The sequence below is a fragment of the Brevundimonas aurantiaca genome, assembly GCF_014199955.1.
In the GTDB taxonomy this organism is placed as follows: domain Bacteria; phylum Pseudomonadota; class Alphaproteobacteria; order Caulobacterales; family Caulobacteraceae; genus Brevundimonas; species Brevundimonas aurantiaca.
Window position 1 is genome coordinate 446,363 of the sequence record NZ_JACHOQ010000003.1, and the last position, 55,931, is coordinate 502,293.

General features: G+C 67.5%; 52 protein-coding genes (2 of these 52 running past the window's edge). 34 read left to right on the forward strand and 18 right to left on the reverse strand.

Annotated features, from left to right (window positions below; genetic code table 11):
* The 3 genes from GGQ93_RS09610 to argF all read left to right on the forward strand — a co-directional run.
* Positions 1 to 389: the 3' end of an aspartate aminotransferase family protein gene (locus tag GGQ93_RS09610; RefSeq protein WP_263596102.1), read on the forward strand. The gene continues 829 nt to the left of window position 1, outside the view; the window shows 389 of its 1,218 coding nt (coding positions 830-1,218); the start codon falls outside the window, past its left edge; its stop codon occupies positions 387 to 389.
* 27 nt (positions 390 to 416) lie between these two features.
* A complete protein-coding gene (locus GGQ93_RS09615) occupies positions 417 to 824 on the forward strand; it encodes a GxxExxY protein (RefSeq protein ID WP_183216659.1) in 408 nt (135 codons plus the stop codon).
* Between the two features lie 85 nt (positions 825 to 909).
* Positions 910 to 1,824 carry an ornithine carbamoyltransferase gene (gene argF / locus GGQ93_RS09620; protein WP_183216661.1) on the forward strand — a complete coding sequence of 305 codons (915 nt, stop codon included), beginning with the start codon at positions 910 to 912 and terminating at the stop codon, positions 1,822 to 1,824.
* A gap of 43 nt (positions 1,825 to 1,867) precedes the next feature.
* On the opposite strand, the gene GGQ93_RS09625 is transcribed toward argF, so the two are convergent.
* The gene (locus GGQ93_RS09625) at positions 1,868 to 2,368 is read right to left on the reverse strand and encodes a pyridoxamine 5'-phosphate oxidase family protein (protein ID WP_183216663.1); all 501 of its coding nucleotides are present in this window, start codon (positions 2,366 to 2,368) and stop codon (positions 1,868 to 1,870) included.
* A gap of 70 nt (positions 2,369 to 2,438) precedes the next feature.
* Entirely contained in the window at positions 2,439 to 2,651 is a 213-nt protein-coding gene (locus GGQ93_RS09630) for a hypothetical protein (protein WP_152949135.1), read from the reverse strand.
* A gap of 214 nt (positions 2,652 to 2,865) precedes the next feature.
* On the opposite strand from GGQ93_RS09630, the gene GGQ93_RS09635 reads away from it, so the two are divergent.
* The 3 genes from GGQ93_RS09635 to GGQ93_RS09645 all read left to right on the forward strand — a co-directional run bounded on the left by GGQ93_RS09635 (position 2,866) and on the right by GGQ93_RS09645 (position 7,653).
* A complete protein-coding gene (locus tag GGQ93_RS09635) occupies positions 2,866 to 5,793 on the forward strand; it encodes an SEL1-like repeat protein (protein ID WP_311734594.1) in 2,928 nt (975 codons plus the stop codon).
* 115 nt (positions 5,794 to 5,908) lie between these two features.
* The gene (locus GGQ93_RS09640) at positions 5,909 to 6,832 is read left to right on the forward strand and encodes a sulfite exporter TauE/SafE family protein (protein WP_054764221.1); all 924 of its coding nucleotides are present in this window, start codon (positions 5,909 to 5,911) and stop codon (positions 6,830 to 6,832) included.
* The gene (locus GGQ93_RS09645) at positions 6,832 to 7,653 is read left to right on the forward strand and encodes a TIGR02186 family protein (protein WP_182714621.1); all 822 of its coding nucleotides are present in this window, start codon (positions 6,832 to 6,834) and stop codon (positions 7,651 to 7,653) included. The genes GGQ93_RS09640 and GGQ93_RS09645 overlap by 1 nt, the downstream gene beginning before the upstream one ends.
* On the opposite strand, the gene gluQRS is transcribed toward GGQ93_RS09645, so the two are convergent.
* A complete protein-coding gene (gene gluQRS / locus GGQ93_RS09650) occupies positions 7,637 to 8,497 on the reverse strand; it encodes a tRNA glutamyl-Q(34) synthetase GluQRS (RefSeq protein WP_183216665.1) in 861 nt (286 codons plus the stop codon). The genes GGQ93_RS09645 and gluQRS overlap by 17 nt on opposite strands.
* 214 nt (positions 8,498 to 8,711) lie before the next feature.
* Between gluQRS and GGQ93_RS09655 the strand changes: the two genes are divergently transcribed.
* The 6 genes from GGQ93_RS09655 (at position 8,712) to GGQ93_RS09680 (ending at position 13,526) form a co-directional block, all read left to right on the forward strand.
* Entirely contained in the window at positions 8,712 to 9,368 is a 657-nt protein-coding gene (locus GGQ93_RS09655; protein WP_183216667.1) for a DNA-3-methyladenine glycosylase family protein, read from the forward strand.
* On the forward strand, positions 9,365 to 10,015 hold the full coding sequence (locus GGQ93_RS09660; RefSeq protein ID WP_183216669.1) for a trimeric intracellular cation channel family protein: 651 nt from the start codon (positions 9,365 to 9,367) through the stop codon (positions 10,013 to 10,015). The genes GGQ93_RS09655 and GGQ93_RS09660 overlap by 4 nt, the downstream gene beginning before the upstream one ends.
* A gap of 131 nt (positions 10,016 to 10,146) precedes the next feature.
* Complete coding sequence (locus GGQ93_RS09665; protein WP_054764217.1) at positions 10,147 to 10,707, forward strand: HNH endonuclease; 561 nt, start codon at positions 10,147 to 10,149, stop codon at positions 10,705 to 10,707.
* Positions 10,708 to 10,882: 175 nt separating this feature from the next.
* Positions 10,883 to 12,118: a site-specific integrase gene (locus tag GGQ93_RS09670; protein WP_035308713.1), complete on the forward strand. Its 1,236-nt coding sequence runs from the start codon at positions 10,883 to 10,885 to the stop codon at positions 12,116 to 12,118.
* Positions 12,119 to 12,819: 701 nt separating this feature from the next.
* Positions 12,820 to 13,206, forward strand: coding sequence for a hypothetical protein (locus GGQ93_RS09675; RefSeq protein ID WP_054764216.1), 387 nt, complete (start codon positions 12,820 to 12,822; stop codon positions 13,204 to 13,206).
* Positions 13,207 to 13,304: 98 nt separating this feature from the next.
* Positions 13,305 to 13,526, forward strand: coding sequence for a hypothetical protein (locus GGQ93_RS09680; protein WP_035308709.1), 222 nt, complete (start codon positions 13,305 to 13,307; stop codon positions 13,524 to 13,526).
* An 18-nt stretch (positions 13,527 to 13,544) separates the two neighbouring features.
* Here GGQ93_RS09680 and GGQ93_RS09685 read toward each other — a convergent pair whose 3' ends face one another.
* The 3 genes from GGQ93_RS09685 to GGQ93_RS09695 all read right to left on the reverse strand — a co-directional run bounded on the left by GGQ93_RS09685 (position 13,545) and on the right by GGQ93_RS09695 (position 18,468).
* Positions 13,545 to 14,450, reverse strand: coding sequence for a PD-(D/E)XK nuclease domain-containing protein (locus GGQ93_RS09685; protein WP_052005029.1), 906 nt, complete (start codon positions 14,448 to 14,450; stop codon positions 13,545 to 13,547).
* An 83-nt stretch (positions 14,451 to 14,533) separates the two neighbouring features.
* Positions 14,534 to 17,770 carry an error-prone DNA polymerase gene (locus GGQ93_RS09690; protein ID WP_054764215.1) on the reverse strand — a complete coding sequence of 1,079 codons (3,237 nt, stop codon included), beginning with the start codon at positions 17,768 to 17,770 and terminating at the stop codon, positions 14,534 to 14,536.
* Between the two features lie 68 nt (positions 17,771 to 17,838).
* Positions 17,839 to 18,468, reverse strand: coding sequence for a hypothetical protein (locus GGQ93_RS09695; protein ID WP_035307865.1), 630 nt, complete (start codon positions 18,466 to 18,468; stop codon positions 17,839 to 17,841).
* Positions 18,469 to 18,653: 185 nt separating this feature from the next.
* Between GGQ93_RS09695 and GGQ93_RS09700 the strand changes: the two genes are divergently transcribed.
* From GGQ93_RS09700 to GGQ93_RS09710, 3 genes are read left to right on the forward strand one after another with little or no spacing between them, the layout of a single operon-like run.
* Positions 18,654 to 19,835, forward strand: coding sequence for an ABC-three component system protein (locus GGQ93_RS09700; protein ID WP_035307863.1), 1,182 nt, complete (start codon positions 18,654 to 18,656; stop codon positions 19,833 to 19,835).
* A complete protein-coding gene (locus GGQ93_RS09705) occupies positions 19,825 to 20,319 on the forward strand; it encodes a three component ABC system middle component (RefSeq protein ID WP_035307862.1) in 495 nt (164 codons plus the stop codon). The genes GGQ93_RS09700 and GGQ93_RS09705 overlap by 11 nt, the downstream gene beginning before the upstream one ends.
* 3 nt (positions 20,320 to 20,322) lie before the next feature.
* Positions 20,323 to 22,380 (forward strand): DUF3732 domain-containing protein, encoded by a 2,058-nt coding sequence (locus GGQ93_RS09710; RefSeq protein ID WP_035307860.1) that lies wholly within the window; start codon positions 20,323 to 20,325, stop codon positions 22,378 to 22,380.
* 12 nt (positions 22,381 to 22,392) lie between these two features.
* On the opposite strand, the gene GGQ93_RS09715 is transcribed toward GGQ93_RS09710, so the two are convergent.
* Positions 22,393 to 23,913 (reverse strand): Y-family DNA polymerase, encoded by a 1,521-nt coding sequence (locus GGQ93_RS09715; protein ID WP_054764214.1) that lies wholly within the window; start codon positions 23,911 to 23,913, stop codon positions 22,393 to 22,395.
* Complete coding sequence (locus tag GGQ93_RS09720; protein ID WP_035307855.1) at positions 23,828 to 24,586, reverse strand: ImuA family protein; 759 nt, start codon at positions 24,584 to 24,586, stop codon at positions 23,828 to 23,830. Before GGQ93_RS09720 ends, GGQ93_RS09715 begins: the two co-directional genes overlap by 86 nt.
* 198 nt (positions 24,587 to 24,784) lie before the next feature.
* Here GGQ93_RS09720 and GGQ93_RS09725 point away from each other — a divergent pair, with 198 nt between their 5' ends.
* Positions 24,785 to 25,363, forward strand: coding sequence for an SOS response-associated peptidase family protein (locus GGQ93_RS09725; RefSeq protein ID WP_035307852.1), 579 nt, complete (start codon positions 24,785 to 24,787; stop codon positions 25,361 to 25,363).
* Positions 25,364 to 25,376: 13 nt separating this feature from the next.
* Here GGQ93_RS09725 and GGQ93_RS09730 read toward each other — a convergent pair whose 3' ends face one another.
* From GGQ93_RS09730 to GGQ93_RS09750, 5 genes are all read right to left on the reverse strand, one after another.
* Complete coding sequence (locus GGQ93_RS09730) at positions 25,377 to 26,555, reverse strand: DUF3363 domain-containing protein (RefSeq protein WP_224764257.1); 1,179 nt, start codon at positions 26,553 to 26,555, stop codon at positions 25,377 to 25,379.
* A gap of 379 nt (positions 26,556 to 26,934) precedes the next feature.
* Entirely contained in the window at positions 26,935 to 27,873 is a 939-nt protein-coding gene (locus tag GGQ93_RS09735) for a DUF2493 domain-containing protein (RefSeq protein WP_035307847.1), read from the reverse strand.
* Between the two features lie 312 nt (positions 27,874 to 28,185).
* On the reverse strand, positions 28,186 to 28,593 hold the full coding sequence (locus GGQ93_RS09740; RefSeq protein ID WP_066555132.1) for a GcrA family cell cycle regulator: 408 nt from the start codon (positions 28,591 to 28,593) through the stop codon (positions 28,186 to 28,188).
* A gap of 125 nt (positions 28,594 to 28,718) precedes the next feature.
* On the reverse strand, positions 28,719 to 29,144 hold the full coding sequence (locus GGQ93_RS09745) for a single-stranded DNA-binding protein (RefSeq protein ID WP_035307844.1): 426 nt from the start codon (positions 29,142 to 29,144) through the stop codon (positions 28,719 to 28,721).
* A gap of 37 nt (positions 29,145 to 29,181) precedes the next feature.
* The gene (locus tag GGQ93_RS09750) at positions 29,182 to 29,547 is read right to left on the reverse strand and encodes a single-stranded DNA-binding protein (RefSeq protein WP_035307841.1); all 366 of its coding nucleotides are present in this window, start codon (positions 29,545 to 29,547) and stop codon (positions 29,182 to 29,184) included.
* Positions 29,548 to 29,706: 159 nt separating this feature from the next.
* On the opposite strand from GGQ93_RS09750, the gene GGQ93_RS16485 reads away from it, so the two are divergent.
* Entirely contained in the window at positions 29,707 to 29,982 is a 276-nt protein-coding gene (locus tag GGQ93_RS16485; protein WP_119412789.1) for an NRDE family protein, read from the forward strand.
* On the opposite strand, the gene GGQ93_RS09760 is transcribed toward GGQ93_RS16485, so the two are convergent.
* Positions 29,879 to 30,325 carry a MerR family transcriptional regulator gene (locus GGQ93_RS09760; RefSeq protein WP_035307839.1) on the reverse strand — a complete coding sequence of 149 codons (447 nt, stop codon included), beginning with the start codon at positions 30,323 to 30,325 and terminating at the stop codon, positions 29,879 to 29,881. The genes GGQ93_RS16485 and GGQ93_RS09760 overlap by 104 nt on opposite strands.
* Before the next feature lie 53 nt (positions 30,326 to 30,378).
* Between GGQ93_RS09760 and GGQ93_RS09765 the strand changes: the two genes are divergently transcribed.
* The 11 genes from GGQ93_RS09765 (at position 30,379) to GGQ93_RS09810 (ending at position 41,988) form a co-directional block, all read left to right on the forward strand.
* On the forward strand, positions 30,379 to 31,047 hold the full coding sequence (locus tag GGQ93_RS09765; RefSeq protein ID WP_054764212.1) for a cation efflux transmembrane domain-containing protein: 669 nt from the start codon (positions 30,379 to 30,381) through the stop codon (positions 31,045 to 31,047).
* Positions 31,048 to 31,075: 28 nt separating this feature from the next.
* Positions 31,076 to 31,432, forward strand: a complete 357-nt coding sequence (locus GGQ93_RS09770) for a hypothetical protein (RefSeq protein WP_197019742.1) — start codon at positions 31,076 to 31,078, stop codon at positions 31,430 to 31,432.
* Positions 31,433 to 31,488: 56 nt separating this feature from the next.
* Positions 31,489 to 32,742 (forward strand): TolC family protein, encoded by a 1,254-nt coding sequence (locus tag GGQ93_RS09775; RefSeq protein ID WP_035307836.1) that lies wholly within the window; start codon positions 31,489 to 31,491, stop codon positions 32,740 to 32,742.
* The gene (locus GGQ93_RS09780; RefSeq protein ID WP_035307835.1) at positions 32,742 to 33,944 is read left to right on the forward strand and encodes an efflux RND transporter periplasmic adaptor subunit; all 1,203 of its coding nucleotides are present in this window, start codon (positions 32,742 to 32,744) and stop codon (positions 33,942 to 33,944) included. The genes GGQ93_RS09775 and GGQ93_RS09780 overlap by 1 nt, the downstream gene beginning before the upstream one ends.
* An 8-nt stretch (positions 33,945 to 33,952) precedes the next feature.
* Positions 33,953 to 37,177 carry an efflux RND transporter permease subunit gene (locus tag GGQ93_RS09785; RefSeq protein ID WP_035307833.1) on the forward strand — a complete coding sequence of 1,075 codons (3,225 nt, stop codon included), beginning with the start codon at positions 33,953 to 33,955 and terminating at the stop codon, positions 37,175 to 37,177.
* Positions 37,174 to 37,779: a cation efflux transmembrane domain-containing protein gene (locus GGQ93_RS09790; protein ID WP_035307831.1), complete on the forward strand. Its 606-nt coding sequence runs from the start codon at positions 37,174 to 37,176 to the stop codon at positions 37,777 to 37,779. The genes GGQ93_RS09785 and GGQ93_RS09790 overlap by 4 nt, the downstream gene beginning before the upstream one ends.
* Before the next feature lie 8 nt (positions 37,780 to 37,787).
* Positions 37,788 to 38,387 (forward strand): methyltransferase family protein, encoded by a 600-nt coding sequence (locus tag GGQ93_RS09795; protein ID WP_224764254.1) that lies wholly within the window; start codon positions 37,788 to 37,790, stop codon positions 38,385 to 38,387.
* Between the two features lie 7 nt (positions 38,388 to 38,394).
* Positions 38,395 to 38,526: a hypothetical protein gene (locus GGQ93_RS16280; protein ID WP_255347087.1), complete on the forward strand. Its 132-nt coding sequence runs from the start codon at positions 38,395 to 38,397 to the stop codon at positions 38,524 to 38,526.
* An 11-nt stretch (positions 38,527 to 38,537) separates the two neighbouring features.
* Entirely contained in the window at positions 38,538 to 41,099 is a 2,562-nt protein-coding gene (locus GGQ93_RS09800) for a heavy metal translocating P-type ATPase (RefSeq protein ID WP_035307827.1), read from the forward strand.
* 30 nt (positions 41,100 to 41,129) lie between these two features.
* The gene (gene copM / locus GGQ93_RS09805; protein WP_035307825.1) at positions 41,130 to 41,567 is read left to right on the forward strand and encodes a CopM family metallochaperone; all 438 of its coding nucleotides are present in this window, start codon (positions 41,130 to 41,132) and stop codon (positions 41,565 to 41,567) included.
* A gap of 115 nt (positions 41,568 to 41,682) precedes the next feature.
* Positions 41,683 to 41,988: a hypothetical protein gene (locus GGQ93_RS09810; protein ID WP_035307824.1), complete on the forward strand. Its 306-nt coding sequence runs from the start codon at positions 41,683 to 41,685 to the stop codon at positions 41,986 to 41,988.
* 170 nt (positions 41,989 to 42,158) lie between these two features.
* Here the strand turns inward: GGQ93_RS09810 and GGQ93_RS09815 are convergent, their stop codons facing one another.
* From GGQ93_RS09815 to radC, 4 genes are all read right to left on the reverse strand, one after another.
* A complete protein-coding gene (locus GGQ93_RS09815; protein WP_035307822.1) occupies positions 42,159 to 46,439 on the reverse strand; it encodes a strawberry notch-like NTP hydrolase domain-containing protein in 4,281 nt (1,426 codons plus the stop codon).
* A 141-nt stretch (positions 46,440 to 46,580) separates the two neighbouring features.
* Complete coding sequence (locus GGQ93_RS09820) at positions 46,581 to 48,647, reverse strand: ParB/RepB/Spo0J family partition protein (RefSeq protein WP_052004749.1); 2,067 nt, start codon at positions 48,645 to 48,647, stop codon at positions 46,581 to 46,583.
* A gap of 38 nt (positions 48,648 to 48,685) precedes the next feature.
* Positions 48,686 to 49,597: a toprim domain-containing protein gene (locus GGQ93_RS09825; RefSeq protein ID WP_054764208.1), complete on the reverse strand. Its 912-nt coding sequence runs from the start codon at positions 49,595 to 49,597 to the stop codon at positions 48,686 to 48,688.
* Positions 49,594 to 50,274, reverse strand: coding sequence for a RadC family protein (radC, locus tag GGQ93_RS09830; protein ID WP_081836096.1), 681 nt, complete (start codon positions 50,272 to 50,274; stop codon positions 49,594 to 49,596). Before radC ends, GGQ93_RS09825 begins: the two co-directional genes overlap by 4 nt.
* 101 nt (positions 50,275 to 50,375) lie before the next feature.
* Here radC and GGQ93_RS09835 point away from each other — a divergent pair, with 101 nt between their 5' ends.
* The 6 genes from GGQ93_RS09835 to GGQ93_RS09860 all read left to right on the forward strand — a co-directional run.
* On the forward strand, positions 50,376 to 50,780 hold the full coding sequence (locus GGQ93_RS09835) for a thermonuclease family protein (RefSeq protein ID WP_035306061.1): 405 nt from the start codon (positions 50,376 to 50,378) through the stop codon (positions 50,778 to 50,780).
* 193 nt (positions 50,781 to 50,973) lie between these two features.
* A complete protein-coding gene (locus GGQ93_RS09840; RefSeq protein WP_082382754.1) occupies positions 50,974 to 52,851 on the forward strand; it encodes a type IV secretory system conjugative DNA transfer family protein in 1,878 nt (625 codons plus the stop codon).
* On the forward strand, positions 52,838 to 53,251 hold the full coding sequence (locus GGQ93_RS09845; protein WP_054764207.1) for a hypothetical protein: 414 nt from the start codon (positions 52,838 to 52,840) through the stop codon (positions 53,249 to 53,251). The genes GGQ93_RS09840 and GGQ93_RS09845 overlap by 14 nt, the downstream gene beginning before the upstream one ends.
* Complete coding sequence (gene trbB, locus GGQ93_RS09850) at positions 53,248 to 54,168, forward strand: P-type conjugative transfer ATPase TrbB (RefSeq protein ID WP_054764206.1); 921 nt, start codon at positions 53,248 to 53,250, stop codon at positions 54,166 to 54,168. Before GGQ93_RS09845 ends, trbB begins: the two co-directional genes overlap by 4 nt.
* A gap of 135 nt (positions 54,169 to 54,303) precedes the next feature.
* Positions 54,304 to 54,522: a hypothetical protein gene (locus tag GGQ93_RS09855; RefSeq protein ID WP_054764205.1), complete on the forward strand. Its 219-nt coding sequence runs from the start codon at positions 54,304 to 54,306 to the stop codon at positions 54,520 to 54,522.
* A gap of 6 nt (positions 54,523 to 54,528) precedes the next feature.
* Positions 54,529 to 55,931, forward strand: partial view of an ATP-binding protein gene (locus GGQ93_RS09860; protein ID WP_054764204.1) — the 5' portion only. 439 nt of this gene lie beyond the right edge of the window; only the first 1,403 of its 1,842 coding nucleotides appear in the window; the start codon lies at positions 54,529 to 54,531; its stop codon lies off the right edge, out of view.

A 55,931-nucleotide genomic window follows, 5' to 3' on the forward strand; every position in this document is an offset into this window, starting at 1 on the left:
GGGTGCACGGCTCGACCTTCGGCGGCAATCCGCTCGCCATGGCCGTGGGCGGCAAGGCCCTGTCCCTGATCAACACGCCCGAGATCCTGAACAACGTCAATGAGATCGCCGGCTATCTGAAGCAGCAGCTGGCCGGGCTTCAGTCCCGCTTCCCGGACGTCATCGTCGACGTCCGCGGCAAGGGGCTGCTGATCGGGGTCAAGCTGGTCCCGAACAATCGCGAGTTCATGGCCTTGGCGCGCGACACGCAACAGCTGCTGATCGCCGGGGGCGGCGACAACTGCGTGCGCCTGCTGCCGCCGCTGAACCTGACGCTCGACGAGGCCCGCGAACTGATCACCCGGTTCGAAGCCGCCTGCGAGGCCGCCCGCGAGAGGTGGGCCGCCTGATCGGTTTCATCACAACGGGCACGGCGAATGCACCACGGCCACGACGGGAGGGAGCCTGTTTCCCCGAAAGTGAACGAGGTCGGTCGCGCCGTTATGGACGCGGCCTTCGCCGTGCATCGGGAACTTAGGCCGGGCTTGCTGGAGTCGGTTTACGAGCATTGCCTCGCCAGCGATCTGATGCGTGCGGGTCTTGCCGTTGAACGGCAGATCGCCATCCCCGTCCACTACCGCGAAGACCGATTGGATGTCGGTTTCCGCCTCGATCTACTGGTGGAGAGTCAGGTGATCGTCGAGGTGAAAGCGATCGACGCCCTGGCGTCGATCCATACTGCTCAGATACTCACCTATCTGAGGTTTAGTCAGATCAGATTGGGCTATCTGATCAACTTCAATACGCCCAGACTAAAGGACGGCTTTCGCCGTCTGGTTTTATGATCTCACCGGCCGCCTTCCGTCGTGTTCGTCGTGACGCCGTTGTGCTCTTTGTGATGAAACTTTTTTCGCCTCGACCGGATCACCCATGACCCGCCATTTCCTCGACATCCATCAGCTGGACGCCGCCGACCTGCGCGCCATTCTCGACGACGCCCACGCGCGGAAAGCCGCCCGCAAGGGCTGGCCCCAGGGGCGCGCCGACGCCGACGCGCCAGGCAAGGACCGCGTCCTGGCGATGATCTTCGAGAAGAACTCGACCCGCACCCGGTTCAGCTTCGACGCGGCCATCCGCCAGCTGGGCGGCGCCTCCATCATCGCCACCGCCTCGGACATGCAGCTGGGCCGGGGGGAACCCGTCGAGGACACGGCCCGCGTCCTGTCGCGCATGGTCGATGCGGTGATGATCCGCGCCAATCGGCATGAGGACGTCGAACGCTTCGCCCGGGTTTCGACCGTGCCGGTGATCAACGGCCTGACCGATCGGTCGCATCCGTGCCAGATCCTGGCCGATCTGCAGACGATCGAGGAACATTGCGGCCCAATCGCGGGCAAGACCGTCGCCTGGGTCGGCGACGGCAACAATGTCTGCCACAGCTTCATGCATGCGGCGCCCAAGTTCGGCTTCCACCTGAACGTCGCCTGCCCGGCCGAATACCATCCCGACCTGCGCGATCTCGAAAAGGGCGGGGCCGCCGTGACCCTGACCAGCGATCCGCGCGAGGCGGTCAAGGGCGCCGACGTCGTGGTCACCGACACCTGGGTCTCTATGGGCGATCAGGACTATGAGGCGCGCCTGGCGGCCTTCGAGCCCTATACGGTGGACGAGGCCCTGATGGAGCTGGCTGATCCGAATGCGGTCTTCTTGCACTGCCTGCCCGCTCACCGGGGCGAAGAAGTGACTGACGCCGTCATCGACGGTCCCCGCTCTCTGGTCTGGGACGAGGCGGAGAACCGCATCCACGCCCAGAAGGCGGTTCTGGCCTGGTGTTTCGCAGGCTGATGGAAACGGCGCCGAGACGAAAATCTCGGCGCCGCCTCATGCTCTAGCTCAGATTGACGTCCGACACGCCGCCGACGTCCGGCTGGGTCTTGGTCAGATTGGCCTTCAGGATCTGGTAGCCGAAGCCCACGCCGCCCTTGTCCGACACCCAGACCCGACCGTCCTCGGCGTCGAAGCGGATCAGGGTCAGGTGCGGATCGCCCTTGCCGTCCGGGTACCAGGCGGCCACGACTGGATTCCAGTATTTGTCGATGCGCGCGCGGTCCTGGTCGATCGACAGGGCGCCGTGGATGCAGGCCTGAACCTTCTGGTCCTTGGCCTGGTAGCAGAACATGCCGTCCTGACCGCCCACGGCCACGTCGCGGGCGAAGTCGGTGTCGTCGCGACTGAAGAACCAGATGGTCCCGGTCTCGGGCTCGCCGAAGCCGGTCATCGGCTGATGGTGGTAGCCGGCCTGGTCCAGGCCCAGCATGCCGGTGTTGGAGTCCTTCAGACTGTCCCAGAATTCCTTCTCGGCCTGGGCAGGGGTCAGGGTGTCGGCCATGTCGTGCGTCTCCTTTTGGGGTCGCGGAGACAATGGTCGGGCTCGGATCGGGTTCCTAACGGGGGACGGCTCAGGGAATCCAGGGCGCGCGTTCGGCGCCGAACAGGGTCGCCAGATGAATCAGCAAGAGCAGGGCCAGGGCCGCGGCGCCCAGCATGATGAACCGCCAGGGCGTCATTCGCGGCCCCTTGAACGGATTGGGCGGCTGGGCGCCCCGCCAGCCGGCGAAGACCATGACCGCCAGGGCGGCGACCAGCAGGATCAGTGTGGCGTTCAGGTCCATCGGCTGCACCTGCCCAAGCCCGGTCGGTTGCGCAAGGGAAGTCTTGCCGAAGTCTTAATCTTAAGGCGGCGTTAACCCTGATCGGCCCAGAAACGCGGGGCGCGGCGAGATTTCCACAGGCTGGAGAGAGGCCGCAACATCTTGCGGTTAACCACACGTTTACACCCTCGATATTGGCGTTATAGCCTTGCCGCATGGGTCGGGAGCCGAATCAGTGAGCGCAGCCGCGCCTTGGAGTGTTAAGGGCATCGACCCGAAAGCCCGCGAGGTCGCCAAGGATCTTGCGCGCCGTTCAGGCATGACCCTGGGCGAGTGGCTGAACTCCATGATCATGGACGACGAGGAAGAGGGCTACGCCACGCTTCCGCGCCGCGGTCCTGTCGCCGACACCTATGACCGCCGCCATCGCGCCCGCCGTCTGGACGACGCCTATGAGCCGTCGGACGAGAAATGGCAGAGGGTCAGCGCCTCGATCGACGCCCTGGCCGCCCGGCTGGAGGCGGCCGAGCGCCGTTCGACCGTCGCCATCCAAGGGGTCGATCAGGCCGTCGCCGGCCTGGTGCGCCGCCTGGACGGTCATGACGCCCAGACCAAAGGGCAGGCCCGGCGCATTGACGACATCGCCGAGGAGCTGCGCGAGGGGCACCGCCGTCTGCGCGCCTTCGAACGGGACACCGGTCCTCAGGTTCAGGAAGGCTTCGGCAAGGTCGAACAGTCCATCGGCGCCCTGGCGGGGCGGCTGTACGACATCGAAGAGCGTCAACGCGCCGGCGTGGCGGATCTGCGCCAGCGGATGGAGGCGGTCGAAAAGGCCGCCGGACCCGGCGCTGGCTCGGATCTTCTGGCCCAGGTCGGGGCGCGTCTGGACCAGGCGCAAAGCCGCACCACCGAGGCCCTGAAGGCGCTGGAACGGTCCTTCGCCGATCTGGATCAGAGGCTGCGCGCCGCCGAGGGCCGGGTCGAGCCGGAAGGGGCCCGCGACGCCGCCCGGTTCGAAAAACTGGCCGAGACCCTGTCGCGTCAGATCGACAGCAACCGCGCCGAGATGATGCAGCGGCTCGACGCCGCCGAGACGGGCGCCCGGATCGACCGGATTGAACGGGCGGTTCAGGCCGTCAACGACCAGGTCCAGGCGTCCGAGCGCAAGGGCGCCCAGGGGCTGGAGGCCATGGGCCGCGAGGTCCTGAAGATCGCCCAGAACCTGAATGCGCGGATGCAGGCCGCCGAACGGGCGGGCGCCGATCAGGCCGAGGCCGTGACCCGCGCCGTCAGCCGCAAGGTGGACGAGGACCTGGCGCGCCATTCGGCCCAGGTCGATCAGACCTTCGCCCGCCACGTCGATCGGGTCGAACAGAGGCTGACCGCGACAGAGGACCGTCACGCCCTGGCGCTGGAGAAGCTGGGCGGCGAGATCACCCGCATCTCCGATCAGCTCAGCGACCGGATCGTCCAGTCCGAGCGCCGCTCGCAGCAGGCGCTGGACGACATCGCGCGGCGTCTGTCGGAAAGCGCCGAGAAGATCGAGCAGCGTTACGACCGCGCCTCGGGCGAACTGGCCGAGCGGATGCGGCTGAGCGAGGAGCGCACGGCCCGGCTGTTGGCCGAAGCCCGCGAGAGCATCAGCGCCCGCCAAGCCGGCGCGGCGGACCGCGCCGCCTTCGAAGACCGAAGCGCGCCGGCCGCCGATGTCGTAGCCGAAGGGGGCTGGGACATTCCCGAGGCCGAGCCCAAGCCTCGCGTCGTCGCGGCGCGGACGGCCCGGTCGGCCGTCTCGACCCCGGTCGAACCGGACTGGCGCGCGGCCGTCTTCCCGGACGATTCCTTCGACGACGCAGACGCCTGGTCCAGCGATGCGTCGATGACGCCCAAGACGGCGCCCTTCCCGTCGTCCTTCGCCGCCGCCGTCTCGGCGACGTCCTTCAGCGCCGAACCTGCGACGCCCGAACCCGAGCCGGAGCGCGCCCCGCCCCCGCCCCCGCCCGCGCCGACGCCTGATCCCGCGCCCGCAGCCGAGGCGAGCCCGGTCATTCAGCCGTTCGGCGGCTTCGGCGGGGCCGACGTCGAGGATGCGCTGGACGCCACGGCCCCGGGCTTCGCCGCCCCGGCGCCGGCGGAAACCTCCGCCCTGGACGTCTCTGCGCGCGAGGATGATTTCGGCGGCGAGACGGAGTTCGTCGATCCCCGGCGTCTGCGCGCCTCCATGGGCGCCGCCGCGGCGGCGGGCCGGGCCTCCTCGACCCGCTCGACCATCAACGCCGCCCGCGCCGCCATGACCGTCCCGACCCCGGTCGAGGCGCCGCGCCAGGGTTTCGGCCTGGCGCCGAAACGCGGCGGCAAGTCCAAGCTGCAGGAACGTCTGGACAAACAGGCCGCCCGCGACGGTTCGACCGTCAAAAAGGCCTTTCTGGCCTCGGTGACGGCGGTGGCCCTGACGGGCGGCGCCTATGCTTCGCTCAGCCTGGCCGACGGTTCGGGCCTGCCTGACATCAACCTGCCCGGCCTGTCGGGACGCGACGCGGCGCTGGCGGCGGCCGAGCCGGCGGCCCCGCCTCTCGCCATGGCGGTGACGCCCGCCGACGCCGTCCCGACCGCCGAGGCGGGGGCGGAGGCCTATGACCGCGCCGTGGAACAGATCGAGAGCGGCGATCCGGAAGGCGTCGAAGCCTTGAAGAAGGCGGCCAACCTCGGCTACGCCCCGGCCCAGACCTATCTGGGACAGCTCTATCTGGCCGGGGCGGACGGAGTCGCGGCCGATCCGGTCGAGAGCCGCCGTTGGGGCCGTCGCGCGGCCGAGAACGGCGACCCGCGCGGCATGCACCTTTACGGCATGCAGCTGTATGAAGGCGACGGCGGAGCCGCCAATCAGGCGGAAGGCCTGGTCTGGCTGGTCAAGGCGGCCGAACACGGCCTGCCGGACAGCCAGTATAATGTCGCGCGCATCTATGAGACGGGCGCCGACGGGGTGGCCAAGAATCTGACCGAGGCGCTGAAGTGGTACATGATCGCCGCGCGCGGCGGCGACAGCGAGGCTCAGGCGGCGGTGAACCGTCTGCGCCCGACCGCCAGCGCCACGGCCCAGCGCGCCGCCCGCACCGCCGCCGAGGCCTTTGTGTCGCAGCAGTCCGCCAAGGCGACGGGCTGAGGCCGGGTTTCGGATCAAAGCCCCAGACCAGGGTGGCGGCGCGCCGTCCCCGTCGCTAAAGACCAGCTGTCGCCGTTCGGCGCTTTCCGTTTCGCTCCAGCCGAAGGCGCGTCCTTTGGATATCTATCTGCCGATCGCCGAGGTTTCGGTGAACTGGCCGACCCTGGTGATCCTGGGGGCGGTGGTCGGCTTCGTCTCGGGCCTGTTCGGCATCGGCGGCGGCTTCCTGATGGCCCCGATCCTGGTCTTCCTCGGCATTCCCCCGACCGTGGCGGTCGCCAGCCAGGCCAGCCACGTCGTGGCCTCCTCGACCTCGGGCGTGATCCGCTACGCCGGCCAGGGGGCGGTCGATTTCCGCATGGGGTTGGTGATGGCGGGCGGCGGCGCCGTCGGCGCCTTGGCCGGGGTCGAGCTGTTTCGCTATCTGCGGCTGCTGGGTCAGGCGGACCTGGTGGTGGCCCTGTCCTATCTGGTCTTCCTGGGCGTCATCGGCGGGCTGATGCTGAACGAGAGCCTGACCGAAATCCTGCGCCGCCGCCGGGGTCTGCCTGCGCCCCGCAAGGAGCGCCGCCGGCCCCTGTGGCTGTACGGCCTGCCGCTGAAGATGAAATTCCCCAAGTCGGGCCTCTACATCAGCGCCCTCCCGCCGTTCGGCCTGGGCGTTTTCGCAGGGGTGCTGTCGGCCATTATGGGGGTGGGGGGCGGCTTCATCCTGGTGCCCGCCATGCTCTACGTCCTGCGGATGCGGGCCGGCGCCGTGGTCGGCACCAGCCTGTTCCAGATCATCATAACCACCGCCATCACCACCATTCTTCAGGCCGGGCGCAACCAGACGGTCGACATCGTCCTGTCCACCATCCTGCTTCTGGGCGGGGTCGTCGGGGCCCAGATCGGCGCCCGGTTCGCCGGTCGGTTCCGGGCGGAAGAACTGCGGGCGGCCCTGGGGCTGATCGTTCTTCTGGTGGGGATCCAGATGGGGCTGGAGCTGTTCGTCCGGCCCAGCGACATCTTCCTGATCGCGCCTGGGGTCGCCGACTGATGCAGGCGCTTCCACCCCCTCCGCCCGCGATCGAGGCTCCTCTCACGCTTCCGGCGCCCGACCGGTCCGAGGCTACGACCGGGGAGCTGCGCGTCGCAGCCGCCCTGACCGACGCGCGGGTGCGGGTCGATTCCAGCTTCCGCGGCGCCTCGATCGTGCTGTTCGGCGCCGTCTTCAATCCGACGCCGGAACCCGCCGATGTGGTGGTGGTGGTGCGCGGACCGGACGCGCCCGTGCGTCTGGTCAAGAAGACGCGCAACATGGGCGTCTGGCTGAACAGCCGCCCGGTACTGTTCGAGGGGGCGCCCGGCTTCTACATGACCGCCTCGACCCGGCCCCTGTCCGAAATCGCTGAGTTCGGCCAGCTGCGGCGGCTGGGGGTGGGGGTCGATCACCTGAGGATCGACGCGCCGGAGGAGAGCCGCACCGTCACCCGCTACGGCGTGCGCGACGTGGTGGTCAGCCGTCTGGGCGACGACTATCTGGACTGGCGGCGCGCGGTGATCCGGCTGAAGGAGGCGGCGGCCCTTTACGACACCGATCCCAAGGGGGTCGAGTTCGTGGACCGTGGCCTGTTCCGGGCCGAGGTGAAACTGCCCACCGTCGCCCCGACCGGCAAATATTACGCCGAGGTCTGGCTGTTCCAGGACGGGGAGCCCCAGTCGGTTTCGAACCTGACCCTGACGGTGGAGAAGGTGGGTCTGGAGCGAGACATCTATGAGTTCGCCCATCGTCGGCCTTGGCTTTACGGCCTGGTCTGCGTCCTGCTGGCGGCCCTGACGGGCTACGGCGCCTCGCGCGTCTTCAGTCGCCGGAACTGAAGCCCAGTTCGGCCCGCAGGGTCTCGGCCGTCAGGCCGCCGGCGCGCAGTTCCGCCAGGGTCACGGACCGGTCCCGCTTGGCGTACCGCCGCCCGTCCGGCCCTGTCAGCAGGGGGTGGTGGCGATAGACGGGGGCGGGCCAGCCCATCAGGGTCTGGATCAACCGCTGCACATGGGTGGCCTCGAACAGGTCCTGGCCCCGGATCACATGGTCGATCCCTTGTAGGGCGTCGTCATGGGCGACCGCCAGATGATAGGCGACGCCCGCGTCCTTGCGGGCCAGCACCACATCGCCCCCCGCCTCGGGCCGCACCGGGATCACGCCGGTCTCGCCGCCCGGTCCCGTCCCTTCCTCGACGAAGGTCAGGCTCGTCCAGATCGCCTCCCCCAGGGCCTGGCGCGCCCGGTCCAGCGACAGCCGCCAGGCGAAGGGCCGGCCCTCGTCCATAAACCTCGCCTCCTCCTCCGCCGCATGGGGGCCGGGGCGCACCGCCTCCATCGCCCCGTGGGGCGCATCCCCCAGGCCGTCCAGGATATCCTTGCGCGTTCGGAAACAGCGGTACAGAAGCCCCTGACGCCGCAGATGGTCCAGAACGGCGGCGTAATCGTCCAGATGCGCCGACTGGCGCCGCACCGGCGTCTCCCAGTCCAACCCCAGCCAGGCCAGGTCCTCCAGAATCCCGACCTCGAACTCCGGGCGGCAGCGGGTCGGGTCGATGTCCTCGATGCGCAGGACGAACCGCCCCCCGGCCCTCCGAGCCGCCGTCCAGGCGGTCAGGGCGGAGAAGGCGTGGCCCTTGTGCAGGCGGCCGGTGGGGGAGGGGGCGAAACGGGTGGCGAACATCTCCCTGATCCTAGCGGTTTCCGGACCCGAACGGCGCCCCGCCCTTTTCGAGAGCCCACATCGGTCCCAGAGCCTGATCCGTTGAGGAGGAACCGCTTCGCGGTTCCGCTGAAACGGTGAATCAGGCTCCGGATTAGAGCGAGAGCATGATTCACGCTTCTGCCGGAACCGCCTCGCGGTTCCGCCTGAAACGATCATGCTCTAAGCGTGGGCAATGCCCGTCGCCCCGACAGTCCAGGATATCGCCGCCGCTCGAGACGCTCTGGCCCAGGCCGATCCCGCCCTGGCGCGGGCCCATGCCCAGACGCCCGCCTTCGAATGGCGGCTGCGGCCTGGCGGCTATGAGGGTCTGTTCCGCATGATCGTGGAACAGCAGGTCTCGGTCGCCGCCGCCGCCTCCATCTGGGGGCGCACGGTCGAGGGGCTGGGCGGGGCCGTGACGCCGGAGGCGGTGCTGGCCCACGACGTCGAGGCGCTGCGCGCCTTCGGCCTGTCGGGGCAGAAGGCCCGCTACGGACGCGAGATCGCCCTGGCTCAGGTGGAGGGGCGGATCGACCTGGATCATATGCAGACCCTGTCGGACGAGGCGGCGATCGCCGCCCTGACGGCCATCCGGGGCGTCGGCAAATGGACGGCCGAAACCTATCTGATGTTCTGCGAGGGGCGGCTGAACGTCTTTCCCGGCGGGGACGTGGCCTTGCAGGAGGCCATGCGCTGGGCCGACCGGGCCGAGGTCCGGCCGAACGAGAAACAGGCCTATGCCCGGGCCGAGCGCTGGCGGCCGCATCGCGGGGTGGCGGCGCATCTGCTTTGGGGATGGTATGGCGGGGTGCGGCGCGGCGAGATCGCGCTGGAGGATCACACGCCATGACCCCGCTGGACCCCGCCCTGACCGAGCCGCTGCGCAACCCCCAGACCGTGCTGGCGGCCCTGGACTTCGCTGGGGTGGCGGTCTTCGCCGCCACGGGCGCCCTGGCGGCGGCGCGGGAAAAGCACGACGTCGTCACCTTCGCCTTCTTCGCCGCCATCACCGGGGTCGGAGGCGGCACCCTGCGCGACCTGCTCCTGGAGCTTCCGGTCTTCTGGGTGCAGGACTGGCGCTATATGGCCGTCTGCCTGTCGGCGGCGGTGGCGCTGTGGCTGATCGGCCAGAGGGACTGGCGGTTCCGCGCCCTTCTGTGGCTCGACGCCGTTGGCCTGGGCGCCTATGGGGTCATGGGGGCGGCCAAGGCCGAGGCGGCCGGCGCCCACCCCCTGATCTGCATCGTCATGGGCACCTTGACCGCCTGTTTCGGCGGGGTGGTGCGTGACACCCTGGCCGGCCAGCCGTCGATCCTGCTGCGGCGCGAGATCAACGTCACCGCCGCCATCCTGGCCGCGACCCTCTATATCGTCCTGAGGATGCCCGAGACGCCGATCTGGCCCGCCGCCATCGTCGCAGCGGTCGCCGGCTTCATGCTGCGCGCGGGCGCCCTGCGCTGGGGATGGACCCTGCCGGGGTTCCCGGCGCGAAATTGACCCGGTTTCGTCGTCGGTTCGTCATGGCGACGTCTTCGAATCGGCGTTAGGCTATCGACCTCTGACTAGGGAAGGAGATCCGTCTTCAATCCTGTCGCCTCCATATCCTCCGCTGTGAGCGGGAGGGCCTGATGCAGGTTCTCCATCGACCGCCGTCGGGCTTTCCGGCCCTGGTGCTGAATGCGGATTTTCGGCCCCTGTCCTACTATCCGCTGTCGCTGTGGCCGTGGGAGGAGGCGGTCAAGGCGGTCTATCAGGACCGGGTGGACGTGGTGTCCCTGTACGAGAAGGTGGTGCGCTCTCCGTCGATGGAGATGCAACTGCCCAGCGTCATCGCGCTCAAGACCTATGTGGATCAGGATCGCAGCCCGGCCTTCACCCGGTTCAACGTCTTCCTGCGCGACGGCTTCGCCTGTCAGTATTGCGGCGCCTCCACCGAACTGACGTTCGACCATGTGATCCCTCGGTCCCAGGGCGGTCGCACGACCTGGGAGAACATCGTCGCCGCCTGCGGTCCCTGCAATCTGACCAAGGGTGGGCGGACGCCGCGCCAGGCCCTGATGCCGATCCGGCGCGAACCTTATCGCCCCAACGCCTGGCAGCTTCAGGAGGCGGGACGGCGTTTCCCGCCCCATTATCTGCACCAGAGCTGGCTCGATTACCTGTACTGGGACATAGAGCTCGAACCTTAGGGTTCTTTTCAGTTGCTCGAAATGGCTCAAACACCCTTGTGGTGGGCAGGTTCAGGGTTCGTTCTTTTACCGCTGATTTCTCGATTATCCTCCGAAATCCTCCCGGCTGGTGACCATGTGGTGACCAAAACCGGGACCAGAAACGGGACCCCTCGTGGGCCCGAGGAGAGATCGAATGGTTCAGAACCCGAGGTCCGGAAAGATCACCAAACGCCTGGTCGACGCCCTGACGTCTGAAGGGGTGCGCTTCACCCTCTGGGACACGCAGCTCAAGGGTTTCGGGGTGCGCGTCGCCGTCAGCGATACCAAAACCTACGTCGTTCGATACAGGACGATCGGCGGCGCTGACCGCCTCCTTCACATCGCTCGCCATGGCGTCGTGACCGCCGAGGAAGCCCGCGAACGAGCGGCCGCTGTACTGGCCGAAGTCGCGTCAGGTGGTGACCCTCAGGGGACCAAAGTCGAACGACGCGAAGAACTGACCATGTCGGAGCTCTGCGACCTCTACATGAAGGAGGGCGTGACGATGAAGAAAGCGACGACCCTTCGGATCGATCGCATCCGCATCGCCCGCCACATCAAACCCCGCCTGGGCAAGATGAAGGTCACCGATATCGGCCGAGCGGACATCGAGCGGCTGATGGTCGATGTCGGGTCGGGACGCATTCGTGGAGAGGCGACGCCGCACACTCGCGGCGGTATTCATGCGGCCTCGCGCACGGTCGGACTGCTGGGCGGTATCTTCACGTTCGCCGTTGAGCGGGAGTTCGTGAAGACCAACCCCACGCGAGGGGTGAAACGCTACAAGGACAACCGTCGGGACCGCTTCCTTTCCCCGGCCGAACTGGCCCGGCTCGGCGATGTCCTGGCGGAGCTCGAGAAGCATGGGGGCGATCCGCGCCACATCAACATCATCCGCCTGCTGGCGCTGACCGGCGCCCGCAAGAACGAGATCGCCAGGCTCAAGTGGTCGGAGATCGACCGCACCATGGGGATGCTCCGGCTGGAGGATTCCAAGACCGGGGCGAAGGTGATCCGTCTCGGGAGCGCGGCGCTGAAGCTGATCGAGGGCCTGCTCTCGAACGGGAGCATCTACGTGTTCCCGGATCGGAAGGATCCCAAGCGTCCGATCGCCAATCTCGACTGGGCCTGGGTCGGCATCCGCAAACGCGCCGGGATGGAAGACCTGCGGATCCATGACCTTCGGCACAGCTTCGCGAGCGCCGGGCTGGCCGGCGGCGAAGGGCTTCAGCTCATCGGCAAGCTGCTCGGCCACAGTCACGTCAGCACCACAAGTCGATACGCCCACCTGGCGGACGACCCGGTCCGTGCCGCCGCCGACAGGATCAGCGAGAGCGTCGCCGCCTCTCTCGCGGGCTGGTCGGTTGAAGACGGACAGACGGCCCATTGAAAGACGGCCGCCCGGCGGGTCGCCGGGCGGCCGAAGTTGTCGCGATGGACTGGGGAGCTAGGCGCCCTCGTGAGCGGCCTCGCCCCAATGTCCGGCCTGGCGAGGCTGGCTCGACGAAGACCGGAGGCCCGAGAGCTGGCTGCGCGCCCACTCGTGCAGCAGGCTCTTGGGGTAGTAGGGGGTCCGCCCGAGGTGGGTGCAGGGCGGTCCGTCAGACCGGGTGCAGAACACCTTCGCCAGTGTCGACGGTGACCGGCGGATGCCCATACGTAGAAGCTCGGTGGACGCTTCCTTGCGGGTCAGCAGCATTTCCTCAGTTCCGTGAAGATGTAGACCGGCCATGTGGCGCTCCTTTCCGTCTGAACCAGAACTGCAACCAAGCAAGCATCGACGGAAATAAACCGCAACCGGCGGACGTAGAGAACTGATGGACGGAATGAATAGGTGACCTGTTCGATCTGTTTCGGCCTGTTCCGATCTGGTTCTGAGTAAGGAAATCGATCACAGCCTTGTGAGATGGGTCGCTTATGAACTTCGGTTTTTCTTGGATCCCGCGGAGAAGCAAGACATCAAGCGGTGGTGAATGAAGGTGGCCTTGGCGTTGCCCTCGAGTGCGGACATAGTCGAGCGGGCTTTTACGCCCATACTGGTGAACCACAGCCGTTCAGGGGAACTGCATGTCTAGCTTCACGGATCGAGCCATGAGCGCCGAGGTATCGCCCGAGCTTTTTGCGGCGTCGTTGGAAGCCATCGGCGAACTGCCTGCGGATCAACGTGGTTCGTTCGAAGGTCGCGCCTTCCGCCTGTTCAGACTACTCGAGGAGCGTGACGAAGCGGATGAGGCAGCGCTTAATGCCTTTGCCATTCAGCTTCGGCTGGAGGCGCTCGCGCGGTTGCATGATGATCGTGGTCTGCGAGCCTGGACGCTTCCGGGGGACGCCGAAGGCGCTGACTACATACATGCCGACGTAGTGGCTGCCGCGGCAGTTGAGCCGCTTCTGGCGATCGATGATCACACAGTCGGATTCGATCTCGAGTCTTTCCGCGCGCGCGTGCTGGCCGACGCGGCTGTGCGCGGACACGCCTAGCCGGGACATCCTTCGTCATGCCAAGGCGCACAAAGTCACTGAAGCGAGGTGCGGCCGGCGACGCGGCCCCCGCAGGAGATATTGCGACGCGCGCCGGCGTGGTCGCCCAGCGCCTGCTCGCGGAGCGCGGCCTCCACTATCTCGAGGATATGTTACCCGACGATGCCCGAGAGTTGCTCCGAGCGGCTTGGCGTGAGGCCGCCGAACAGATGTTCGAAGGGCGTGACCTCGATGTTGTGCAGGCGGAAATCGACATCATGATCGACAGCCTGGATATGACCGAGCCGCCACCGCCCATGCATCGGTCCGAAATGCACTGACGCCTGCGGCATCACCCCTCATCGCGGTGGAGAGACGATGACCTTCACGTCAATCAGGCCGGTCCGTGGTTTAGACAGATCGGACTGGAAGCCTGCAGGGTTTTTCAGGTGGTTGTCGGGATCGTAAACGAGGCAGATGAGCCGGTCGACTTCGCTGTTACCGCCGTAATCGACAAAGTCGTTGGCGAGTTCTTTCTTGATCTTGGTCGTGTCGGACTTGCGGACGTATTTGAGTTCCACCATCGCCCGCAGCGGTTTGAGAAAGAACTCGCACCTCGACGCGCTGCCGGCGACGGATGGGCTCCATTCCTCTTCACGCACATCCGGGAAGTAGGCGGCGAGGATCGAGCGGAACAGGTATTGGCAGTCCCACTCGTCCTTGATGGCATAAACCGCTCCACCGTGCGGGTGGGTCTTCAAAGCAAGGACACTCTCGTGGAAACGGCGGGCAAGTGTGACGATCAGGTCCAGATCCGCGGTTTCGGAACTGACTGTGGCAGCGGGTGGCGAGGGTTTGCGTGCCAAGGTGTAATCAATGGCTCCGAGAACGTGGAAAACCTGCCGGCGGGCGACGTCGACGATGTGTGGTGCGCCGACGATCTTGTGCTTGAGTTCGTAGGCGGCCTGCTCCTCGTCGAGGTCGTCGACCATTGCCTGCACGAAAGCCCGGTACGCTACGAGCCCCTGCTCAAATCGCTCAGGTGAGGCGAACATCTCATTTGGGATCCGGACGTCCGCCACAAACTCCTCGGAGTAGTGGTAGAGATTGGAAATGATATCGCGCGATGTGCCATGCCATGGATCCTTCCAGGACCCTGGGTAGCCCTTCGCATCTTGCATGGCGCCGCGAAACTCATCGTCGATCGCGATGCGGGCTTTACGAAGATACTCCAGGCTCTCGACTGCCCACTCCATCTTGTCCATCAAATAGCCCCGGGGTTGGTCTCGTCCTTAATGCGGAGCTTTAGGATGCCGTAGGCGGCTGGGAAAGTGGTGCGATCTCATGCCTACCGAAAGTCCCGCGTCCTGACTCGAATGCCCTCGAGCGACAGGTCCGGAATGTAGATGTCCCGGGCCTTGGGTGTCCGGGCGTCCGGCTTACTGCCCCGATAGACCTCGTCGCCCCGCCCATGCGGCAACCGGAACTCGCCCCTCCGGCCCAGCGACGCCAAGAGGTCCGAGCCGTCGTGCAGCCGCTCGGCGACGATGTGCACCACCTCGCCTTCGCGCTGCACCCTGCCGTCGACCACCAGCAGGCTGGCGCCCAGCACCACCCGCCGCTGCTGCTCGTAGAGGCTCGGCCAGATCACTAGATTGGCCACACCGGTCTCGTCCTCGATGGTGATGAACATCACCCCCTTGGCCGATCCCGGCTTCTGACGGACCAGAACGAGGCCGGCGACCCGGGTCAGGCGGCGGTCGCGCATGGCCGTCCCGTCGGCGCAGGTCATCACATGCCGGACCTGGAGTTCGTCGCGCAGGAAGGCCAGCGGGTGGTCCCGCAGCGTCACGCCCACATGGGTGTAGTCCTCCACCACCTCCTGACCGGCGGGCATGGCCGGCAGGGCAGCATCAGGCTCATCCACCTCCGGCACGAGTTCGCCGGCCTCCGCCGAGGCCGCCGCGAACAGCGGCAGGGGATCGTCGCGGAGCGCCTTGATCGACCACAGGGCGTCGCGGCGGGACAGGCGGAGCCCCTCCAGAAAGGCGTCGGCCTCGGCCAGTCGCGTCAGGGCCCCGACGGGCGTCATGGCCCGTCGCCACAGATCGTCGATGCCGGCGAAGGGCCGATCCCCGCGGTTCGTCACCAGCCGGGCCGCGTCCCCGTTGGCCAGGCCCCGCACCATGCGCAGTCCCAGCCGCACCGCGAACCGGTCCTCCCGCTCCGTGGGCTCCAGGGTGCAGTCCCAGCGACTGGCATTGACGCAGACCGGCCGCACCTCGACCCCGTGCTCGCGGGCGTCCCGCACGATCTGGGCCGGCGCGTAGAACCCCATCGGCTGGGCGTTGAGCAGGGCGGCGCAGAAGACATCGGGATGCCAGCACTTGAGCCAGGAGGAGGCGTAGGCGATCAGGGCGAACGACGCCGCATGGCTTTCCGGGAAGCCGTAGGATCCGAAGCCTTCCAGCTGGCTGAAGGTCTTCTCCGCGAACTCGGCCGTATAGCCCCGCTCGACCATCCCTCCGACCAGCTTGTCCTTGAAGTGGCTGACCCCGCCGGTGAATTTGAAGGTCGCCATGGCGCGGCGCAGCTGATCGGCTTCCGACGCGGTGAATCCGGCGCATTCGATCGCCACCCGCATCGCCTGCTCCTGGAACAGGGGCACGCCGAGCGTCTTGCCCAGAACCTCCTCCAGTTCCGGCTTGGGAAAGACGACCGGCTCCTTCCCCTCGCGGCGCCGCAGGTAAGGATGGACCATGTCGCCCTGAATGGGGCCCGGTCGCACGATGGCGACCTCGATCACCAGGTCATAGAAGGTGCGCGGCTTGATGCGCGGCAGCATGGCCATCTGCGCGCGGCTTTCGATCTGGAAGACCCCGAGCGTGTCGGCCTTGCGGATCATGGCGTAGGTCTTGGGATCCTCGGCCGGGATGGAGGCCAGGTCCAGATCCATGCCCTTGTGATCGCGCAACAGGTCGAGACCGCGCCGCATGCAGCTGAGCATGCCCAGCGCCAGGACATCGACCTTCATGAACTTCAAGGCGTCGATGTCGTCCTTGTCCCATTCGATCACCTGACGATCCTTCATCGCCGCCGGCTCGATGGGCACGAGATCGTCCAGCCGGTCGTCGGTCAGGACGAACCCGCCGGGATGCTGGGACAGGTGGCGCGGAAACCCGATCAGCTGTCGTGACAGGTCCAGCGCCAACCTCAGACGCCGGTCCTCCAGATTGAGGTTCAGCTCCTCGGCGTGCCGATCCTCGACCCCCTCCGACGAATAGCTCCAGACCTGGGACGAGAGGGTCTTGATCAGGTCTTCGGTCAGGCCCAGCGCCTTGCCGACATCGCGCAGGGCGCCGCGCGAGCGGTAGCGGATGACGGTGGCGCACAGGGCGGACCGGTCCCGCCCATAGGTGTCATAGATCCACTGGATCACCTCCTCGCGGCGCTCGTGCTCGAAGTCGACGTCGATGTCCGGCGGCTCCTTGCGCTCCTGACTGACGAAGCGTTCGAACAGGAGGTCGTTGCGCCCCGGATCGATGGAGGTGACGCCCAGCACGAAGCAGACCGCCGAGTTGGCGGCCGACCCTCGCCCCTGACACAGGATGTCCCGGCTGCGGGCGAAGCGGACGATGGAGTGAACGGTCAGGAAGTAGGGCGCATAGCCCAGGGTCTCGATCAGTCCGAGCTCGTGTTTCAGCGCCGCCCGCACCTTGTCAGGCAAGCCTTCCGGATACCGGTCCGCCGCCCCCGCCCAGGTCAGGGCCTCCAGCGCCTCCTGCGGGGTCTGTCCCGCCGCCGCCTCGCGCGGATACTGGTAGGCCAGCTCGTCCAGGCTGAAGCGGCAGAGATCGGCGATCTCGACCGTGCGCGCTAGGGCCTCCGGATAGCGCGCGAACAGTCGGTGCATCTCGCCCACCGGCTTCAGGTGCCGGTCGGCCGTCCGGCTCCGGCGAAAGCCCACGTCGTCGATGGTGCAGCCTTCCCGGATACAGGTGACGACATCCTGCAGGATCCTGCGGTCGGGATGGTGGAACAGAACGTCGTTGGTCACCACCGTCCGCACCGCCGCGGCCCTCGCGGCTTCGCAGAGCTGATGCAGTCTCATCTGGTCGCGCGGCCGCCGATGCAGGGTCAGGGCCAGATGGGCGTCGTCGCCGAAGACTTCGACCAGATGCACCAGGTTCCGACGCGCCGCCGTCAGGCCGTCGGGGACCAGCACGGCGATCCATCCTTCGCCCCAAGTCTCCAGGTCGTCCCACCCGAGCCGGCATCCGCCCTTGCCCGCCCGCCGCTTGCCCACCGTCAGCAGGCGACAGAGCCGGGCGTAGCCCGCCCGGTCCCGGGGATAGACGAGAATCTCCGCCCCATCCTCCAGCACGAGACGGCAGCCCACGATCAGCCGAACCCCGGTCGCCCGCGCTGCCTCGTGCGCCCGGACGATGCCCGCCAGACTGTTCCGGTCCGTCACCGCCAGCGCGTCGAGCCCACAGGCGGCCGCCTGGGCAAACAGCTCCTCGCAAGAACTCGCCCCTCTCAGGAACGAGAAGTGGGACGCGCATTGGAGTTCGACGTACGACATGGGCCCAACGGGAGGTTTGTTCCCGTTATGTTCACATTCTTCGACGCCAGGAAAGCGAGATCACTTTCTTATTCAGGGGGCGGTGGCGTGTGACCGAGGGCGATGGCCTTCTTTCGCTGGGCAGGACTAAGCGCTGCCCAGAACCTGTGCACGCGTCCAGTGGGCATCGACTGTAAATCGTCGATGTGCTGCTGACGTTTGAGCTCGACCTTGAAGAAGCTGGGCTGGTGGTCGATCCCATTGGTCTTCAGACGCCAGAAGACCACGTTTGCGTATTTCGGCGTCAATGTCCCGTGCCGCTTGTAGTATTCCAACGCGCCTTCAAGGATCGCGTTGTTCTCCGCAGCAGCCAGCTTCTCCAGCGCGGCGATGCAGGCCTTGAGCTGCATCTCATTGGTCAGTTCGGTCAGTCGCCGCTTGGCCTCCTGTGGCGTCAGTCGGCGTCCTTCCTGGACGATGGCGACGTCGAACTTCAGAATGCAGTGTGACCCGACCCAAAGGGTCTCGTCGGTCCGCTCGTTGCCGATCTCGAAGTGGTAGCGGAGCCCTTCCTGACCGCAGAGGCGACAGGTCTCGACCGGCGCGCCGTGGTCCTCGGTCCGCTCGGTGAACCGCCATTCGCGGAACGCCGCAGGCAGGGTTTTGGCGATGGACAGGGGCAGGATGCTGTCGCGCACCCGGCTGGTGTAATGCTCCACGTCCCTCGCTCCCTTCCGGCCCGATCGATAATCTAGACGTGCAACGCAGACCGACGCTATCCCAACTGTCGAGGCTGCCGGGATTAAAAAGTCTTCGTTCCAGCCAGCTATTGGCGTTCTTGCAGGAATCCGTACAACTAACCGCTGTCCGGCGAAGCGGAACGCCGTTGAAGTTAGGGTCGGGGTTGGCGGCGATAAACAACACGGCGGCGCCGCAGGCGGCCGGCTACATCCTTCAACTCGAAAGGGCGCTTCACCATCTGGCCCATGCCGGTGTGGGGGCCGTGATCGCCGTGGAACATCTGGACGACGTGGTCGTCCTCAAGGATGGTAAGGCCGTCGTTCAGGAACAGGACAAGAGCACGGCGACGCCCAGCGCCCGATTGCTCTCTGACCGCAGCAAGGCGATCTGGCGCACGCTGGAAATCTGGTTGCTCCAGCAGGAGACGCCTGAGGCGATCGCCTGCGAGCGATATCTCTTCTTCGTCAATCGGCCTGTGGAGACGGCCATTTCCACCCTCTTGAAGAAGCGCAAGCTTGGCGAGGCGAGCGCGGCGCAGGTGTTGGTCGCCCTGCGAGCCGAAGGCACGGCGCCGTCCAAGAAAACGACCAAGGTCACACAGGCGCAGGCCTTGATCGACCGGGTGCTACAACGCTCCGACGACGAACTGCTCGACCTGATCGGACGCATCGAGATCGTCGAGGCCGGCGACCCGGCAGAGGATCGCGCCGCCATGGCGAACGGCCTCGGTTTGAGCCCCAGGGCGAATGCGGAGGACATTCTGGACGGCCTGCTCGGATGGCTGACGCGGCTGGTGCGTGAGGAATGGAATGCCGGGCGTCCCGGAATGGTGTCGCGTGCCGCGATTCTACTCCAGAAGGATGCCCTCCAGGCTCGCCAGGCGCGGAGCCGCCTTCTTCCGAGGGCGGCCTCGGATGTACGGGTGTCCGACGCCGATCGTGCCGGCGCCTTGTCGCGGACGTTTGTCGAGCACCTCGGCCGGATCGAAGCCCAGGATGAGGATGTTGTCGACGCCGTCGATCATTTCCTGAAGTTCAATGCCGAAAAGCACCGGCTCGTCATCGAGGGCGAGGTCGCCGACGGGGAATGGCGCGATCGGGGTGACCGCCTGCGCACCCGATGGCAGAATTTGATGCGGCGCCGAACCCGGGAGATGAAGCCCAAGCCGCCGACGGAGATCGGACAAGCCGTGCTCGCCGACGCCACTTATGATCACCAGGAACCGCTGGATGGTCAGCCCTGCGGCGAGCTCTACATGACGTCCGGCCACTACCACCGCCTGGCAGACGAGAATCAGGTCTGGTGGGACCCTAACTATTCCCCGGAGCCCTCCGGTGAAGATTGATCACGAGGAACTGCTGGCCAGAAACCCGGCTCTGATGGCCAGCGCCTTCTGGCATGTCGCCCAGCGCCACGCCGGCAAAGCCCATGGCGCGCCGCCGATCCTGCCCATCTTTGTGGTCAGCGCCGCCCTGCTTCTTCACCGCGCGACGGTGGACAAGGTCCACGGCATGAATTTCGACAGCGGGTTCCTCAAAGCCGTCGTGGAGCGGCCCGACTTGCTCGCCGGCCTGCAACGCCGTGTGGAGGCGCATGCCGACACCGCGCTCAAGGCGCTGCAGGTGGGTGTCGCCTCGGGCCTTCTGATCCGCGAAGGCGGAGAAGGCTTTCCTCGCTTCAGGGCGATGAGCGGCGCCGATCTTCCGCAAGCTATCCGGGATCTCGACCCCCCGGTCTCTCACGTCCTGAGCGCCGCCAAGCGGCTCGGGACCTGGTTCGCCATGGACGGCTTTGAAGCCGCCCAGCGACAGCTGAACATCGAGTTCTGACCCATGAAGCTCTTCATCCGCGAAATCATCATCTGGCCGGAAGACGTTCGCTTCGAACCCCGGACGCTGACCTTCGACCCGGGCGCGGTGTCGGTGGTGACCGGATGGAGCGGCACTGGCAAATCCTCGATCGTCAACATCATCGACTATGTGCTCGGGTCGGGCTCCTGCTCGATCGCTGTCGGTGTGATCCGCAACGCGGTTTCTTGGTTCGGACTAACCATCGAAACCGACGCCGGCCTTATGAGGATCGCCCGCCCTAAGCCGGCGGCGCGTCAGGTGTCCGAGGAGATATGGCTGCAACAGGGGCCTGAGGTGGAGCAGCCCCTGCCCATGCGCCCGGCGGCGAACTCCAACGTCGCGCGTCTTAAAGCGCTGCTCGACATCTATTCCGGCCTGTCCAATCTGGCGCTCGATCCGGAGAAGGACAAAGGCTTCGGCGGGCGGGCGAGTTTCCGCGATCTGGCGGCCTTCAACCTTCTGCCACAACATGTCGTGGCCAATCCCTACACGCTCTTCTTCAAGGCGGACTCTTCGGAGCATCGCGAGACCTTGCGCCACGTGCTGCCTCTCGCTTTGGGGATCGTGACCAACGAAGACTTGGTGAGACTCCATCGCCTTCGGCTGCTGCGTGACGAATTACGCAAGGTCGAGACAGAGCTGCGGACCCGGCGCAACGCCATCGACAACTGGAGCGCAAACGCACGCGGCGCCTTCTTCCGCGCCCAGGAGCTCAGTCTCGTGCCGCCCGGAGAGCCGCCCGGAGACCTGCGCGGGCTGCTCTCGGTGCTCGCCGAGGTGGTCGCCGCCGGCGGTCAATCTGTCGCCGCTCCTGGCCGGGTCACGGCTGCGGTGACCCGGCTGGACGACATTCGTCGTCAGGAGCAGGCGCTCGACCAGAAGATCGGCGCCGAACGGCGTCGCCTACGCAAGCTGCGCAGCCTTTCCCGAGCGGTGGTCGACTATGCCGATGTGCTGGCTGAGCAGTCGGCGAGCGTGAAAGGTGTCGGCTGGTTCAAGGCTCATGTCGCGGGAGAGTCCTGCGTTCTGTGTGGATCGGACACCGAAGCGGCGAAAGACGCCCTGGAGGAACTGAACGACCCGATCGCTGAGCTGCAGAGCCTCTCGACTGGCGCGACGACCGCTCGGCCTATGGTTGATCGTGACCTTATCGCTGTTCAGGGCTCCCTGCTTCAGGCGGAAAACGATCTTCAGGCCCTGCAACGCACCCGACGCGAGTTCGAGGCGCAGGTCGATAAGGAACGCGGCCAGTCGCAGAGCCTGGAGAACATCTTCAGATTTATCGGATCGACCGAACAGGCCTTGCGCATGCTCGGGGATATCCAGGGTGACGAGGGTCTGGAGGCCCAGGTCGCCAAACTTCGCGGCGACATCCGGGATATCGAGCGGCAAGGCAACGACGAAGAACGCCGCCGCCGCGCTTCGGACGTCCATGCCCGTATCTCAAGCTACATCGTCCGCTTCATCGAGCATCTCGGGATCGAAGGCGCCGAAGGCCGGCCCATGCTCGATGAGCGCGAGCTGAATCTCCGGTTCGAACGCGAGGGCGCCAAGGGCGCGGATTTTCTCTGGGAAATCGGCAGCGGCGAGAACTGGATGGCCTACCATCTCGCCGCCCTGCTCGCGCTTCACGGGGTCTTCCTCAATCGTCTCCAGAACAATCCGGTGCCGACCTTCCTCGTCATAGATCAGCCGAGCCAGGTCTATTTCCCGAGCGACACCTTCGAACAGATCGTCACCGGCGAAGCCGATCTTGACGAGCCTGGAGAGTCGATTGGCGCCGCTCGTGGGCGCAAAGGTCGGCTCGGCGATCTGGAGAGTACGCGCAAGATTTTCGCGAGCCTCGCTCGCGCGCACGGGTCGTTCAACTCCCGCCTGCAGATCATCGTGCTGGATCATGCGGACCATCATGCATGGGGCGACATCGAGGGCGTCAAAGAGGTGGCCAACTGGCGCGGCGAGGCCGATTTCCTCATCCCCTCGCACTGGTTGGCCGACGAGGCCGCTCCCGACGCGCCCAACGAGGTGACCCCGGATTGACGCGACAATCGATCACCCGAACAGTCCATGGATAAACCAGGCTTGCGACCCCGTCCGACCATCTTCGCCGTCGCCAGCCCGGAACAACCAGAACCGCCGCCCCACCTCATCCTCAACCTGGAAGTAGTCACGAACGGCCCAGACCTCGGCGTCCCGCCGTCGCCATTCTCCGAATATCCTTTCAGGGCCGTCCGCGCGGACTACCCGACGCCGTACGCCTCGCCATGTGAAGTGGGTCGGGGGATTGTCGGGCAGCAGGGCCATGGTCTCGACGGGCTCGGGCCGCTTCAACAGGCGTGCGGGACGCGGCCAATCCGGCGTCCAGTCCAGAACCGGAGCGACAGAAAGGGGCGGCGCCTTGCCGACGGAGCGCTCGGGCACGTCGCTCTCGACCGGGACCAGTCGATACAGGCGCTGGGCGCCGATGCGGTTGGACAGCATATCGACGAGATCCGACAGGTCTGGCCCCTCGGTCTCGCCCAAGGCGCTCTTGCCCCACCGCCAATCGAGGGGTTCGGCCTGGACTGCGGACAGGGTCATGCGCTCGATGCCGAACCCCGGATCGATCTTTTCGATCCGGTCGGTCAGCAGGCGCGACAGCCGGGCCGCATCCCGGGTCGGTCGGGCCAGGCCCACCCTCTGCGCCTCGACCCGGTTGTCGACACGGACGCACAACCAGTCCAGCCGTCTGGCTCCCAGGCTCAGGATCTCCAACGCCGCGCACAGTTCCGAGGCGAGCGCCGTGACATGGCGCTCGAGGGTCTCCGGCGCGCCGATCGGCTCCCCGAACACCCGCGACACCGTCGGGATCTCCGGCGCCTCGACCGGGACGAGCGGCTCGTCCACACGCCCGTAGGCCTGGTCGATGCGACGGCCGAGGTCATGACCGAACCGGAGCGTGAGAGGCGCGCGAGGCCGATGTGCGACGTCGGCGATCCGGTCGAAGCCCATCCGGTGCAGATGCGCGATCAACGCCTCCGGAAGCCGCAGCGCCGCCAGCGGCAATCCTGCGATGGCGGCGTCGACGGCGTCGGGCGCGATCATACGGTGCGCGCGTCGGAAGCGGACCACGGCATGGGCGGAGCCATAGGTCGGACCGATCGCGGCGTCGGCTTCAATGCCTTCCTCCTTCAGGCGTAGGATCATGTCCGCCAGCATGGCGGCCTCCCCGCCCTGAAGGTGGGCGGCCCCGGTGGCGTCGATGGCGAGGCCATCCGGCGGATCGGGCTGGCAGACGGGGGCGTACCGGCGCATGGCCCAGACGGCGAGACGACCGAGCGCGGCCTCGTCGCCCGCCGGATCCGCCACCCGAACGTCGAGGCCGGGGATGAGGGCCTGAGCCTGGGTCGCCGCCATGCCGACGCGTGCGCCCTGGGCCAGCGCCGCCGTGTTGGCGGCGAGCACGATCCGACGGCGCCCGGACCGACCCGCGAGGATCAGGGGAAGCTCAGGCGGCGGCGCGACGTCCGCCAGTCCGCGTCGCAGACGATCGACGGACCAGTTCGGCAGGTAGAGCGAGACGACCCGTCTCATCACAGGCTTCCAAGGTGAAATCCGCGGCCTCGGCGCCGCGACAACGGATGAGTTCGACGAACCAGCGCGCCCGCCCCACGCCGGGCACGGGCAAGGGCGAGGAGGGGGCCGGGCTGATGCGCCAGCGCGTGGCGGAGGCGGTGTGCTGACCGAAGTCGGCGGCTTCCGAAGCCCGTCGCCATCGGCGCACCGCCAGACCCAGGCCGCCCGAGTCTTCGGCGGCCAGTTGCAGCCGTCGGGACGCGACGAGACTGAGGCGGGCGGTCTCGGCCACGACGGCGGCCAGACCGGGATGACGAAGGCCTTCCTCGAAACAGGCGAGAAGGGAAGGCTCGTCCCCGGCCTCGACATAGATCACCCGGTCCGGCCCCAGACCGGCCTGACGCAGGGCCGGTGCGAAGAGGTCGGGGCGGGTTACGCACCACAACACCTGGCCGGGCCGCCGGGCGGCGATGCCTGCGGCGAACAGGGCGGCTGCGGCGCCGTCCACGGCCTCCTCGCCGCCGCCTGCGATCTCATGAACGGCGCCCAGTGAAAGACCGCCGCTGGGGAGATGGCGATCGAGATCTTTCACGCCGAAGGGCAACACCCCGGTGGTGTTCCGGCCGCCCTGTTCAAGGGCGCGGATCCGATCGCGCAGGATGTCGAGCCCGGCAGGCAGGCGGGCGCGCATGAGAAGCCTCCTGTTCCCAAGGCTGATGAATGTTCCTGTAATGTTCTGGTTCTGTATGATGCGAAGAGTCAACCTTCGCTCATCTCTTATCCCCTTCGCCGGACGACCTGTGGACCGCGCGCCAGGACGGCCAGGGACGGTCGCCGCTGGCTTTTTCAGCGAAGTCGGCGATCAATGGGGCGGTAGACGGAGGTCCGCATGTGCAACGAGTATCAGCTCATCCTGCCGTTCGACGAGGTGATCGAGACCTTCAACCGAACCGGCGACCGTCTCGTCTTTCCCGGCGGCATGCCCAACTTCGGACCCATGGCCTCGATCCGTATCGGCGACCGGGCGCCCATCATCACGCGAGGCCCCGATGGCTCGCAGCTGATCGTGTCGCCCTGGGCCTGGAAGTCGCCACAGGGAAGACCCGTGTTCAACTTCCGATCCGACGGTCGATCCTTCGACGGCGTCACCCGCTGCCTGATCCCCACCGACGGCTTCTTCGAGTTCACCGATGCCGAGCCGGGTCAGAAGCGCAAGACCAAGTGGCGGTTCACCATGGCCGACGCGCCGATCTTCTGGGTCGCCGGCCTGGTTCGAGACGGCGCCTTCGCCATGCTGACCACCGAGCCGGGACCGGACATCGCCCCCTACCACGACCGCCAGATCGTCCTGCTGAGACCCGATGCGGCCCTCGATTGGCTGGACCTGCGCAAACCCGAGGCCGAGCTGCTGCGCCCCCTGCCGGAAGGCAGCCTGTCTGTCGAGAAGGTCTTCCCGGAAGCGGCATGAGTTCGGCAAATCGTCACCGACCCAGATCCTGACCCAGATGCTTGCCGCTGAGGACCTGGGCGAAGCCGCGCGCATCGAGCGAAAGCGTGACCGCTTTTCCCACGGTTGGCGGGGTCTCGCCGACACCCAGCCGCCCATAGTGTTCGGAGCCGTCAGCGGCGCGCACCACCACATAGGCGGAGCCGCCCAGTTCGTCGTGGAAGCCGGTCTTCACGACCTTGCCCTGGACCGGCGCCTTGCCCAGCTGTTCCGCCGACCGCGCGCCGTCAAGACGCCGTTGGTTGAGGGTGCGAATGACGTCCTTCGAGAGCTGCAGCCTCCGAAGTCGGGCTTCCATATCCGGGGCCAGCCGGAAGCGCCGCCCTGTTCGTTCGGCGAGGCCCAGGGTCTCCAGATGGCGCAACCGTCCCCGGGTCAGCGCCGTCCAGGCGTCAGTGCCCCCGATCCCGTCATCGACACAGCCGTTGTTGTCCGCAGCTGCCAGGAGACGGCGGTCGAAGGCGGTGAACCGGTCGGCCTCGGTCTCACGCCAGACCCGCCGTTCGGCGTCCTGACGGCTGAGGTCGCCGAGCCGCTCCTGGGCCACTTCCTGGGCCCGGGCGCGAAAGCCGTAGCCGATGTAGTCGCGCGGAATCACGAGGTCCCGGCCGTCGCTTCTCCGGCCGCGCACAAGCACATGGGCGTGCGGCTGGTCGGTGTCGAAATGGCAGACGGCGATCCAGTTCAGACCCGGTTCTCCAAGGTCGTCGGCGACCCTCGACATGACCTCCCTGGCGAAGCCCTGGAGGTCCGAAATCCGATCGCCGTGCTCGGGTGAAATGATGAAGCGAAAATGGTGCCTGTCCTTCGCCCAGCACTCCGTGGCGCCGGTCGGATCGACCCTCTCACGCACCGGTCCGAAAAAGGCCGCGCGCTCGCCGTCCTCGCCCGCGCCCATGCGGCCGAGATAGGCGATATGGGCGGCGAGCGCCGCGCCCCGGGCGAACCCCTTGCCCATGTGCCGGGACACCAGCGCCTTGACCGTGACGCGCTGCCGGACGTCGAGACGGAAGGGACGACCCGAGCGGTTCTGGGCCGCGCGCAGACACCCGGCGCGGTCCCCGTAGGCGAACAGGCGCGAGGCCGCGAGCCTCTGGAACATGGCGATCCGGACGCTGGTCTTGTCCGACTTCAACCTCTGCGGAAGGCGCACTTTCAAGGTCGAGACGTCATCCTTTGACGCTTGGGCGAGGCGTACCTCAATGGCGGTTCGGACCTGCATGATCGGGGCTCCGGCCTGTCGTCGTCGCGGAATCAGGCGTCAACTCAGCGCAAGTCGACGTCGGTCTCCGCAATCCTCGCAAGTGTCTGCCCGGGCTCAGGAAAACAGAAGGCCAAAACCCCTCTTTTATCTTGCCCTAAGCCCTCAATCTGACGATTTCCAACCAGCCTCTCCAACAGTGAACACAGCCGATCAAACCTCGGCAAGACCCAGGCGACCCCGGCGTTCAGACCGCTTCGGGTCCGCCGGATGACAAGAAAAATCCCGCCCGGCCGAAGCCGAGCGGGTCATTGATCCAGATCGTGATGTCTCAGGCGGCCCGGGCCTTGATGGGCACGTGCCGCAGCCCGTTCTCCATCGCCTTCTGGCCGAGGTTGAGCGCCGGTCCGAACGGCCGCTGATCCTCCCGCACCCCGGCCAGCGAATGGACCAGGGTCAGGCAGACCTCCGGCTCCAGCGCGATCAACTCGTCGTTCGCCCGGAAGGGAGCCGCCTTTCCGTTCCTGTCGAAATCCGCCCGGGCGAGGATCAGCTTCACCCCCTTCTGCTGGGCCCATTTGATCGCCAGCTTCTCGGAGCCTTTCGCCCCGGTCGTCGCCAGAGCCATGTCCGGCCACTCCCCCTTAGCCCAGTTGAGGGCGTCGAAGATCCGCCCGGCGTCCTCGGCCGTGTCCGCCATCGGCGCGCCCCGGAAGGCGACGACCGGACCGCCCGGATCGGCCTCTCCGGACCGACGATTCCGGATCGCCCGGATCGCCTGTTTCGCCTCCAGCTGCGCCGCCGTCAGATGGGTGCCGCGCCGTGATCCCCGCCAGGCGGTCCAGACCTCCCCGGTCGCGATCGTCCAGGTTTCGGAGGCCGCATCCCGGATCAGTTCGCAGGCCTGCGTCGCCGCATCTCCGGATCTCGCTTTCGCCGTTGCGTCCTGAAGTTCGACATCGGCCGCTTCCGATCCGTCGAAATCCCGATCCAGGGCGCGCATCGCGTCACGGGCGCGGTCGGCGTCCCGTTCAATCCGTCCCGCGGCCGAGTGGAAGGCGCCGATAAGCGCTTCGCCGAGGATCGTCTGATAGTCCTCCAGAGCGGTGTCGGAGATCACGTCCACGAGCTCGGTCATGAGCGCGCGCCCCAGCTGGATCAGGGCGTCCTCGGTGGGGTGCGGACGCGCATCCCCCAAGGACGCGGTCAGGTCGTCGAAGGCGGAGTCGGTCTTCGAAGAGGCGGAGAAGGCGGTGTTGAAGTGGGTCATCGAACCATTCCTTTGAAAAGAGACTGTCGAAGCGCCCCATGCGCAACGACCCCGGCTTTGGCCACGGCGGGGTCCTCGGCAGTCACCGGAGCGGAGGGCCGCTTGCCCTCCGTGGAGGGGAACGGCGCAGCCGTTGACTTCCGGGGTGCCGTGACAAAGTCGGAGGGCGTTGTGTGGGGGCAAGTCGTCGTCGCCCTTCGCGACGACGACTCCATTCGGCGCCGTCGCGCCGATACGGACGAGAAGGCGTCGATCTTCTCGTCCCTCGACGCCGGCGGGCCGGCGGCGCATCCCCAGGCGAGCGAGCCGTCCTCAAGGCGCCACGCCCGCGAGGCGCATAAGGCCCTCCACCGACAGCGGTGTGGGCCGATAGGCGATCGCTGCATGGGCGGCGCAGAAGGCGCCGCGTTCAGACGGACGACCGCAGAGGCTGAAGGCGGCGTCGCCCGGTTCGCCATACGGCCAACGGCAATCCATCCGCCTCACCGACAGAATGGTCGCAACGCCATCGGGCGGCGGCTCGGGCGCCACGTGATGCGCCGCCTCGCGACGAGTCCGGGCGCCTGTGCGCCCCTCCGAGAGGCCGAGGCGAGCGACCTTGCCGAGGACGGCGTTGCGGGTGAGGCCGCCGCCGAGTTCCAGGGCGATGGTCTCGGCGCTCCGCCCTTCGGGCCACAGGCGCTTCAGCAGATTGATACGGGCTTGGGTCCATGCGGACATGGCGGTCTCCTTCGGCGAGCCCCGATGGCTCGTCCGACCGCGCCCTTCCTCCGGCCTTTCCGTCGCCAGCACGAAGAAGGGCCCGAGGCGCAGCGCGCCCGGGCCCTTCAAATCTCCCCTTCGGATCAGAACGGGATGTCGTCGTTGAGATCGTAGCCGCCGCCCGCCTCGACGCCGCGATCGGCGACGCCGGAGCGGTCTTCGGACGGTTCGCCGACGACGCGCCGGTTCTTCAACCGGATGTCGCTGACGACGAGGCGAAGGTCGTAGTGCTCCACCCCGTCCTTGCCGGTCCAGGTGTCGTTTTCGACATGGCCCTGGATCACGACGCGGCTGCCCTTTCGGGCATAGGGCTGGATGTAGTTTTCAGCCGTCGCCTCGTTGAAGCAGATACAGTTGAAGCCGGTGGTCCGCTCGCCGGGTTCACCGTTGGCGCGCCGGAAGCGGGTGGTTTCCACCACGCGGAAGCTCGCGCGCTTCTTGCCGGAGCCTTGCGCCGACAGGATGGAAGGGTCTGCGGCCAGGTAGCCTTCGAGGGTCAGGGTTTGCATGGTCAGTCTCCTTGAAATCAGGATGAGCGGTTGAGGATCAGGCGGCGGCGCGGTCGTCCGCCGCGTCTGCGCTCGCATCGGCCTGGCGGTCTTCCGCCCAGTCGAGGACGGTGAGCCGATTGATCACCAGCTCCTTGGCCGTCCGCTCCGACCCGTCGCGGGCGGTGTAGGCGGTGTCGATGAAGGCGCCGATCACGACGGCCTCGCACCCTTGCGCCAGCCCGCGCGCGATGACCTTCTCGTTGAGGCCCTTCGACCAGCTGACGCAGTTGACGCCGACCAGCCGGGCCTTGCCGGCATTGTCGGTCCCGCGCTGTTCGAGCAGGCGGAAGACCGCCTTGCCGAAGTCGTCGCTGATCTGGGGGTCGGCCGCGAGGCGGCCCGTGAACACCATGGTCTGCATATCAGTCTCCTGTTGATGCGAAGCCGCCGGGGAGCCGATCTCCCCAATCCCGCTTCGCCCGAGACCTCCCTTCCTCCTCAGCTCCCGGCCGGGCGCTTTCGCCCCGGGCGTGACCGCCTGGACTGTCGCTATCGATCCGCTTTCGCGCGATGCTGGGGCATGTGCGTTCTCACCCTCGCCTGGGATATCCACCCGGACTGGCCGCTCGTGGCGGCCGGCAACCGCGACGAAGAGTACGCTCGACTTTCGGAACCACTGGTGCTCCGCCGGGTCGTTCACCTGACCGATACGGCCAAGGTTGTTTGGAGTGACGGAACGCGAAGGGCCGTCGTCATGCGTGGAGACCGTCACAGTGCGCATGGTTTCCAAGCGCCTCAATCACTCGGCAGTCGGAAATCCGCCCACCTGAGCAACTCGCCGCCTGAATACGGGTGAGTTCGGCGTGCAGCGCCTGAAGCCCGGCGATGCGAGTCTCAACCGCCGCAAGCTGGCGTTCGGCGATCCGGTTGACCTCCGTGCAGGGCTGGTCGGGTTCGTCGGACAGCGCCAGCAGGGCGCGGATGTCGTCGATCTCGAACCCCAGCTGCCGCGCGTGGCGAATGAAGGCGAGCCGCCGCGTCGCAGCGCCGTCGTAAAGGCGTCGGTCGCTCGCGGTGCGGGGCGGCTCCTCCAGCAGTCCGATCTTCTCGTAGAACCGGATCGTCGGAACCTTCACGCCGGTCTCGGCCGAAAGGCGCCCGATCGTCCGGAGCGGGGGAGGGGATGGGTCTCTGGCCATGCTCGAAATATAGGGCTTGATCCTCTAGTGGCTAGAGGATGCATGAAGGGTGCATGACGACGCCCGCTCCGACAGAATCCTGCGCCCCGGCCCGAGGCTGCTGCGGCCATCAGGTCCGGTTCGACGGGGCCTCGCCCGCCTATCGGCGCGTGCTGATGGCCGTCATCGCCCTTAATCTGGGTGGGTTCTTCGCGGTCGCCGCGGGCGGTCTCATGCAGGGATCGGCGGCTCTCGCCGCCAATGCGATGGACTTCCTGGCCGACAGCGCCACCTACGCCGTCAGCCTCTGGGCCATCGGCAAGTCCGTGCGGGTGCGGTCCGGTGCCGCAGTCTTCAAAAGCGCAAGCCTCCTCGTCATGGCCGTGAGCATTCTCGGCTACGCCGTCTGGAGAGCGGTCACGGGGCAGCCGCCCGAAGGCGTCGTCATCACCGGTCTGGGACTGGTCGGCTTCGCCGCGAATCTAATCGCCGCCCTGCTGCTCGTGCGTTTCCGTGACGGTGACGCCAACGTGCGCTCCGTCTGGCTTTGCACACGGAACGATCTGATCCACAGCCTGGGCGTCGCCGCGGCCGGCGGGCTGGTCTGGCTGACTGGATCCCGGTGGCCGGACTTGCTGGCGGGCCTTCTGCTGGGCGGCGTCTTCCTCCAGTCCGCCATTTCGATCTTGGTGCAGGCTAGGGCGGAGAGCCGCGCAGCCCACGCCGCTGTTCGGACTTTGTAACGCATTGCCTAACTTCGAGAACGAAAGTATGCAGCGCGCGATGACCTGGTCGATGACGACATGGGCGAAGCTGATCGTGGCGATGACTCTTGTCTTCGCCGCCTTCTTCTTTGCGCCCGCCGTCGACGCCGCGACCTGTCTGCCGGAACCGCCTGCGGCTCACGCGGTCGTCGATCATGATCAAAGCGAGGGCGACCACAGCGGCAAGAGCGGCGGTCACGGGATCTGCTCGCACGGCCACTGCCACCACACCTCAACGGCGCGCGGTCCTGCCGTGGACGCCTTTGCTCCGTCGTTCGGCGAGCCTCCTCTGCAAAGCGGCCGACAGGATGACTTCCGGGCGTCCATCACGCCTGACGGCCTGAAGCGTCCTCCCAGAGTCTGACCGAAGACCTGCGCCTTAGCGCGCCTCTTCGTCCTCAGAAACTCTGGAAATGAATCATGTCTCCCACATCTCGCAGGCGGCCGCGTTACGCGGTCGGCTGCGCCCTCGCTGCGATCGCGGCGACCCTGGCCAGTCCCGTATGGGCTGACCCAGCTCCGACCTATGCCCAACTCCTCGCTCAACTCGGGAATGCGCCTGCGACCCTTGAGGCGGGCGCCAACTACGACGCAGCGGAAGCCCGTGTCCGTCAGGCACGGGTGCGTCCCAACCCTGTCCTCGGCTTCGATGTCGAGAACGCCTATGGCTCAGGCCCCTATTCGGGTCTGAACAACGCGGACATGACCCTGGCGATCAGTCAGGATCTCGAGCTGTGGGGACGTCGTTCGACGCGCATCGCCGCCGCTCGCGCCGAGGCCGGCGCAGTGGGCCTTCAACGAGACCTTGCGGTCATCGACGCCGCAGGCCGCCTGGCCCTGATCTATGCCGAAGCGGAGGCCGCGCAGAGGCGAGCCACGCTCGCGGAAGAAACCCTCACGCTGACCGTCGCGGATGCCCGCGCGGCCCTGACCCTCGTGGAGGAAGGTCGCGAACCTCTCCTCCGCGGCATTCAGGGGGAGGCCGAGGCTGCCTCGGCGCGCGCGACGCGGGATGAAGCTGTCGCGGAACGCGACGCGGCCTATGCCCGTCTCACGGCTGTCGCCATGATCCCGGTTCCGGTCACGCAGATCGAAGACAGCCTTCTCGACGAGGCGCCGACGACGATCGGATCCGTGATCGAGGATGCGCCGACGGTCCGCGTCGCCGAAGCCCAACGGTCCGCCGCCGAACGACGCATCGATGTTCAACGGGTTCAGGCCCGCCCCGACATCAACGCCAGTATCGGCATCCGCCGCTTCGAGGCGGAAGATGCGACGGCGCTGACTTTCGGCGTCAGCATGCCGCTGCCGTTGTTCGACCGGAACCGGGGAAACATCGAAGCGGCGCAAGCCGAGTTTCGCGCTGCCGACGCCCGGCTGATGAGTGCGCGGCAGGAAGCCCAGGCGGACCGCGCTGCCGCGGTCGCTCGCCTTTCGGCCTCGGTCAGTCGCGTCAACGCTGCTGACGGCGGCGTCACCGCCGCAGAGGAAGCCTATCGCCTGTCCCGCATCGGCTTTGAGTCCGGCCGCATTTCCCAGGTCGAACTGCGGGTGACCCGCACCGCCCTCGTCAACGCCCGGTCTGCAGCGGTCGACGCGCGTCTCGCGCGCGTCCGAGCCGAGATCGATCTCGCGCGCCTTGATGGCCGCGCCCCCTTCGAAGGAGCCCAGTGATGCGCAAGCGCACATCGAACAAGACCCTGCTGATCGGCGGCGTCGCCGCCCTGGTCATTCTCGGAGGCGGCGGCCTCTGGTTGGCCACCCGGTCCTCCGAACCCGCCGCGCCGGCTGCCGCCGAAGGCGAAGCCGGCCATGCCGAGGAAGAGGGGGGACACGCCGAGGGGGAGGCCGCCGGGGCAGAGACCGAAGGTCGGATTGAACTCACCACAGCAGAGATCCAGGCAGCGGGCATCACGGTCGTCGGCGTCGGCGGCGGAGGAGGAGGGGAGACCCGGCTCGCCGGCCGCGTAGAGCCGATGGTCGATTCTCGCGCTGCCGTGGGCGCTGCCGTCGGAGGTCGCGTCGAGCGCGTTCTCGTCGCGCCGGGTCAGTCGGTCCGCGCCGGTCAGCCGCTTGTGAGCCTTGTCAGCGGCGAGGCGGCGACCTTCCGCGCGGACGCCGACGCGGCCGGGGCATCCGCTGAAGCGGCGCGCCAGGCCTATGAGCGAAATCGCAGTCTGGCGGATCAGGGCATCGTCGCGCGGCAGGAGGTCGAAGCGTCACGCGCCCAGTTCCTGAGCGCCGAGGCGGCGACCCGCGCCGCTCGCGCCCGCTCGGCGGCCGCTGGCTCTCCGAACGCTTCGGGCAGGCTCAGCGTGACCAGTCCGATCTCGGGCGTGGTCAGCAGCGTCCAGGTCGGTCCGGGCGGGTTCGTCGCCCAGGGCGGCGTGGTGGCGGAAGTCAGCAATCCTGCTCGTGTCGAGATGGTCTTCAACGCACCGCCTGCCCTTGCGGCCAATGTGCGTGCCGGTGCGCCAATGCGCGTGACCGGGCCGAACGGCGAGTTCGACGCCGTCGTCACCGGCGTCGCCGCCGACGCCGGTCTCAGCGAAAGCGGCGCGACCGTGATCCGGGCCCGACCCTCTGGCGCGTCTCTGCCGCCAGCCGGTTCGGCCGTCACTGGCGCCATCGTGACCGGCGAGGCGACTGGCGGGATGACCGTGCCCACCGAGGCGGTCCAGACCGTCGATGGAAACACCGTGGTCTTCGTGCAGGTCGAGGGCGGCTTCCAAGCCGTGCAAGTGCTCGCAGGCCGCCAGGCCGCGGGCCGCACCGAGATCCTGCGCGGGCTCACCGGATCTGAACGCGTGGCGTCCGCCAACGCCTTCCTGCTCAAGGCCGAAATGGCCAAGGGCGAAGCCGAGCACGGGCACTAGGGGGCGTCATGTTCAAAGCACTTATCGAAGCCTCGGTCCGCTTCCGATGGTTCGTGGTCCTGGCGACGGCGATCGTCGCCGCCTTCGGCCTCTACAACCTGACGCAGCTACCCATCGACGCCGTGCCGGACATCACCAACCGGCAGGTTCAGATCAACACCATCGCGCCAGCGCTCGCGCCCGAGCAGATGGAACGTCAGGTCACCTATCCGCTCGAAACCGCGATGGCGGGTATTCCTGGCATCCAGACCACGCGGTCGCTGAGCCGAAACGGCTTCAGCCAGGTCACGGTCATCTTCTCCGACAACACGGACATCTACTTCGCCCGCCAGCAGGTGGCCGAACGGATGGCCCAGGCGCGCGAACGGTTGCCCGAAGGCGTGGAGCCGGCGCTTGCGCCCATCACCACGGGACTGGGCGAGGTGCTGATGTGGACGGTCGACTTCAAGCCGTTCAACAGCGCCAACCTCGCCAAACCGGGTGAGCCCGGCTGGCAGGCGGGCGGCGCCTATCTGACGCCCGAAGGCGAACTCCTGACCACGCCCCAGGCCCGCGCAACCTATCTCCGCACGGTTCAGGACTGGATCATCGCCCCGCGCATGCGGACCGCGAAGGGACTGGCCGGCGTTGATGTGAACGGCGGCTATGTGAAGGAGTATGCGGTCCGACCCGACGCCGCGCGTCTGGCGGGTTACGGTCTGAGCCTGAACGATCTCGTCGTCGCGCTGGAACGGGCTAACACCCAGGCTGGCGCTGGCTATGTCCAGCGGTCCGGCGAAGCCTTGACCGTGCGGACCGACGCCTTGGCGCAGACCATCCCGGATCTCGCCCAGGCCCCCGTCGTCAACCGCAACGGACTGGTCGTCCGGGTCGCCGACGTCGCCACCGTCGAGATTGGCCAGGCGCCGCGTCTCGGCGGCGCCAGCCGCGACGGCCACGAGGCCGTGGTTGGTACGGCGCTGATGCTGGCCGGCGGCAACAGCCGGACGGTGGCCCAAGCCGCAGCCGAACGTCTCGAGGAGGTTTCCGCGAGCCTGCCGCCGAGCGTTGTCGCCGAACCGGTCCTGAACCGCAGCTCGCTGGTCAACAAGACCATCTCAACCGTCGCCAAGAACCTGATCGAAGGCGCTCTGCTGGTGATCGTGGTGCTGTTCCTGCTGCTCGGCAACATCCGTGCGGCCTCGATCACCGCCCTGATGATCCCGATCAGCTTCCTGTTCGCGGTCATCGGCATGAACCGCTTTGGCATCAGCGGAAACCTGATGAGCCTCGGCGCGCTGGACTTCGGCCTTCTGGTCGACGGCGCGGTCGTGGTGGTCGAGAATACCCTGCTGATGCTCAGCCAGCGGCGGGCCGAAGCCGGTCGAATGCTGACACGCCGGGAGCGGCTCGAGGTTGCTGGAGCCGCGGCGCGTCAGATGGTCAAACCGGCTGCTTTTGGCCAGCTGATCATCCTCCTGGTCTTCACGCCGCTGCTGATGCTTGAGGGCGTGGAGGGCAAGACCTTCATCCCCATGGGCGCAACGGTGATGCTGGCCCTCGTCGGCGCCTTCATCTTCTCCTTCACCTTCGTGCCGGCGATGACGGCCCTGCTGGTCCGGGATCCGAAGAAGGTCGAGGTCGATGAGCACGGCCACGCCCACGAGCACGAGACCTTCATCCTCCGATACGCGCGGCGCTGGATCGAACCGGCGATCCGCGCCGCCGTCGACCGGCCCAAAGTCGTCCTGGCGTCCGCGCTCGGCGCCCTCGTCATTGGCGGCATCGCCTTCAGTTCTTTGGGGCGGGAGTTCATTCCGACCCTGGATGAAGGCGATATCGCCATGCAGGCGTTGCGCGTGCCGTCCGCCTCGCTGGAACAATCGCTGGCGATGCAGATGGCCCTCGAACGCGTCATCAAGGCCCAGCCCGAGGTGAAGACTGTCTTCGCCCGGACCGGGACGGCGGAGGCGGCGGTGGACCCGATGCCGCCGAACATTTCGGACGCGGTCATCGTCCTGAAAGACCGCAAGGAGTGGCCCGATCCGAACCTTCCGAAAGAGGAGCTGATCGAACGGTTCGAAGAGCTCGCCGCCGGACAACTCGGCAACAGCTTCGAGTTCAGCCAGCCCATCGAGCTGCGCTTCAACGAGCTGATCTCGGGGGTTCGGACCGACCTCGCCGTGATGGTCTATGGCGACGACTTCACCCAGCTGCAGGCCACTGCGGACCGGGTCGCCGCCGCCCTGCGCGCAACGCCCGGATCTGCCGACGTTCGCGTCGAACAGGCGTCCGGGCTGCCCACCCTGACCGTCAGCGTGGATCGTTTCGCGGCCGCCAACTACGGCTTGTCGGCCGCCGATGTCTCCGAGGCGGTTTCGGCCGCGGTCGGCGGCGCCGAGGCCGGGCAAATCTTCGAAGGCGATCGTCGCTTCAGCGTCGTCGTCCGTCTCGCGGATGATGCACGGAATGATCCGGCGGCCCTTGCGGCTCTGCCGGTAACGACCGCCACAGGCGTGACCGTGCCGCTCTCCTCCGTCGCCCGGATTCAGGTCGCGGAAGGACAGAACCAGATCAGCCGCAATGACGGCAGCCGGCGGATGGTGGTGCAGGCCAACGTTCGCGGGCGCGACCTGGGCGGCTTCGTCACCGAGGCCCAGGCCAAGGTGGAGGCCGACGTCGATCTTCCGACCGGCTACTCCCTGACCTGGGGTGGCCAGTTCGAGAACCTGAAGCGGGCCGAACAGCGTCTGGGGCTGGTCATTCCGATCGTCTTCATCCTGATCGGGGTCTTGCTTTTCATGGCTCTGGGATCCTTCGCCGAGGCGGGCCTGGTGTTCGCGTGCGTTCCGTTGGCTCTGGTCGGCGGCGCCCTGGCGCTTGTCCTCAGGGGGATGCCGTTCTCGGTTTCCGCAGCGGTCGGCTTCATCGCCGTGTCCGGCGTCGCGACCTTGAACGGTCTCGTGCTGATGCAGGCCATTCGGGAGCGTCTCACGGGCGGAGCGGCGCCGCGTCTTGCCGCCATCGAAGGCGCGACAAGCCGGCTTCGCGCCGTCCTGACGACGGCTCTCGTCGCCATCGTCGGGTTTATCCCGATGGCATTCGCTCACGGCGCCGGCGCCGAAGTGCAGAAGCCGCTGGCCACCGTGGTCATCGGAGGCCTGCTCACGGCCACCGCGCTGACGCTCCTTGTCCTTCCGACCTTCGCGGCCAAGGCCGTGAAACACCGGAAGGCGGAAGGGATCGAGGAATGAGCGGGGCCCACGAAACAGAGCAGGTCCAGCGCCGCACCCTCCTGGTGGTGCTGTTCCTGAACGCTCTGCTGTTCGTGGGCCTGGGAGTCGGCGGCCTCGCCGCCGACTCCAGCGCTCTGCTCGCGAACGCCGTCGACAACGGCTCCGACGCGGCCGTCTATCTGATCAGCTTCCTCGCCGTCGGGCGCGCGCTGATCTGGAAGACGCGGGCGGCTCAGGTCTCCGGCGTGATGCTGCTGATCTTCTCGGTCCTCGTCCTGCTCGACGCCCTGCGCCGGACGCTGACGGGAACCGAGCCGGTCGGACCGACCATGATGGTGCTCGCTGTCGTAGCGGCGGTTATCAATCTGATCTGCCTGCTGTTGATCCGTCGTCAGCAGAGCAGCGACGTCAACATGAAGGCGGCCGAGACATTCAGCCTGAACGATTTCGCCTCGAACGGCGGCATCCTCGTCGCAGGCGGCCTGGTGATGTGGTTGGACCAGTCGTGGCCCGACCTGCTGGTGGGGGTGCTGGTCGCCGCCATAGCCGCCAAGGGCGGCTTCGACATTCTACGCGATGCGCGCCTTGCGCGACGCGACGCGGAGAGCTCGGTGACATGAGCCCGCCGTTGATCGACATCGCCTCCGTCCAGCGCTGGCGCAAACTCTTCATCGCCGCCGGGTTGTTCGCCCTGCTGGCCTGGACCGCTCTCGTGAAGGCCCAGCCACAGCTCGAGCATCCCGTCGAACATCTCGGGCTGATCGCCATCATGGTTTGCGTCTTGGGGCGCGCCTGGTGCTCGCTCTACATCGGCGGCCGAAAGAAGCAGGAGATCGTCACCAGCGGGCCTTATTCGCTGTGTCGAAACCCGCTTTATGTTTTCAGCTTCATCGGCGCATTCGGGATCGGCGCACAGACGGGCAGCCTGACCGTCGGCGCCACCTTCGCCGTCGCCTGCTGGATCGTGTTCCGCATCGTCGCGAGCCGAGAGGAAAGCTTCCTGACGTCGGCCTTCGGCGACACCTACCGCAGCTACGTCGTGCGCACCCCCCGCTTCGTTCCGAACCTGCGCCTCTGGCGTGATGAGGCGGAACTGTCCGTCCGGCCGGCCTTCTTCCTCCGGACTGTCCGCGACGGCCTTGTCTTCCTTCTGGCGTTGCCCGTGTTCGAGGGACTGGAGCACCTCCAGAACCTCGGCTGGCTCGACGCTCTCATCGCCCTACCGTGAGGTCGAGATGAACCGCAAGCGACTGGTCATCCTCCTGAGTGCGGCTTTGGCGATCGCCGCCTTCGTCGCTGGAGCCGTCGCCCAGCGCGCCGGGATGTTCGTGCCTGACCGCTCGATCCCTACCCGTGATGTCTCCTGAGGAGCCCGATCATGCCCAAGACCCTCCGCCTCAACATTCCCGTCCTCCTGCCTCATGCGCCCGATGTGCAGGACGGCTGCGTTGGACGGCTGATCGCGCTGTTGCGGGCCGAACCCGGCGTCTCTGAGGCGCATGTCGCCGAAGGCGAGGGAGGCCCAGAGCTTTGCATCCATTACGACCCCGACCAGCTGTCGCTGGCTCAGGTCCGTCGCCGTGCGCGTCAGGCCGGAGCCGAGGTCAGTGAGCGTTTCGGGCATCTCGTCGGGCGAGTGGAGGGTGTCCGCCACGCCCGGCACGCCCGCACGCTCGCGGCCGCGCTCGGCGAAGAAGCCGGCGTGATCGAGGCGGTGCTGGATCCGGCTGGCGCTCTGCGCCTGGAGTTCGACCGGCAGATCACGAACCGTGAGACGCTTGTCGATCGCCTTGCGAGCCACGGCCTCGCACTGGTCGGAGCGACGGAGGACGCTGCTTCAGCCACTGCAAAGCGCCCTGATGCGCAGCCGACTGCGCCATCCGATGACGAGGCCAGTCATACGCCCGATGACGGTCACGGCCATGGCCACTTCGATGGCGATGGCCATGACCACGGACATTCCGAAGGCGACGGGCACGACCATGGTCATGGCGGCTTCCTCGGACCCAACACGGAGCTCATTTTCGCGGTCGGCAGCGGTGTCGCGCTCACGATTGGTTGGCTGATCGAGAAATTCATTCCGGGCGTGCCGGGATGGCTGCCCTTCGGCCTTTTCCTGATCGCCTATGCCTTGGGCGGCTGGTTCACGGTCGGCGAGGCTGTCGGGAATCTGCGGCGCAAGCGTTTCGAGATCGACACCCTGATGCTGGTGGCCGCAGCCGGCGCCGCGGCGCTCGGAGCCTGGGCGGAAGGGGCGCTGCTACTGTTCCTGTTCAGCCTCGGGCACGCCCTCGAACACTTCGCGATGGGTCGCGCCAAGAAGGCGATCGAGGCTCTGGCCGCCTTGGCCCCGCGCACCGCTCATGTGCGGCGAGGAGAGGCCGTCGTCGAACTTCCGGTCGAAGAGCTGGAAGTCGGCGACCTCGTCGTCGTCCGGCCGAACGAGCGTCTCCCGGCCGACGGCTTCGTCGTGAAGGGAACATCCAGCGTGAACCAGGCTCCCGTGACAGGGGAGAGCATTCCGGTGGACAAGCAGCCTGTCCTGAACCCCGAGGAGGCCCGCGCCAAGCCGGCGAATGTCTCGGCGGCGTCGGTGGTCTTCGCCGGCACCATTAACGGCGGCGGCGCCATCGAGATCGAAACGACGCGTCGATCCAACGACACCACCTTGGCCAAGGTCGTCCGGATGGTGAGTGAGGCCGAGACCCAAAAGTCGCCGACCCAGCGCTTCACCGATCGCTTCGAGCGCGTCTTCGTGCCCCTCGTGCTCGGTCTGGCCTTCGTCCTCCTGTTTGCATGGGTTGTCGTCGACGAGCCGTTCCGCGACAGCTTCTATCGGGCGATGGCCGTGCTGGTGGCCGCCAGTCCGTGCGCTCTCGCGATCGCCACGCCGAGCGCGGTGTTGTCCGGGGTCGCCCGGGCGGCCCGCGCCGGGGTTCTCGTCAAGGGTGGCGCGCCGCTCGAAAACCTGGGAGCGCTCGACGCCATCGCGTTTGACAAGACCGGGACGCTGACCGAGGGGCGGCCGCGGATCACCGATGTCGTTCCGTTCGGCCAGACGACAGAGAGCGAGCTCCTGGAGATTGCTGTCGCGGTCGAACGGCTCAGCGATCACCCCTTGGCGGAAGCGATCGTCCGCGACGGAAGCCAGCGGTTGGTCGCCGCCCCCGTTCGAACCGCAACGGATTTGCGTAGCCTGACTGGCAAGGGCGTCACGGCACGCCTGGACGACCAGGATGTTTGGATCGGCAAACCGGAGATGTTCGGTTCGGACGCCATCGCTCCGCTCGCACCGGACACCGAGATCGCCGTCGCGGGCCTTCGAAACCAGGGACGGACGCTCATGGTGGTTCGCCGCGGGACAAAGGATCTCGGGGTCATCGGCCTTCTCGACACGCCTCGGGCCAAGGCGCGCGAGACCCTTACCGCGCTCCGCGCGCTCGGCATTCGCCGCATGATCATGATCTCGGGCGACCACCAGAAGGCGGCCCAGGCGGTGGCCGGTCAGGTCGGGCTGACCGAGGCGTGGGGCGACCTGATGCCGGAGGACAAGGTCGACGCCATCAAGAAACTCCGGGCGGAGACCAAGGTCGCCATGGTCGGCGATGGCGTCAACGATGCTCCGGCGATGGCCACCGCGACGGTCGGCGTCGCCATGGGTGCGGCGGGATCGGACGTCGCCCTGGAGACCGCCGACGTAGCCTTGATGGCGGATGATTTGTCGAAGTTGCCCTTCACCGTGGGTCTCAGCCGTCAAACCCGCCGCATCATCCGCCAGAACCTGTTCGTCAGCCTCGGGGTCGTGGCGTTCCTCGTCCCGGCGACGATCCTCGGTCTCGGCATCGGCCCTGCCGTCGCCCTCCACGAGGGTTCCACCCTGCTGGTCGTCTTCAACGCGCTTCGCCTTCTGGCGTGGCGCGGTCCGCGCGGCGTCGAATGACCCGCCTTCAGGAAAGCAAAGGATAGTCCAATGAAACGTCTCGGCTGGGTTGGCGTCATCGCCGCCTTTCTCCTGATCTCGGTCTTCGGCTTCGGGATGCTCTCGCGGCAGGGTCGCCCGGCGCCGGAGCCGACGGCAGTCGATGCACGCCCGATCGACCAGCATGCCGGGCACGGCGATGCCGCCTCGGATAATCCCGCCACCCGTTCCTACAAGGAGGCGAACGAGCGGATGCACGCCGCTATGAACATCGACTACAGCGGCGACGCCGATGTCGACTTCATGCGCGGGATGATCGCCCACCACGAGGGGGCGGTCGCCATGGCAAGGATTGCGCTCGACCAAGGTTCGGATCCCGAGGTCAAGGGCCTCGCGGAGGAGATCATTCGGACTCAGGAAGCTGAAATTGTCCGTATGCGGGTGTGGCTGGCCAACCGCGCGGCTCGCCCGGCGGACGCGCAGGGCTGAAGCCATGGGGGGCAAGCGATCCCCGATCCGGAGCAAGGCTCCTCGATGGCGTCCAGGGCGCTACAAGGGGCGCGGCCGGTCCAAGCTATACGGGAGGCCAGAGCCGTTCCGGCCGGTGCAGGACACACTGATCGCGATTGGCGCGAGCCTCGTCGCCGGCGCGATCGTCGTCTGTCTCGCCGTACCGCTGGCGGCGACCTACCGCATCCCGGTGTTCGTGTCCTTCGGCGTTCTCATGTCGCTCCTGGCGATCATGACCTATCGTCTCGGGCGGAAGGGGCAGGCTGGACGGGTCATGACCGCCGCCATGGCGACTGTATGTCTCTTGGGGTTCGGCCTTCTTGTTCTGACGCGAGATCAGTTGCAGTTCGGTCCGCGTCATCACGATCACCCCGGAGTGGCCGAAGCGGCACGGCCTTGAGACTGCAGCGCAGACCGCCAGGCCGCAGCCGGTCTGGGTTTCGCGGGACGGTGTCGCTCTTCCCATTTGGTAATCGTCGGCGCGCTGCCGCTGTTGATTCCAGTCGCCGGACTTGTCGGTATCGCGCCCGGCGACCCGCAGTGAGCCGGCAAGCGTAAGTCGCTGTTTCGCTAGGCTGCGGCACCCTCCAGGATCGACTGGACCGGATGGCGGCGCAGCACCCCCTCCACGACATCGGGCCGGTCCACCGGAACGAAGACCCGTGGGGCATAGGCGATGATCTCGACGAAGCAGCCGAGCGAGACCAGGGCGTCACGGTCGGTGCGGCCCCCGACCACTTCCAGCCGCCAGCGGTCCATGACCCGCGATCGCTTGAGCCACAGGCCGCCCGAAAGGGCGAGCTGGACATTGCGGTCGAGTACGGCCGCAGCGGTGCGCCCGCCATCGGCCCAGGCGTCGCCGACCTCGGTCAGGCCCAGCGCCGTCTTCAGGCTGGCGGCCTGAACCTCGTCCAGCACGCGGCCCAGCCAACGCCGACCGTCCGGCGCGCGTACGCGGCGAACCGAACAGCCCTTGGACGGCAGCCTTCCCCAGATTGGCAACAGAAGGCCGGTCGCCAGGGTCAGGCGGCGCGTCCGCCACGGATCGGTCGCGGCGACTTCGGCGTCCCAGACCGCCCGCCACGCCGCCTCATCGGTCTGGGCCCAGGCCGACTCCTCGAACGTCTTCTCCGGCGTGACCTGATGCTGGTCAGGCCGCAAGAGGCGCACCGCCGGAACAAGCCGGTCGTCATCGGTCGTGGTGGTCAACCCGAACTCGGCCAGGGCGGCGCGGCCGGAACGGTCGTTGACGACCAGGCGGAAGGCCGAGCCTTCAGCGCCTGCCAACGCCGCGTCCGAGCTGACGAGTTCACGCCGCACCTTGAGTTCGAAGGTGACGAGTGCGGTTTCCGCCCCGGTCGAGACGTCGGTCCGGATGGTCTCCTCCTCCACCACGGCCAACTCCTCAGCCTCGATGTCCTCCAGCCCGCGGTCCAGGTCGGCCGAGGCGGCGGCCCTTTCGAGAATGCCTGAAAGGATGCCGTCGAAGTCGGCGAACAGGGCGTTCTGGTCGGCGATGCGCAACGCCAGCAGCCGGTTCAGGAAGGTGTGGATCGGCGGCAGGTCGTCGGAGAGCTTGAGCCCCCCGTCGGCGTCGCGCAGCTTCAGGCCGGTCCTGGTCTCGAAGTCCTCCAGCGTCATGGACGACAGCTCGCCAAAGCCGAGCGCGCCATAGAAGACGAGCAAGGCGCGTCGCGCCCACGGGCTTTCCAGATTGTCCTCGGCCCGGAACAGACCGGCCCCGGCCGTTCGGCGTTCGCCGCGCGTCAGGGCTCCCAGCGAATCCAGCCGTCGAGCGATGGTCGAGGTGAACCGCTTCTCGCCGTGGATGTCGGTGGTGACCGGGCGGAACAGCGGCGGACAGGCCTGATGGGTGCGATGACTGCGCCCCAGACCCTGGATGGCGGCATCCGCCCGCCAGCCCGGTTCGACCAGGTAGTGCGAGCGGCGCTGCTGGTTCGGCGCCGAGAGGTCGGAGTGGTAGCTGCGTCCTGTGCCGCCTGCGTCCGAGAAGACCAGGATACGCTTGCGGCCGGACATGAAGGCGTCGGTCTCCGACCGCGCGGCCGAGGCGCCGCGGCGCTCGACGAGCCGGCGTCCGTCGCGCGCGACGACGCGACGCGACCGTCCCGTGATCTCTGCGACCGCCTCTGTTCCGAAGGTGTCCAGAAGGGCGTCCAGAACGCCGGGCACGGCGGGCAGGAGCGCCATCTTCTCGATCAGGTCTTCGCGCCGGCGCAACGCCTCCTGGCTCACGGCGGGCCGGCCGTCGACCATGACCGGGACCAGCGTCACCGAGCCGTCGTCACCCTCGATCGCCTCCATGAGATTCACCGGGAAAGCCTCGCGCAGATAGTCGAGGACATATTCGCGCGGCGTCAGGTCAATGGAGAGGTTGTTCCATTCCTCCGGCGGGATGGACGCCAGTCTTCGCTCCATCACCGCCTCGTTCGTCGAAACGATCTGGATCACGGCGGAACGCCCTTCGGTCAGGTCCGCCCGGATCGACGCCGCAAGCGTCGGCGCCTTCAATCCCGCGAGGAGGTGGCCGAAGAAGCGCAGCTTGGCGCCTTCAAACGCGGAATGGACGGCTGAGGCGGCCAGGCCGCTCTTGGCCTTGCCTTCCTCATCATTGAAGCCGGTCGCTTTCAGCGCCTCGCCCAGATTGGCGTGGATCAGCTGGAAGGCGTCGGCCCAGGCGTCCCAGATGCTGATGTCGTCCTCGGTCAGGGCGTGGAAGAGCGGCTCGTACTCGACGCCCTCGAACGACAACGACCGCGCCACATAGAGGCCGAGCGCCTTGAGCTCGCGCGCGACGAGCTCCATGGCGGCGACCCCGCCCTTGTCCATGGCGTCGAGGAAGTCGTCGCGGGTGACGAAGGGCGCCTCCGGCCCGCCCCAAAGACCCAGACGGGCCGCGTAAGCCAGATTCTCCGCGGTGGTGGCGCCGGTCGCCGAGACATAGAGCACCCGGGCGTTCGGCAGCCGGTTCTGAAGCGCCAGGCCGGCCATCCCCTGCAGGGAGGCCTTCTTCGTTCCCCGCGCCCCCTTGCCGCCCCCCGCGGCGTTGGCCATGGCGTGGGCCTCGTCGAAGGCGATGACCCCGTCGAAATCCTCGCCCAGCCAGGCGACGATCTGGTCGAGCCGCGACATCTTCTGGCCGCGCGCAGGCTGACGCAGGGTGGCGTAGGTGGTGAAGACAATCCCGCGATCCAGCCGCACGCCATCTCCCAACTTCCAGCTGTTGAGCGGCACGATGTCGTGGGCCCCGCCGCCGATGGCGGCCCAATCGCGCCGGGCGTCGTCCAGCAGGGAGTCGTTCTTCGACAACCACAGGGCCTTGGTCCGCCCCTGGGCCATGTTGTCGGCGATGACGGCGGCGATCTCCCGGCCCTTGCCGCAGCCGGTGCCGTCGCCAAGGAAGAAGCCGCGCCGGAGCTGGACGGAACCCTCATCCTCCTCCCGCGACAACCTGAGCTGACGAGCCGACTCTCCCGGCGTCCACCAGGCGGGCAGCATGCCGGCGTGAGCCTCGCCGGCGTAGATGACCGTCTCCAGCTGGGCGTCGGAGATCCGGCCGTCGAGACGCACCGCCGCCGGAAGGACCGGCCGGTATGACGGGGCGGGCGGGGCGACCGAGGCCATCGGACCGGACTCGACCAGGGCTGACGGGTGGGGCGTCTGCGCCGTCAGGGCGATCCGCGCCAGCCGGTGCGCCTGGTAGAGGCCGACATCGCGGCCCTCGCCCGTCCAGGCGAGGGTCTGATAGGTGATGGGGGACGCTCCCGCGAGGAAGCCGAGACGCCCGGACGGCAGGGCGAGTGACCGGTCCCGGGGCGCCAGCAAGGTCTGCGCCCCGAGTTCGAGGCGAACCCTCGGCCTCGCCTTGACGCGCTCGGGCACAGCCGAGGCCAGGGCGGCACAGGCGGCGAGATCTTCACCGTTCGCGAGCGCAGCGACCGCGGCGCCGCCCTCGAGCCGGTCCAGAACCAGCAACCCGGTCTCCACGCTGGTGCCGTGCCTGGAGAAGGCGCGTGGCGGAAAGCCGATCCGGGCGACGACACGCCCCCTGGCGCTCAACCGACGCATCAGACCCTCGTCGATGAGGGCGGTGATCGGCACGACGGCGGCCAGGCGCCCGCCATCGGCCAGGGCCGAGAAGGCCCCGGTCAGATGCGCCTCCAGATCGGTGAAGGGCGGATTGCAGACCGCGACGTCGAACCCGCCCGCGCCCGGCAACAGGTTCTGGACGCGTCGTCCATCAAGACGTGACCGCGTCGCCGAAACGAAGAGGCCGTCGAGCAGGACGGCGCGACCCTCGGCCAGTTCGTTCAGCGTCAGAACTCCGCCGCAGGCCTCGGCCACGATAGCGATCAGCCCGGTGCCCGCCGAAGGCTCCAGCACTTGGTCACCCGGGCGAACCTGACCGGCCAGCACCACGAGCGCCGCCAGTTCCGGCGGCGTGGAGAACTGGTCCAGCGCGATCTGATCTTCGCTGCGTCGGCTGTGGGTCAGACCCAGGGCGCCGACCGTCGCCAGAAGGACGGCGATGGCGGCCGGCGCGTCCTCGAGCCGCGACACCTGGGGCGCCAGCCGGCGGATCTGCAAAACGGTCGCCGCCTCGATGGCCTCATAGGCGTCCCGCCAGTTCCACAAGCCCTCGGCGTCCGACCCGCCGAAGCCGGTGGTCATGACGCTGGAGACCAGTTTGCGGTGCAGCGGGCGGGACCGGGCCAGGTGGGTGGCGAGCACCCGGGCTGCGGCCATGAGGTTGGCGGCGCGGTCGCACGGGCGTGGTGCGCTGAAGAGCGAGAGGCTGGCGGTCTGAGGCGGTGTCTGCGCGGCGGTCATGGGAAGGGCTCCGTCGCCTGGAGCGGCGGGCTCATCCCTCCGGTCCTCCAGGCTCGCGCCCAGCCGCCCTTCCTCCCGCCTTCCATGACGAAGGCCCGCCGCGACGATGTCGCGACGGGCCTCGTCGTCTTCACGCCTGGATCAGGCGGCGTCGTCGAGCGCCGCCTCGCCTTCAGCGGTGACCTCGAAGGCGCCGACGCCGTCGTCAGCATCGCCTTCGCTCTCTTCCGCCGTATCGCTCTCCGGACCGTCAGCGTCCGACGCCGCGACCTCGTCGACGTCGGGCGGTGTGGTCCAGGACAGGCTGGCCGGCGCCCATCCCTTCTCGGCCGCATTCTCCTCGACCCAGGGGATCAGATCGGCCTTCTTCAGCAGGGCCGCTCTCACATCGGCCCGGTCCATCTCTTCCAGCATCTTCAGCAGCAGGGTTTTGGAATGCGGCTTCAGGAACTCGGCGTCCGGGGTCCAGTGCAGACTGATGTCCGCGCCGCAAAGCTCGGCGAGTTCAGCGGCTTCGGCCCGGGCCGACTTGCGGATCAGTGTGGTCCGCTCCTCCCGAACATCCAGGGAGAGGGCGGTGAGCTCGGCCAGCAAACCCATCTTGTCGCCATGGGCGAGACCATGCACCCAGGCGATCACCGTCTGGCCCGACGCCTCCCACGCGGCGCGTCGATCGTCGAGCCTCTGGCGGACCTCGCCGTCCAACGCCTCGATGACGCGACCGCCGGTCGGCTTGAAGGCGGACGCGGTCAGGGCGAGGGCGGACTCGGACCTCTGGCCGGAGGTCCTGACGGCCAGCTGATTGAACAGGCGGGCGATCAGCGCCGTGAAGGCGACGCCGGGATCGTCGGCGAGGGCGCGGATCAGACCGCGGGTGGCCACGTCGGTGCGCACGGCGTGAAGGGCGTGGTTGACGCCCTCGGTCTCGGGTTCCGGCGTATCGACCTCGGGCGGCCGGTAGACGGGAGCGGCAGCGATGCCCCCCGCGGAGGCGGGCGCCTCATCGTCGGTCTCGTCCTCGACTTCCGGTTCCACGGGCGTGAAGCACCGGACTTCGATCCCGGTGCGTAGTGCAGGACGCAGGACCAGGGTCGTGGCTGCCCGGCCGCTCCATCCCGCCTGATCCATGGCCAGGCGGTCGCGGATCATGACGTCGAGCGCGGCGTCCACCGCCTCGGCGTCGGTCGTCTCCGTCAGGACCGCCTCGACCCCTTCGACGGCGGCGTTGAAGGCGTCTCGCTTGTCGCGGTAGGCCGCCATCTCCGTGGCCGGAAGCATGCCGCCGTAGACGTAACCGGCGGCTTCCAGATCGTCCGGCAGGTCCGGTTCGGGGCCCGCCGTGACGTGGACCGCCAGGCCCTCGGCCTCGTAGATCAGGGCGATCTCCCGTGCACGTCGGGTCCAGGCCTCCGTGAGAATGGCCGGGTCCAGCAGCACCGGCGGCAGCTCGCCGAACAGATCGGTCTCGGAGCGGCCGCCGGCCTCGGCGTATCGCTCCGGGCCGATGAGGGCGCAGCGAGGGTCGCGCGCGGTGACGCGAGCCTCGTCGAGCTTTTCGGTCACGCGCCAATCCTGGAAACCGTGACCGTCGAGGGTCATCCGGGCCAGCTCCGCCTGCTCGTCGGGGTCGGAGAGCCTGGCGAGCAGGCGCGCCTGGCGCAGGTTCAGCCGGCCGAGCCGCAGCGCCTGCAGCGCGACATCCGGCAGGGCGGCAAGGGCCGCGAGACGTTTGATGTCGATTTCCGCGTATCCCAGCGCCTTGGCGATCGTGGGCACGCCGAGCTTGCGTTTCAGCATCCGGCCGATCGCCGCGATGATGTCGGCGACATGGACCGGCACGGCCGTGTTGGTGAGCAGGACGGCCGCGGCCTGGCGGGCGGGATCCGTCTCGACGAAGACATCGACGAGGAAGCTGTCGTCGATACGTCCCTGTTCGACCAGAAGACGAAGCGCCAGCAAGCGCCGCCTGCCGTCGAGCGCCATGTTGGCGGCTTCCTTCTTTCGACCGGGCCGGACGGTCAGGGGCTGCAGCTGACCGGCGGCGAACAGAGTCTCGGCAAGCAGCGGAATGTCATCGTCGGAGGGCTCGCCGAAGCGAAGGTTCTCCGGGGCGATGTCGAGATCACGGAGATGGACCAGCGGGCGGTTACGGGTCGACGCGACCTGGAAGGGGGTGGCGACGACGGCGACGGCGGTGGAACGGGACATGAGGGCTCTCCTGCCGTAGGCGAGGTCCATCCCCGCCTTTACGGCGCCCGTCCGCGCTCTTCCTTTCCCGCTTTCTGATGGTCTCGAGCGGCCTCGTTCCAGTCGCCGAACGGGGCTGGGGGAAAGGCGACGATCGCTTCCACGCCATCGCGCTCGAGCCGCCTGGCCAGCCGCATCGCGGCGATCTCCCCGGCTTCGCCCCGGTCTCCGGCGATTAGAACCGTCGAAACATGGTGGGGTGCATGCCACCGCGAGAGGTTTCCGGCTGACATGAGCGCCCAGCCCGGCAGGTCGAAGCGGACCATGGCGGACAGGGTGGTGACGACGCCTTCGGCCACCAGCATCCGCGCCGCCGCGGGACGCAGCCGTACGGCCGATCCCGGCGGGACTTGGCCCACGGTCTTGCGGGGAACGCTCAGACCCGATGCGACCTGCCCGTTGGTCGCGAGATAGGTGAGCTCGACGGCCGTGAGATCCCCCGAGGGCGACCGGATCCCGGTCATCATCGCGCGTCCGACGCGCCGCCCCGGCCGGTAGACCGAGAGGGGCGCGCGGGGATGTTCGAGCAGGTCGTCGAGGTCTTCCCGCCAAGCGACGCCGCGCACGGCGAGGTGACGTGCGACCACGCCGGTCCGGGCGGGCCTTACCCCATCCTGCCAGAGCGCACCCGCGACCGCCCGCCGTCGGGGGTGGTCGATCACGGGCCTGTCCGGCGTGTCCGCGACACCCATGAGCCGACCGCCGTGATCGACCAGTCCGCGACGCCGCAGGTCGTCGCGCACCTCCCGCCAATCGGCCGCGCCGAAGGTGTGGATGACGACACGGCCGCCATCGAGCAGGAGCGAGACGGAACGGTCCGCCTTCCCATGGCCGGGCGCCGGCACATTGGCGCGCAAGCCGTTCTGGTAGAGGTCTCCGCCGAGGATCGCCACGATCTGGCGCAGGCTCACCGGAAGTGCCCGAGGGTGCGCAGGCTGGCCGTACCGTCCCTCCCGACGACCAGATGATCGTGAACCTGGATGTCGAAGACCTTGGCGGCGTCGACGATCTTCCGCGTCATCTCGATGTCGGCGCGGGACGGCTCGGGATCGCCCGAAGGGTGATTGTGCACGAGGATGATGGACGCGGCCGACCCCTCCAGCGCCCGCCGCACGACCTCGCGCGGATAGACGGGGGCATGGTCGATCGTGCCCTGGGCGACCAGTTCGTCGCTCAGGAGCCGGTTGCGCTTGTCGAGGAACAGGGCCCGGAACTGCTCGCGGGGTTCCTCGGCCAATGCGACCCGAACATAGGCGAGCAAGGCCGTCCAGCTGGTGATGACGGGCCGTCTCGAAGCCTCGGCGCGGACCAGCCGTTCGCTGAGCACACGAAGCAGTTTCAGGTCGGTGAGAGCCGCTGGTCCCAGTCCGCTGGCGCGCGCCAGTTCCGGCACATCGGCGGAAGCAATGGCGGCGATGTCGCCGAACCGGTCGAACAGGGCGTCCACGGCGGGCATTGATGTCTGTCGCATGCTGCGGCCCAGCAGAAGCGCGAGGAGGGCGCGGTCGTCGAGGTTGGCGAGGGAACTCGTGTCGGGCGAACGCCCAGCCGCGGCGATCGCGGGTTCGAGGTCAGGAAGCGGGCGCATGGCGGTCTCCAGCAAGGCTCCCAAGCGGAGCATTCCCGGCCGCCCTTCCTTTCTTCCCGATCGCGCTTTTCGATCCGACCGGATCGGCCCAGGTTGATCCGATGAAATGGTGGCTCATCCTCCCGCTCCTCGCCGCGCCCGCGATCGCCCATGCCGATCCGTGCGAGGGGCGACTGCCAGATCGCGCCGGACAGGTTTTCTCGGGGCAAACCCGCTATGTCGGCGATGGCGACGGGCTCTGCGTCGGCGACAGCACGAACCCCTCCACCTGGATCGAGGTGAGGCTCGCGGACTTCAATGCCCCGGAGCTCAACGCACCGGGCGGACGCGCCGCCCGGGACCAGTTGCGCCGTCTGGTGATGGGCCGACGCCTCGAATGCGTGGCGACGCGAGGACGTAGCGGCCGGGTGATCGTCTATGATCGGGTGATCGCGACCTGCCGGCTCGACGGTCGTCGTGTCGGCGACCTCCTGAGGGCCGCCGGGGTGCGCGAAGGCGGCAACTGACCCGTCACGGCTCGGAGACGAGCCGACAGCGAGAATATATTGCGGTCCGGCCGGATCGGGCAAAACGGCTCACCCGCGTGACACGCCTCTATATCGGCGTCGACGGCGCCCGAGGACCGGATTTGCGGCCAGAAAGTCGCCTCAAACGGCCCTCTCCCTCGAAGTCTCGATGGTCTTCGAACGGATGGTCGTCATGCCGCCAGCACGCCTCGCCGGTCTTGTCGCCGCACTACTAGTCGCGCTTCAGGCGTCCACCCAGACCTTCGCCTGGCTTTATCGCTATCATGTGACGCTGGGGCCGGCGCTCCGGCTGGACGAGACAGGCGTCTACTGGCCCTGGATGATCCTCGTCTGGCGCCAGAGGTTCGGGGCGGCGGAGGGGGACGCCTTCGCCCTGCCGCTCTCGGTCTTCATGCTCGTGATGGCCGCGGGCGCCGGGGGCCTGCTTCTGTTCGACGGCGGCGCCGTGAAGCGAACGCGCGGGTGGGGCGGCCTGGCGGAGGCTCGCCGTGCGGGCCTGAGGCACGACGCGGGGTGCGTCCTCGGGCGGTTGCAGGGCCGTCTTCTGGCGACGACCGACCTGCGCCCGACGCTCGTGACGGGCGGGACCCGCGCGGGGAAGGGACGGGGCCATGTCGTCCCCACCCTGTTGAGCTGGACCGACAGCGTCCTGGTCCATGATCCCAAGGGGGAGCTGTGGCGGGTGACCGCCGGTTGGCGCGCCCAGCACAGTCATGCGCTCTACTTCAACCCGCGAGACCCGGCGTCCGCGCGCTTCAATCCTCTGGCGGAGATCAGACCGGGGCCCCAGGAACTGGCGCAGGTCCAGCGGCTGGTCGCCATCCTCAGCGATCCGGGAGGCGCACGGGACGACGAGGCCATCTGGGACAAGGCGGCGTCCGAGATTCTCGAAGCCGTGATCCTGCACGTCCTCTACACGGCGCCGGACGCGGACAAGACGTTGTTGACGGTGAGAACGATCCTCGCCGATCTGGACGCCGCCGCCGACGTCATGGTCCGGACCCTTCATCGTCTGGGTCCCGAGGGCGTCCCCGAGGTCCATCCGTTCATCTCCACGGCGGTGAAGGGCTACGCGGCGATGCACGACCGCTTTCGCACCTCGGTGCAGGGCACGGCGCGCAGCTATCTCAAATGGCTGGCCGGCGACGATCTGGTTCGGGCGATGTCGGCATCGGATTTCGCGCTCGGCGATCTGATGTGCGCCGAGGCGCCGGTCTCCCTCTATGTGCAGGTCGCTCCGGCCGACGCCGTCGCCTTGCGACCGGTGATCCGGCTTCTCTTCTACGCGGCGGCCCAGGCCCTGACCGCCGCAGAGCACGCCGACGACGCGGGCCGCGAGAAGCGCCGGCGCCTTTTGATGCTCATGGACGAGTTCCCGCTGCTGGGCCGACTGGCCTTCTTCGAGAAGTCCCTGCGCCTGATGAGCGGCTACGGCATCAAGACAATGTTCGTCGCCCAGTCCCTGAACGACATCGTCGAGACCTATGGGGCCAACAACACCATCCTCGACAACTGCCATGTCTACACCGCCTTCAGCGCTCTCGATCCGCTAACACAGGACAAGGTGTCCAAGCTCACCGGCACCGTGCTGGAGCGGAAGACCAGCCGCAGCGGTCCGGCGGGGCTGGGCGCCGGCCGGAGCTCGGTGTCCCGCTCCGAGATCGAACGGCCCCTGCTGGAGCCGGGCGAAGTCCGGGCGCTGCCGGACGAGGTGCAGCTGACCTTTGCGGCAGGGCACAGACCGCTGCGGACACGCAAGGTCCTCTACGACAGGGAGCGGCCCTTCCGGACGCGCGCGGACCTGCCGCCGCCGGATCAGGCGGCTGGCGTCGACACGCCTGGCGCACCGGTTCACCCATGGGCGGGACGACGGGGGCTGGGCGAGGATCCGGAGGCGGCCCTGCCGCTGTTCAAAGAGGTGGAGGCGGCGATCCATGACCGACGCGTCGCCGCCAGGGCGGCCGAGACCTACGAGCGGATTTCGACCGCCTTCGCGGCGGAACAGGCGGTGCTTGACGGGTTGCAGGGAGGCGGGGATGGGCGGGCGTGAGACCGGGGCGACGCGGGTTCAGGTCTATCTCACCGACCCCCGCGTGGTCGCCGCCCTGCAGCGGGAAGCGCGCTCGGCCAATATTCCGATCAGCCAGGCCGCCGGACGCTCGCTTGCGAAGGGCCTGGCCAGAAGCCTCCCCGCCGATCCGGACGACCGTCTGCTTCAGCTCGACCGCGCGCTAAGAGACCACATGCGGTCGACGGCGCGAGACGTGCAAATCATCCAGGAGCTGGTCATCGAGGTCGCCCGCGCCTTCTTCATGCGTTTGCCGGACGCCGTCACGGATCAGGATCCTGTCGCCCGCGCCGCAGTGGACCGCCGGATCGAACAGCTTCTCGATGACACGGCCGCCCGGTTGATCTCGGGCGGCAGGCCGCAGCGCGGGACGGCCGAATGAGCGTCCATCCTATCGTCGGCGAACGGAAGCTGGAGGCGCTTCGCCACGCGCTGGGGCCCGACATCCTGGAGGCGCTCACCGATCCGCTTGTGGTCGAAGTCCTCGTCAACCCGGATGGGCGCCTGGTCCTGGATCGCGTCGGGACCGGGCGCGCCGATACCGGCCACGAGTTGGAGTCAGAAGCCCGGGAACGGGTCATCCGGTTGATCGCGGACTATGTCGGGGATCCGGTCACCCGGGAGAATCCACGTCTGGCAGGGGTACTTCCGGTCACCGGGGAGCGGTTCCAGGGGTTTCTCCCGCCGGTAACCGCCGCGCCTGCCTTTTCGATCCGGAAACGACCCGCCGTGATCTGGACCCTGGATGACTATGTCCGTGACGGCGTGGTGACGGAGGGGCAGGCCGAGGTCCTGCGCGCCGCGGTGCGGGATCGCCGGAATCTGCTGATCTCGGGCGGTACGGGTTCGGGGAAGACGACGCTGGCCAATGCGCTGCTCGCAGAGCCGGCGTTTGCGAACGACCGTGTCTTCCTGATTGAAGATACGCCCGAACTTCAATGTTCCGCGTGGGATCTCGTCGCCACCCTCACACGCCGCCACCCTGTGCCGATCGGGGTCGTCGACCTGGTCCGTGACGCTTTGCGCATGCGACCTGATCGGATCGTCGTTGGAGAAATGCGCGAAGGGTCGGCGGCGCTCGAAACCCTCAAGGCCTGGAACACCGGGCATCCGGGCGGCCTTTCGACGATCCACGCGAATTCCGCCCGCGAGGCTGTGTCCCGGATCGAGGATCTGATCGCCGAGGTCGGGCCAGCGATCCCGCACCGTATGATCACCCAGTCCATCGACATCATCGTCCACATCCGCCGGACCCGGACGGGCCGGGTCGTCGATGACCTGCTGCCCCTTGAAAGCTGACGAGGGTACCGCGCGCTGGAGCTGAGAGGCAGCTCCCCCATAGGCCTGAAATATCCGCGTGATTGCAAATCGTGCGGATGTGTGGTTCGTATTCGACGAAAATATCGACGAATACGATCACAAGGATGCTCATTCGTGACTCAGAAACGCGAAAAATTCCGTGAACTGGCGGAAGGTCGCACCACCAAGGCGCTCGATGCGATCGCCCGGATCGGCAACCTGTCGAACCGGCAGGTCTATGAGTACGAGGACGTGGAGGTGAAGAAGATCATGCGGGCGCTGCGTGACGCCGTCGCGGAGGTCGAGGCCCGCTTCGAGGCTCCCCGGACCCGCAAGTCCGGCTTCAAGCTGTAGGCCGCCATGACCCAGTCCAGCATCACCCCGATCCTTATCGACGATGTCGATTTCCTCGTCTCGACCACCATCGAGCGTTGCCCGCGCACCATGATGGTGCGGGAGTTGGCCAAGAACGCAATGGAGGCCGCGTCCCTCGCGCCCGAAGGCAGTCGTCAGGTCATCTTCCGCACTGTGACGTTCAACGACACGCCCAAGCTTGCGATCTGGAACACCGGACCGGGGATGGACGCCGCCGAGCTCTACCGGATGTGCGATCTAGCCTCGTCCATCCGCAAGCAGAAGGGCCTGGACGCGAACTTCGGGATGGGCGCGAAGGTGGCGTCCCTGCCGTCCAACCGACTGGGGATGGTCTATCGCTCCTGCAAATCCGGCGCGGTCAATGAGGTGATCCTCTGCGAGCGCGACGGGCGGTACGGGCGTCTTCGGCGAACGCTGGAGAACGGCGACCTCGTCGAGGTCATCGATGTGACCGAGCTGGCCGCCGAGGAAGGATACGACCTGACGGAGGACTGGACGGAAGTTCGCCTGCTGGGGAACGAGGCGGATCAGGAGACCGCCCGTGCGCCTTACAACGGCGATCCGGTGGTCGATGCGCAGTGGCTGGCCACCTACTTGTATCACCGGTTCTACCGCCTGCCTGAAGGCGTGCGCGTGACCCTGCTGGCTGGAACGCACAAGCTCGGAGACGGGACCCGGGCTTTCGAGCCCCTGCCGCGACGCGCCGCCGCCGGAGCCTTTGAGCGGACCGAGACGGTCGAGGCGCCGGGCGGCGTGAAGATTCACTATTTCTACGACCCGCCCTATGAGAAGTCGCCGAGCCATAACCGCTCGATCAGCGGCGCCATCCAGTCGGCCCTGAGTCTCGCCGGCGTCGTCTATCGCGACGAGCTTTATGATGTGAAAACCGGGCGCGGCTGGTCCATCAACGCCCCCCTGTTCGGCATCCCCTTCGGATCGAAGCACATCTCTGTCCATATCGAACTGCCGGACGACGCAGACGTGCTGCCGGAGGCCTACCGTCAGTTCCTGCGATACCAGGCTGGTGAGCAGGACACCGTTCAAGCCGCCCATTTCGGCGACCTCGTCGCCCAGCATCGCCCCCAGTGGCTCATCGACGTCATTCGGTCGTTCGCGCCGGAGAGCACCTCCAGCGACGACATCCGTGACGAACTTCAGAAGCTGCTCTACGACCTGCGGGTTCGCCGGGTCTCCCCGAGGCCGACGACCACGGGAATCCGTCTGGTCGATACAGCGAGCGGCGTGGGCGCCCAACCCCAGCGTGACGGCGAGGGCGGAGCCGGCGGGGCCTCCAGGCCGAAGACAAAGCATATCGATCTGAACCTTGCCCCGCAGGGGTCGAAGGCGGCCGATCTCTGGAAAGACCGCGAACGCGCGCCCGAGATCGT

Excerpts from the sequence above, each read along its gene's own strand:
- GGQ93_RS09615 (WP_183216659.1), top strand. The coding sequence starts at position 417 with ATGCACCACGGCCACGACGGGAGGGAGCCTGTTTCCCCGAAAGTGAAC.
- argF (WP_183216661.1), top strand. The coding sequence starts at position 910 with ATGACCCGCCATTTCCTCGACATCCATCAGCTGGACGCCGCCGACCTG.
- GGQ93_RS09625 (WP_183216663.1), bottom strand. The coding sequence starts at position 2,368 with ATGGCCGACACCCTGACCCCTGCCCAGGCCGAGAAGGAATTCTGGGAC.
- GGQ93_RS09630 (WP_152949135.1), bottom strand. The coding sequence starts at position 2,651 with ATGGACCTGAACGCCACACTGATCCTGCTGGTCGCCGCCCTGGCGGTC.
- GGQ93_RS09645 (WP_182714621.1), top strand. The coding sequence starts at position 6,832 with ATGCAGGCGCTTCCACCCCCTCCGCCCGCGATCGAGGCTCCTCTCACG.
- gluQRS (WP_183216665.1), bottom strand. The coding sequence starts at position 8,497 with ATGTTCGCCACCCGTTTCGCCCCCTCCCCCACCGGCCGCCTGCACAAG.
- GGQ93_RS09655 (WP_183216667.1), top strand. The coding sequence starts at position 8,712 with ATGCCCGTCGCCCCGACAGTCCAGGATATCGCCGCCGCTCGAGACGCT.
- GGQ93_RS09660 (WP_183216669.1), top strand. The coding sequence starts at position 9,365 with ATGACCCCGCTGGACCCCGCCCTGACCGAGCCGCTGCGCAACCCCCAG.
- GGQ93_RS09665 (WP_054764217.1), top strand. The coding sequence starts at position 10,147 with ATGCAGGTTCTCCATCGACCGCCGTCGGGCTTTCCGGCCCTGGTGCTG.
- GGQ93_RS09670 (WP_035308713.1), top strand. The coding sequence starts at position 10,883 with ATGGTTCAGAACCCGAGGTCCGGAAAGATCACCAAACGCCTGGTCGAC.
- GGQ93_RS09675 (WP_054764216.1), top strand. The coding sequence starts at position 12,820 with ATGAGCGCCGAGGTATCGCCCGAGCTTTTTGCGGCGTCGTTGGAAGCC.
- GGQ93_RS09685 (WP_052005029.1), bottom strand. The coding sequence starts at position 14,450 with ATGGACAAGATGGAGTGGGCAGTCGAGAGCCTGGAGTATCTTCGTAAA.
- GGQ93_RS09690 (WP_054764215.1), bottom strand. The coding sequence starts at position 17,770 with ATGTCGTACGTCGAACTCCAATGCGCGTCCCACTTCTCGTTCCTGAGA.
- GGQ93_RS09710 (WP_035307860.1), top strand. The coding sequence starts at position 20,323 with ATGAAGCTCTTCATCCGCGAAATCATCATCTGGCCGGAAGACGTTCGC.
- GGQ93_RS09715 (WP_054764214.1), bottom strand. The coding sequence starts at position 23,913 with ATGAGACGGGTCGTCTCGCTCTACCTGCCGAACTGGTCCGTCGATCGT.
- GGQ93_RS09720 (WP_035307855.1), bottom strand. The coding sequence starts at position 24,586 with ATGCGCGCCCGCCTGCCTGCCGGGCTCGACATCCTGCGCGATCGGATC.
- GGQ93_RS09725 (WP_035307852.1), top strand. The coding sequence starts at position 24,785 with ATGTGCAACGAGTATCAGCTCATCCTGCCGTTCGACGAGGTGATCGAG.
- GGQ93_RS09735 (WP_035307847.1), bottom strand. The coding sequence starts at position 27,873 with ATGACCCACTTCAACACCGCCTTCTCCGCCTCTTCGAAGACCGACTCC.
- GGQ93_RS09740 (WP_066555132.1), bottom strand. The coding sequence starts at position 28,593 with ATGTCCGCATGGACCCAAGCCCGTATCAATCTGCTGAAGCGCCTGTGG.
- GGQ93_RS09745 (WP_035307844.1), bottom strand. The coding sequence starts at position 29,144 with ATGCAAACCCTGACCCTCGAAGGCTACCTGGCCGCAGACCCTTCCATC.
- GGQ93_RS09750 (WP_035307841.1), bottom strand. The coding sequence starts at position 29,547 with ATGCAGACCATGGTGTTCACGGGCCGCCTCGCGGCCGACCCCCAGATC.
- GGQ93_RS16485 (WP_119412789.1), top strand. The coding sequence starts at position 29,707 with ATGTGCGTTCTCACCCTCGCCTGGGATATCCACCCGGACTGGCCGCTC.
- GGQ93_RS09760 (WP_035307839.1), bottom strand. The coding sequence starts at position 30,325 with ATGGCCAGAGACCCATCCCCTCCCCCGCTCCGGACGATCGGGCGCCTT.
- GGQ93_RS09765 (WP_054764212.1), top strand. The coding sequence starts at position 30,379 with ATGACGACGCCCGCTCCGACAGAATCCTGCGCCCCGGCCCGAGGCTGC.
- GGQ93_RS09770 (WP_197019742.1), top strand. The coding sequence starts at position 31,076 with ATGCAGCGCGCGATGACCTGGTCGATGACGACATGGGCGAAGCTGATC.
- GGQ93_RS09775 (WP_035307836.1), top strand. The coding sequence starts at position 31,489 with ATGTCTCCCACATCTCGCAGGCGGCCGCGTTACGCGGTCGGCTGCGCC.
- GGQ93_RS09780 (WP_035307835.1), top strand. The coding sequence starts at position 32,742 with ATGCGCAAGCGCACATCGAACAAGACCCTGCTGATCGGCGGCGTCGCC.
- GGQ93_RS09785 (WP_035307833.1), top strand. The coding sequence starts at position 33,953 with ATGTTCAAAGCACTTATCGAAGCCTCGGTCCGCTTCCGATGGTTCGTG.
- GGQ93_RS09790 (WP_035307831.1), top strand. The coding sequence starts at position 37,174 with ATGAGCGGGGCCCACGAAACAGAGCAGGTCCAGCGCCGCACCCTCCTG.
- GGQ93_RS16280 (WP_255347087.1), top strand. The coding sequence starts at position 38,395 with ATGAACCGCAAGCGACTGGTCATCCTCCTGAGTGCGGCTTTGGCGATC.
- GGQ93_RS09800 (WP_035307827.1), top strand. The coding sequence starts at position 38,538 with ATGCCCAAGACCCTCCGCCTCAACATTCCCGTCCTCCTGCCTCATGCG.
- copM (WP_035307825.1), top strand. The coding sequence starts at position 41,130 with ATGAAACGTCTCGGCTGGGTTGGCGTCATCGCCGCCTTTCTCCTGATC.
- GGQ93_RS09815 (WP_035307822.1), bottom strand. The coding sequence starts at position 46,439 with ATGACCGCCGCGCAGACACCGCCTCAGACCGCCAGCCTCTCGCTCTTC.
- GGQ93_RS09820 (WP_052004749.1), bottom strand. The coding sequence starts at position 48,647 with ATGTCCCGTTCCACCGCCGTCGCCGTCGTCGCCACCCCCTTCCAGGTC.
- radC (WP_081836096.1), bottom strand. The coding sequence starts at position 50,274 with ATGCGCCCGCTTCCTGACCTCGAACCCGCGATCGCCGCGGCTGGGCGT.
- GGQ93_RS09835 (WP_035306061.1), top strand. The coding sequence starts at position 50,376 with ATGAAATGGTGGCTCATCCTCCCGCTCCTCGCCGCGCCCGCGATCGCC.
- GGQ93_RS09840 (WP_082382754.1), top strand. The coding sequence starts at position 50,974 with ATGCCGCCAGCACGCCTCGCCGGTCTTGTCGCCGCACTACTAGTCGCG.
- GGQ93_RS09845 (WP_054764207.1), top strand. The coding sequence starts at position 52,838 with ATGGGCGGGCGTGAGACCGGGGCGACGCGGGTTCAGGTCTATCTCACC.
- trbB (WP_054764206.1), top strand. The coding sequence starts at position 53,248 with ATGAGCGTCCATCCTATCGTCGGCGAACGGAAGCTGGAGGCGCTTCGC.